This is a genomic window from Georgenia soli, from assembly GCF_002563695.1.
Taxonomy (GTDB): Bacteria; Actinomycetota; Actinomycetes; order Actinomycetales; family Actinomycetaceae; genus Georgenia; species Georgenia soli.
This window is the reverse complement of sequence record NZ_PDJI01000004.1, coordinates 1-56,870: the sequence shown is the minus strand read 5'-3', so window position 1 is coordinate 56,870 and position 56,870 is coordinate 1. Positions and strand designations below refer to the sequence as shown.

The following is a 56,870-nucleotide window of genomic DNA, read 5'->3' as shown; positions in this document are numbered from 1 at the left end:
TCGGCTGTCCCCCGCCCCGGCGAGAACGCCCTCACTGCTCGTTCCGAGCCTGGGACGAGCACTTAGGGCGTTCTCGTGGCCGCCCCGGGGCCGACCGGCCAGCCAACGTGGCCCGCCCGGGGGCCGACCGGCCAGCCAACGTGGCCCGCCCCGGGGCCGACCGGCCAGCCAACGTGGCCGCGCGAGCCCACGGGCCGGCCTCCGCGGCCGTGCTGGGCCGCCCGGCGGGGCGCGACCGTACGCGGTGGGCCGCTCAGATCTCGATCGTGTACATGGCCGAGCCGCGGGTGCGCTCGTACCCGAGGTTCATGAACAGCGCCGTCGCGCCCGTCGGGTTGTCGGCGTCGACGTCCAGGCCGGCGTACTGCATGCCGTCGTCGGCGTACGCCCGCATGGCGCGCGTCAGGAGGGCGGTCGCCACGTGCTTGCCCCGCCAGTCCGGCAGCACGCCCAGGATCTCGGTGTAGCCCTCGCTCCAGCCGAGCGCGGGCCAGTCCTGGTCGTACCGGCTGGACATGAGGTAGCCGGCCACCTGCGCGCGGTCGCTGGACCGGTCCAGGGCGACGAAGCTCCAGCTCGGGGCGTGGTGCGTGCGGCCCTCGGCCCACGTCTCCGGGGTGTGCGGCTGGGAGCCCCACTGGTCCCCGAACGCCTTGTTGTGGGCGCGGCGGACGGCGTCGTCGATCTCGGGGGTCCACGGCTCGACGGACAGGGGGCGGTCCAGCCGGACGTCGGGGATGGGCAGGGAGAGGTCGCGCCGGAGCTGGGAGTACCAGCGGCGTGGCTCGAAGCCACGGCGGCGCAGCTGCCCGGCGAGGACCTCCATGTCGTCGTCCACGTGCACGACGATGCGGGCCGGTGCCTCCCGCTCGGACTCGGCGAGCATCTGGCGCGCCCGGCCGATCTGCCAGTCCAGCAGCGCCCCGCCGAGACCCTGCCCGCGGCGCTCCGGGGTGACCCCGCCGGAGCAGAAGGCCCGGACCTTCACGGTGTCACCGTGACGGACCCGCACGAACCCGAACGCGACGAGCCGGTCGGCCTCCCACGCGCCGAGGGCGCTCCAGCGGTGGCTGTGGTGGAAGTACTCCAGCGTCTCCTCGGCCGAGGTGCGGTAGGGCGGGTTGTCCGCGTCCTCGATGCGGGAGACGAGGGAGACGAGGGCCGCGCCGTCGGCCTGCGTCAGCGGGCGCCACACGAGCCCGCCGCCGTCGGGGGGCGGGACGAGGACTGCCGGTGCCTGGGCGCGCTCGGCCAGCGGCGCCGGCGCGGACGAGCGCGCGACGTCGTCGGGATCGATGACGGGGGTTGGCACGAGCGTGACCCTACGTCGTGGACGGTGAGGGAGTCATTTTCCGGACCCGGCGGGGCTCATATCTCGATCGTGTAGAGGATCTGGGCGCCCTGCCGCCGGTACCCGAGACGCTCGTAGAAACCGTTGGCGCCGCTGGGGTTCACTGTGTCGACGTCGAGACCGGCCGACTCGATGCCGTCCGCGGCGAGGGCCTCGACGACGGCGACCAGGAGGCACCGCGCGACGCCCCGCCCGCGGTAGGTCCGCCTGACGCCGACGAGCTCGGTGTAGCCCTCCGAGAAGCCGAGCTGGGCCCAGGCGTGCTCGTGCCGTGAGGTGAGCGCGTAGCCGGCCACCTCCTCCGAGCCGTCGGAGGTGCGGGCCAGGGCGACCTTCGACCACCGCGGCTCGAGCTCGCGCAGGACGCGGTGCCAGGACTCCGCCGTCAGGGGCTGCGAGCCCCAGTGGTCGGCGAAGGCCTCGTTGTGGGTGCGCCGCACCTCCTCGTCGAGCTCCGGCGAGAAGTCCACCATGCGCATCCCTGCCGGCAGCGGGGCCGGCGGGAGAGGTTCGGACACGGGCCGGCGCATCTCCTGGAAGACGCGCTTGGGGCTGAACCCGGCCGCGACGTACAGGCGCCGGCGGTCGGCGAGGTGCTCGTCGACGTACGCCGCCAGCCGGGCCGGCAGGTCGCGCCCGTCGGCGGCGAGCAGCTGGCGGGCCCGGCCGTCCTGCCAGTCCAGCAGCGCCCGCCCGATGCCCCGCCCGCGCCAGGCGGGGTCGATGGTCGCGGTGAGGAAGGCGCGCAGGATGTCGGTGTCGCCCGGCGGGAGGTAGACGACGGCCATGGCCTGCAGCGTGCCGTCGGCCGAGAAGCCGCCGAGGGAGTCGCGCACCATCGTGTGGGCCGGGTCGAACGCGTCGGCCACCTGGACCGGGCTCGGCGCGGAGACCGGCCTGTCGACGGCAGCGCAGCGGGCGACGAGGTCGAGGACCGCGTCGGCGTCCTCGGCCCCGAGCGTGCGCCACGTCAGCCCGTGGTGCGCGCCCGGCACCTCGGCGACCTCGGGGGCACGCAGTCTCTCGGCCAGCGGGGTCCGGGAGCTCGCCTGGAAGGACATGCCCCGATCCTACCGATCGGGACTTTCGGCACTGGCTGGCCGCCGGTGATCGTTCTCACCGTGGGCGCCCACGCCGTGCCGGGCGTCAGGCGTCGATGCGGTCGGCCGAGATCTGGTGGGCGCCGGCGACGATGAAGTCCTTGCGCGGGGCCACCTCGTTGCCCATGAGCAGCTCGAAGACCCGTTCCGCCTCCAGGAGCGACTCCTCGTCCGCCATCGAGATGCGGCGCAGCGTGCGGCGGGCGGGGTCCATGGTGGTCTCGGCGAGCTGGTGGGCGTCCATCTCCCCCAGGCCCTTGTAGCGCTGGATCGGCTCCTTGTACCGCTTGCCGGACCGCTCGAGCTTGCGGAGCAGGTTCGTCAGCTCCGCCTCGGAGTAGGTGTAGACGACCTCGCCCTTGCGCCCGCCGGAGCCCGCGATCTCGATGCGGTGCAGCGGCGGTACGGCCGCGTAGACGCGCCCGGCCTCGACCAGGGGCCGCATGTAGCGGAAGAACAGGGTGAGCAGCAGGGTGCGGATGTGGGCGCCGTCGACGTCCGCGTCGGTCATCAGCACGATCTTGCCGTAGCGGGCCTGGGAGATGTCGAAGGTGCGCCCGGAGCCGGCGCCGATGACCTGGATGATGGAGGCCACCTCGGCGTTCTTGAGGATGTCGCCCGGCGAGGCCTTCTGGACGTTGAGGATTTTCCCGCGGATGGGCAGGAGGGCCTGGAAGTCGCTGGAGCGGGCGAGCTTGGCCGTGCCGAGCGCGCTGTCGCCCTCGACGATGAACAGCTCGGAGCGTTCGACGTCGTCGCTGCGGCAGTCGGCCAGCTTCGCCGGGAGGGTCGAGGACTCCAGCGCGTTCTTGCGCCGCGAGATCTCCTTCTGCAGGCGGGCCGAGACCCGGGCCCGCATCTCGCCGACGACCTTCTCCAGCAGCGAGGCGGCCTGGACCTTCTCGTGGCGCTTCGCGGACGTCAGCAACGAGGTCAGCTCGGTCTCGACGACCTTGGACACGATGCCGCGGATCGGGGCCGTGCCCAGGACCTCCTTGGTCTGCCCCTCGAACTGCGGCTCGGGGAACCGGACCGTGACGACGGCGGTCAGCCCGGCCAGGACGTCGTCCTTCTCGACCTTGCCGTCCCGGGCGGTGACCTTCAGCCGGCGGGCGTTGGTCTCGATCTGCTTGCGCAGCGTCTTCAGCAGCCCCTGCTCGAACCCGGCGAGGTGGGAGCCGCCCTTGGGCGTGGCGATGATGTTGACGAAGGTCCGCACGGTGGTGTCGTAGCCGATGCCCCACCGCAGCGCGATCTCCACCTCGCAGCGCCGCTCCAGCTCCACGGGGCGCAGGTGCCCCTTGCCGTCGAGCTGCTGGACGACCTCGGTGAACGTGCCCTCGCCCTGGAGCCGCCAGGTGTCGGTCACCGACGCGTCGGTGGCGAGGAACTCCGCGAAGTCGACCACTCCGCCGTCGTGCCGGAAGACCTCCTCGACCGGCCCCGCCTCCCCCGGCGTGCCGGGCAGACCGCGCTCGTCGCGCACCGTCAGGGTCAGCCCGGGGACGAGGAAGGAGGTCTGCCGCGCCCGCTCGACGAGGTCCGCGTAGGAGAACTCCGCGGTCACCGGGAAGATCTGGCGGTCGGCCCAGTAGCGCACCCGGGTGCCCGACACCCCGCGCTTGACCTTGCCGGCCACCGTGAGCTCCGAGGAGGAGGTGAACGGCTCGAACGGGGCGTCCGGTGAGACGCCCTTGCGGTCGTCGAACACGCCCGGCTCGCCGCGGTGGAAGGTCATGCGGTAGGTCTTGCCGCCGCGGTCGACCTCGACGTCGAGCCGCGAGGAGAGCGCGTTGACCACCGAGGCGCCCACACCGTGGAGGCCGCCCGAGGCCGCGTACGAGCCGCCGCCGAACTTCCCGCCGGCGTGCAGCTTCGTGAAGACAACCTCGACGCCGCTGAGACCGACCGACTCGACGGTGTCGACCGGGATCCCGCGGCCGTCGTCGCGCACCTCCACCGAGCTGTCCGGGTGGAGCACGATGTCGATCTTGCTCGCGTGCCCCTCGAGCGCCTCGTCGACCGAGTTGTCGATGATCTCCCACAGGCAGTGCATGAGCCCGCGCGAGTCGGTCGAGCCGATGTACATGCCGGGCCGCTTGCGGACGGCCTCGAGCCCCTCGAGCACGGAGAGGTGGCGCGCGGTGTAGCTGGACCCGGTGGCGATGGCGGTGGACACCCGACGATCCTAGGTTTTCTGCGGCGCCGGTTCCTGCTCCGACCCGCGAGTCGTGCGCCGGATCACCGCGACGGCGCCGGTGTCGGGGGCCACAGCTGCTACGCCGGGAGCGAACCGCCGCGCCCCCGCGGTATGGAAGGCGGGGTCTGATGGTTGTATGTCGGTGTGAGCACTACGACCGATGTCCCCGCCCTGACCGCCCAGGACCGCTGCGACGCCTGCGGTGCGCAGGCGTACGTCCGCGTGCACATGGCGACGGGTGAGCTGCTCTTCTGCGCCCACCACGCCCGCAAGCACCAGGACGCCCTGCGCAAGGTCGCCACGCAGATCCACGACGAGACCGACCGCCTCCACTCCGAGGAGGGCGCCGCGGCCCGCTGACCGCGACCCGAACTGCGACGACGGCCGCCACCCGAACGGGTGGCGGCCGTCGTTGTCGTCGTATCACTTCTTCTCAGAGCTGCGCGCCAGTCAGAGCTGCGCGTCGGGCCGGGGGCGGTCCGTGCTGAGGAACGGGGTGCGCCGACGGGCGCTGCGGCGAGGGCTGAGCCGTGCGGCCCGGCCCCGCAGCATCTCGTCCATCGGCACGCCCAGGCTGCGTGCGGTGAAGGCGTCGATCAGGCTCGGGTCCATCATCTCTCCCTCCCCTCGGCAGGTCGGTCGTCGCTCGTCCCGGCGCCCGGGGGCGCGCCAGGATCGCGCGGAAACGCTCGGAACTGGATCTCGACGGTCCGGGCGCCGGGCGGGCGCTCGTTCTCGCTCCGGGCGCCCAGCCGCTCCCCCCACCGGGTGAGAAGCTCCGTGTACTCCTCGACCATCTCGGAGAGCTCCTCCCGGGTCGCATGCAGGTAGGAGTCCAGGTCGGCAGCGGCCCCGGCCCACTCCTCCTCACGGCCCGAGCGCTTGCGCTCGTGGTAGCGGGCGGCGGAGCGGTAGCGCAGCCGCAACCACTCGTCGCCGAAGATCGCGAGAGCCTCACGACCGGCCGGCGTCCGTGCACGCCCGTGCTCGATACGGGTGTCCGCCTCGACGACGCGCCAGAACTTCTCGCGCCCCGTGCCCCGCCCGGGCGCCTCCTCGATGAAGCCGTGCTTGGCGAGCTGGCGCAGGTGATAGCTGGTCAGGCCCGAGGACTCCCCGAGCCGCTCGGCAAGCTGGCTGGCCGTCGCAGGACCCGCCATCAGCGCGTCCCACAGCTGGGTGCGCAGCGGGTGCGCGAGCGCCTTGAGCGCCACGACGTCGAGGACGCGCTGGGGCCGCTCCTGCGGGGCGGGCTGGCCGGTGGTCATGCGAGAACCGTACCGATACAAAGGAGCCTTTGCAAGCACTCCTTTGCAACTAGATGTTTGGACGCCGACGGCGGTCCACCTGCGGTCACCGACGTATGGCGCATGGCGCGTAGTGGCATCGGCGCGTGGCGCCCACCCGCGCGTGGCGGTCGGTGGCGCCGCGGTTGGTTGGCGGTGGGCGGCGCCGCGGACGGTTCGCGGTGCTACGGCTCGGTCAGAGAGCCTTGGTGTAGGCAATGCCCTTCCGGTCGGCGCGATAGCCGAGGCGCGTGTACAGCGCCAGGGCCCCGGACCCGTTCTCGGTGTCCACGCCCAGATCGGCACGCTCCATGCCGGCGGCGGCGAACGCGCGCATGGAGGCGGCCAGCAGCGCGGGCGCGGCGCCCCGGCGGCGCCAGGCCGGCCGCACGCCTAGGAGGTCCGTCCAGCCGCAGGTGTAGCCCTGGACCTCCCAGTCCTGCTCGTAGGCCGAGGCGACCGTGTACCCTGCGACCTCGTCCCCGTCGAGCACCACGAAGCTCCAGTCCGGCCGGAGGTATCGCGAGCCGACCACCGACCGTTGCCAGTCCTCGGCAGAACGAGGCTCACTGCCCCAGTGCCCGGCGAAGGACTCGTTGTGGGCGAGCCTGACCGCCTCGGCCGGGACGTCGCCGAGGGGCACCAGCCGCAGGGGCGCCTCCAGGATGATCTCCGGGACAGGGTGAGCGGCGTCGAGCGGGCGGGTCATGTCGACGAACCAGCGCTCCGGGCGGAACCCCGCACGCTCGAGCAGGCGGCGCGCGGGCAGCACGTGCTCGTCGGCGTGCACCCGCATCACGGCGGGGAGCTCGCGCGCGGCAACGGCGACCTTCCGCCGGGCGCACTCCTCCTGCCAGCGCAGGACCTCCCGGCCGATGCCGCGGCCCCTCCATCCCGGATGGACGCCGCCCCAGCAGAAGGCGCGCACGGTGCGGGTGTCGCCCGGCCGGACCTCGACGACGCCGAACGCGCGCGGCAGGCCGTCGTTGTCGAGCCCGAGGATCGTGTCGGCGGCAGGGTCCTTCCAGCTGCCGTCCGTCAGCGTGTCGACAAGGTCGTCGGGCGTGTTGCGCTCCGAGGTGTCGTCGTGCGCCTCCACTGCCTGCACGAGCTCGTGCCAGGACGGCACGTCGGCGACGGCGATCGGGCGCCAGGTCAGGGCGGTGGCACGGGGCGGGGCGAGCGGCGGCGTCGTCATGGCCGCGAGCCTACGGGCGCCCCGGTGGCGAGCTCACGCTGATTTCCGGCGACGGGAAGAGCGCGTCGAGCGAGCGCTGCTCCTTCCGGAGCGCCCTGCTCGCGCCCCAGGCGTGCGCGGCGACGCTGACGGCCAGGGCCACGACGATCGGTCTGGAAGGCCATCTCGCACCCTGCGCACGCGGCACGTCGTCGTCGCCCGTCACCGGGATAGCCTGCGCCGCAGCGCCCGAAGAGCACGAGGCCCGCACCGTGACGGTGCGGGCCTCGTGCCGTGCGTGCGGGCAGCTCAGTCCAGGTAGTCGCGCAGGACCTGCGAGCGGCTGGGGTGACGGAGCTTCGACATGGTCTTGCTCTCGATCTGGCGGATCCGCTCGCGCGTCACGCCGTAGACCTTGCCGATCTCGTCGAGGGTCTTCGGCTGTCCGTCGGTCAGCCCGAACCGCATGGAGACGACGCCCGCCTCTCGCTCGGAGAGCGTGTCGAGCACGGCGTGGAGCTGCTCCTGCAGGAGCGTGAAGCTGACCGCGTCGGCCGGGACGACGGCCTCGGAGTCCTCGATGAGGTCACCGAACTCGCTGTCGCCGTCCTCGCCCAGCGGGGTGTGCAGCGAGATCGGCTCGCGGCCGTACTTCTGGACCTCGACGACCTTCTCGGGGGTCATGTCGAGCTCCTTGGCGAGCTCCTCCGGGGTGGGCTCCCGGCCCAGGTCCTGGAGCATCTGCCGCTGCACGCGGGCGAGCTTGTTGATGACCTCGACCATGTGGACCGGGATGCGGATGGTGCGCGCCTGGTCCGCCATCGCACGGGTGATGGCCTGACGGATCCACCACGTGGCGTAGGTGGAGAACTTGTAGCCCTTGGTGTAGTCGAACTTCTCCACCGCGCGGATCAGACCGAGGTTGCCCTCCTGGATCAGGTCCAGGAACAGCATGCCGCGACCGGTGTACCGCTTGGCCAGGGAGACCACGAGACGGAGGTTCGCCTCGAGCAGGTGGTTCTTGGCGAGGTGACCGTCGTTGGCGATCCACTGCAGCTCGCGGCGCAGCTTCGGTGCCAGGTTCTCGCTCTCGGCCGCCAGCTTCTCCTCGGCGAACAGGCCGGCCTCGATGCGCTTGGCGAGCTCGACCTCCTGCTCGGCGTTCAGCAGGGCGACCTTGCCGATCTGCTTGAGGTAGTCCTTCACCGGGTCCGCGGTGGCCCCGGCGGTGACGACCTGCTGGACGGGCGCGTCGTCGTCGTCGGCGTCCGAGACGACGAAGCCGGTCTCGCCGGCGGGCGTCTCGTCGTCCTTGGCCTCGGGCTCCTCGGCGACGTCGGGCACCGCCTTGAGCGAACCCTTCTTGGCGCGCGAGGCGGACTTGGCGGGCTCCGCGGGCTGGGCCTTGGCCGGCGCCTTCTTGGCGGCAGTCTTCGACGTCGCCTTCCGCGCCGCGGCCGTCTCGGCCGGCGCAGCCTGGTCCACCGGGGCCTCAGCGGGCTGGCCCGCCTTGCGGGCGGAGGTGGTCTTGGAGGCAGAGGAGGACGTCACGAATAACCTTTCGGCGGGGTGCGGGGGCCGACGATCGATCCGTTCAGACCGTCGCAACCCTATAATTATAGCCTCGGCGAGCCAGCCCGGCACCCTTGTTCGTGGTCGTGGCGACATCCGAGATCGGCGGGCCCGGCTGCCCGCCGCACCCGTCACAACGTCGCGACCCCCATGGTTATGCCCTCCGTCGGGCCCGTATCCCTGTGCGTGCGCGACGACGGTGCCCGCGCGCACGGCACGACGGCGCCCCGGGCGGTCCGCTCACGGACCGCCCGGGGCGCCGTCGGTAGCTCGTCGGCCGCCGTCCGCCGTCCGCGTCAGGACGTCGTGCCGTACGCCTCGACGGGCTGGCACGCGCAGACGAGGTGCCGGTCGCCGTAGGCGCCGTCCACGCGTCGCACGGGCGGCCAGTACTTGCCCTCGACCAGCGAGGGCACCGGGTAGACGGCCTCGGCCCGCGTGTACGGGTGGTCCCACTCCCCCGTCAGCATCTGCGCCGTGTGCGGGGCGTTGACGAGCGGGTTGTCCTCCTGCGGCCAGGCACCGGCCGCCACCTGCTGCGCCTCGGCGTGGATGGCCGCCATCGCCTCGCAGAACCGGTCGAGCTCGGCCAGGTCCTCGCTCTCGGTCGGCTCGACCATCAGGGTGCCGGCGACCGGGAAGCTCATGGTCGGGGCGTGGAAGCCGTAGTCGATGAGGCGCTTGGCGACGTCGTCCACCGTGACGCCGGTGGCGGCCCGCAGCGGCCGTAGGTCGAGGATGCACTCGTGAGCGACGTGGCCGCTCTCGCCCCGGTAGAGGACCGGGTAGTACTCCTGCAGCCGGGCGGCCACGTAGTTCGCGGCGAGAACCGCCGCTCCGGTGGCGCGCCGCAGCCCCTCCCCGCCCATGAGCGCGATGTACGCCCAGCTGATGGGAAGGATCGACGGCGAGCCGTACGGCGCCGCGGAGACGGCCCCGGAGCGCCGGTCGCCGTCCTGCGCCAGCGGGTGGCCCGGCAGGAAGGGCGCGAGGTGCGCCCGCGCCGCGACCGGCCCGACGCCCGGGCCCCCGCCGCCGTGGGGGATGCAGAAGGTCTTGTGCAGGTTCAGGTGGGAGACGTCCCCGCCGAAGGCGCCGGGACGGGCGTGCCCCACGAGGGCGTTGAGGTTCGCGCCGTCGATGTAGACCTGGCCGCCCGCGGCGTGCACCGCCTCGCAGACCTCGCGGACCTGCTCCTCGTACACCCCGTGGGTGGACGGGTAGGTGATCATGATGCAGGCGAGCCGGGAGGCGTGCTCCTCGATCTTGGCGTGCAGGTCCGCCACGTCGACGTTGCCGCCCTCGTCGGTGGCCACGACGACCACGCGCAGGCCGGCCAGCACCGCGGACGCCGCGTTGGTGCCGTGCGCGGAGGCCGGGATCAGGCACACGTCGCGCTCGGAGTCCCCGCGGGAGCGGTGGTAGCCCCGGATGGCCAGCAGGCCGGCGAGCTCGCCCTGCGAGCCGGCGTTGGGCTGCAGGCTCACGGCGTCGTAGCCGGTGGCGGCGGCCAGCCAGCGCTCGAGGTCGTGGATCAGCTCCAGGTAGCCCTCGACGTCCTCGGCCGGCGCGAAGGGGTGGATGCGGGCGAAGCCCGGCCAGCTGATCGCGGCCATCTCGGCCGCCGCGTTGAGCTTCATCGTGCACGAGCCGAGCGGGATCATGCCTCGGTCGAGCGCGTAGTCCTTGTCCGAGAGCCGGCGCAGGTAGCGCATCATCGCCGTCTCGGTGCGGTAGCTCGAGAAGACGGGGTGCGTGAGGTACTCGCTGGTGCGGCGCATGTCCGCGGGCAGGGCCACCTCGGCGGCCCCCCCGGCCGTCTCCTCGGGCCGCATGTCGTCCGCACCGCCGCCGGGGGCGGCGTCGGCCGCAGCCCCGACCGTCCGGGCGACCGCCGCCGCGAGCGCGGCGACGTCCTCGTCGGTGGTGGCCTCGTCCACGGAGACTCGCACGCGGTCGCCGTCCTCGACCCAGACGGTGATGTTCTCCTCCAGCGCCGCCCGGCGCACGGCCTCGGCCTGCCCCGGCACGTCCAGCTCGAGGGTGTCGAAGTAGTGCTCGTGGGCGAGGCGGACCCCCGCCCGCCGCAGCCCGGCCGCGAGCGCGCGCGTCCGGGTGTGGACGCCCTCGGCGATCTCCCGAAGCCCGTCGGGCCCGTGGTACACGGCGTACATCGAGGCCATGACGGCGAGCAGGACCTGGGCGGTGCAGATGTTCGAGGTGGCCTTCTCCCGGCGGATGTGCTGCTCGCGGGTCTGCAGCGCGAGCCGGAGCGCGGTGTCGCCGTCGGCGTCGCGGGAGACCCCGACCAGCCGGCCGGGAAGCTGACGCTCCAGGCCCTTGCGCACGCTCAGGTAGCCGGCGTGCGGACCGCCGAGACCGAGCGGCACCCCGAAACGCTGGGTGGTGCCGACTGCGATGTCCGCGCCGAGCTCGCCGGCGGGCGTGAGGAGCGTCGCCGCCAGCAGGTCGGCCGCGACGACCACCTGCGCGCCGGCCTCGTGGGCGGCGCCGACGACCCGGTCGAGCACCGAGCGGGGCAGCACCCGCCCCGACGCGCCGGGAAGCTGGACGAGCACGCCGAAGACGCCGTCGAGGTCGACGCCGTCGAGCCCCTCGGCGAGGTCGGCGCGCACGAGCTCGATGCCGAGCGGGGCCGCCCGGGTCTCCAGCACCGCCAGGGTCTGGGCGAGGGTGTCCGCGTCGACGACGAACCGGCCCCCCGCGCCCTTCGTGGCCCGGCGGGCCAGCAGCATCGCCTCGGCGGCCGCGGTCGCCTCGTCGAGCATGGACGCCCCGGCCACCTCCAGGCCGGTGAGGTCGATGACCATCGTCTGGAAGTTCAGCAGCGCCTCGAGGCGGCCCTGGGAGATCTCGGGCTGGTACGGGGTGTAGGCGGTGTACCAGGCGGGGTTCTCCAGCACGTTGCGCTGGATGACCGGCGGGGTGAGCGTGTCGTAGTACCCCTGGCCGATCATCGAGGTCCGCACCGTGTTGCGGGCGGCGAGGCCGCGCAGGCGGGCGAGCACCTCGTGCTCAGACGCGGCCTCGGGCAGGCCGGCGGGTGCGCCCTCGTCCTGGATCGAGTCCGGGACGGCCGCCTCGACCAGCTCCTCGAGGGTGGTGACGCCGACGGCGGCGAGCATCTGCTCCTGCGCGCCGGCGTCGGTCCCGATGTGACGGTCGGAGAACGCCCTCACGCGCCCTGCCCCTCCACCAGCGAGGCGTAGCCGTCGGCGTCGAGGAGGCCCTCGGGCAGGTCGGTCACGCGCAGGGTGTAGAGCCAGCCCTCGTCGTACGGGTCGGAGTTGACGGTCTCGGGCGAGTCGACGGCTGCCTCGTTCACCGAGAGGACCTCGCCCCCGGCGGGGGCCACGAGGTCGGAGACGGACTTGGTGGACTCGATCTCGCCGCAGGACTCGCCGGCCGAGACGGTGGCGCCGACCTCGGGCAGGTCGAGGTACACCACGTCGCCGAGCGCCTCGGTGGCGTAGGAGGTGATGCCCACGCGCGCGGTGTCGCCGTCGACGGCGATCCACTCGTGGTCGGCGGTGTACTGGCGGTCGTCGGGGTAGCTCACGGGTGGCTCCGTTCGGTGCGGGAATGACTGGTCGGGGACGAGGTGCGGGACGGACGCCGTGCGGCGCCGTCAGGTCTGGTGCGCCGGGTCATCGGGGCCGGCGGTAGAAGGGGAGGTCGACGACGGTCATGGGCTGGCGGCGGCCGCGCACGTCGGCCTCCAGGACGGTCCCAACGGCGGCGCGGGCCTCGTCGAGGAGCGCCATGGCGATCGGGCGGCCGAGCGTGGGAGACAGGACGCCGGAGGTCACCGTGCCGATCTCGCCGTCGCCGTCGAGCACCGCGCTGCCCGCGCGGGCGGCGCGCCGGCCCTCCCCGGCGAGACCGACGAGCGTCGTCCCGGTCGGGTTCTCCGCGCGCCGGGCGAGGGCGTCGCGGCCGACGAAGTCATGCTCGAGGTCGACGACGCGGCCCAGCCCGGCCTCGTAGGGCGTGACGTCGCGGGTGAGCTCGTGCCCGTACAGGGGCATGCCGGCCTCGAGCCGGAGCGTGTCGCGGCAGGCGAGCCCGCACGGGACCACCCCGGCGTCCGAGCCGGCCTCCAGCAGCGCGGTCCACAGGTCGACGGCGGAGGAGGCCGGGGCGGACAGCTCGAACCCCACCTCGCCGGTGTAGCCGGTACGGGCGAGGAGTACGGGCACGCCCGCGACCTCGGCGGGGGCCGACGCGTAGTACCGCAGCGCTCCGAGGTCGGCGTCGGTGACGCGCTGGAGCACCTCGGTGGAGACCGGGCCCTGCAGCGCCACGAGCGCACGCGCCTCGGTGCGGTCGGCGATGTGGACGCGCTCGCCGGAACGGACGGTCAGCTCGTCGAGCACGACGGTGCGGTTGGCGGCGTTGGCGACGACGAGGAACTCCGTCTCGGCGAGGCGGTAGACGATGAGGTCGTCCAGCACCCCGCCGTCGGGCGCGACCATCATCGTGTAGCGGGCCCGCCCGACGGCCAGGGTCGAGCTGCGGGAGACGAGGGCGTGGTCCAGCGCGTCCGCCGCCCCCGGGCCGGACACCTCGATCTGGCCCATGTGGGACAGGTCGAACAGGCCGGCGCGCTCGCGCACCGCGGCGTGCTCGGCGAGGTCGGAGGTGTAGCGCAGCGGCATCTCCCAGCCCGCGAACGGTGTGCTGGCCGCGCCGGCGTCGCGGTGCACGGGGTAGAGCGGGGTGCGCAGGAGGTCGGTGGTCATGCGTGGAGCTCCGTCGGTCGTCGGGCCGGTGCGCGGTCGCGCACGTCGAACGGCTCCCCCTCTGTGCTGGTTACCTGAGAGCTTCGGGATCCCCGTGGATCCCTTTCACCGTGGGTGAGCCGTCACGCGCCGCACGAGGCCGCGCGTGGGACTGCTTTCCAGAGTGGCCTGATCGACACGGTGCTGGAACCTGAGAGATTGCCGGGGCGGTTGCTCCTTCGGTGCGTCGCGAGGACGACTCTCCCGTGCCGACTCATGACGGCCCGATATGCAGTTTGTGGCGGCGCCCACTACCGGCTCCCGCGTGGCTGCACGCTACCACCGCCCGCGGGGCGGGCAGCCTCAGGGGGCGCTGACGGGTTTGACGGCGAGGACGGGGCAGGGCGCGTCGAGCAGGATGCGCTGCGCGTTCGAGCCCAGGATGAGCTTGCCCACGGGCGAGCGGCGGCGCAGTCCGATGACGATGAGCTCGGCGCCGACCTCCTCCGCGGTCGCGACGAGCGACTCCGCGACATCCTCGGAGCGGCGCAGCTGCCGGATGTCGTACGCGATGTCGGCGTCGTCGAGGAGGTCGCGCACGGTGTCGGCCTCGGCCTCGAGCGTCGAGCTCTCCTCGCCCTGCGAGCGGCGCGCGAGGACCACGACGAGGCGCGAGTCCCGCCGTCGGGCCTCCGTCACGGCCGCGTCGAGCGCCGCCGAGCCTTCCTTCGTGGTCACGTAACCCACGACGACCGCCATACCTGCTCCGTTCCTGCCGCCGAGAGGGCGGCCCCCGGTGACCGTGGCGGGGACGTTACCCGATCGGCGGCCCGGCCAGGACCCGGAGAGCGCGTGGCGGGCCGGGAGAGCGGCTGCGGGACGGGTCCGTCATCGACGCCCCACCCACGCGGGCGGCACGCCGGCGTCGAGCGCGGCGACCACCAGCTCGGCCAGTCGGTGCCCGGGCTCCTCGGCGAGGGCCTGCCGCGCGACGACGTCGGCCCGCGCCCCCTCGTTCCCCCACCACGCGAGGTAGGCCAGCAGGCCGAGGGCCGGGCCGCCGTCGCCGGGCGGTGCGTGCGCCGCTACCCGGTGGGCGAGCGCGATCGCGGCGCCGACGGCACCGAGGTCCGGCGGCGTCTCGGTCTCGAAGGCGCGCACGACCACGTCGGGGTCCAGGAACTCCGCCGTGCACGCGCCCCCGCCCACCATGGCCGCGGCGACGACGGCGTCTCGGACCACCTTGTCCCCGAGCGCGACGAGGAGCCTGCCGAGCGCCTCGGCGGACGCCCCGCCGGCCGGGCCCGGTCCGGCGCTGGCGACCGCACCGTCCCACAGGCGTGCCGCGTCCTCCCGCCAGCGCTCGAGCGGGAGCTGGTCGCGGGCGGGCCGGGCGCCGGGTACGCCGAACGCCGCCCCGCGCACGAGAGGCGCACCGCCGCAGGAGCGCAGCACCGCCGCCCGGCGTCGCCGCTCCTCCTCCGCCGCGACGTGCGCAGCCCCCAGCGCGTCGGTGTCCGTCACCCGTTCGACCCCCAGGTCGGACCGCCGGCCGGTGGCGCCGTACCCGGCGACGACCATCGCGAGGGCCCCCGCCGACGCCGAGAGCTCGGCGAGGGGGCGACCGGCGGCGGGGCAGCAGTCGCACGCGTCGAGGTGCGCCCAGCCGTCCGGGCCCACGACCCACGTCTCGAGGTCGGGGGCGACCGGCCACAGCTCGGCGTCCAGAGCGTCCGTGAGGTGGGCGACGACGGCCTCCAGCCGGCCGGAGTCGTCCGGGGTGTCGGTGTAGAGCACCAGGAGCCCCTCGTCCGGCTCCGTCGCGGCGACGTGGCCCGCCAGGACCGCCGCGGCCGCGGGACCCCTGCTGGGCTCGTCGAGGTCGCTGAGGTCCATGCGTGCCACGAGCCCGACCCGGCGCGTGCCCTGTGGCGTGCCGGTCAGGGTGACGAGGACGGCGGACTCTGCGGGGTGGAAGCCGAGCCGGTACGGCACGAGGGCGAGGAGGTCGCAGGACTCGCTGAGGCGGATGGTCTGTGCGGTGGTCATGGGGCCATCCAGCCCGAGGCGGGCGCCGGCCCGCCCGCGCCCTGTGCACAGGCAGTGCCGCGGCCCTGCCTGTGCACGGAGCACCGTTCAGGCCACGGCTGTGCACAGCGTCCCGTCGGGCGTGCCGCACGGGCGAACCTCACTCCCGACCGGACGTCCGACCCGGTCCTGTCCGCATAGGGTCGGGGCATGCAGAGCGTTCTGACCGACCTTCGCGACGCCGTCTCGACGCGCGTCCTGGCCGCCCTCGACGAGCGGACCACGCCCTTCGCGGACGTGGGCGCACCGCTGGGCGAGTTCCTCGCCCCGGCCAGGTCCCTGCTGGGCGGCGGCAAGCGGCTGCGGGCGCTGCTGTGCGGCGCGGGGTGGACCTGCGCCTCCTCGGCACCGCTGGAAGGGCCGGTGGTGCTCGCCGGCAGCGCCCTGGAGCTGTTCCAGGGGGCGGCGCTCGTGCACGACGACGTCATGGACGACTCCCTCACCCGCCGCGGCATGCCCGCCGCCCACCGCCGGTTCGCCGGCGAGCACGCGGAGCGCGGGTGGCTGGGCAGCGCCGACGCCTACGGCCAGGCCGGCGCCATCGTCCTCGGCGACCTGCTGCTCTCGCTGTCCTCGATGGAGATGGATGCCGCGCAGGCGGCGGCCGGCCCGGCGGCAGGTCCGCGCGCGCGGCGCATCTACGACGCCATGACGGCCGAGGTGGCGCTGGGGCAGTACCTCGACATCCGCTCCCAGGCCCAGCCCTGGGAGGACGACGGCGAGGCCTCGCTCGCCCGCGCGCTGCAGGTGGTCCGCCACAAGTCGGCGCGGTACTCGGTGGAGCACCCGCTCGTGACGGGTGCCGCGCTCGCGGGCGCCGACGACGACCTCCTCGCCGCCCTCTCCGCCGTCGGGCTGCCGCTCGGCGAGGCGTTCCAGCTGCGCGACGACGAGCTCGGCGTCTTCGGGGACCCTTCCACCACCGGCAAGCCCGCCGGCGACGACCTGCGCGAGGGGAAGCGGACCGTCCTGCTGGCGATGACCCTGCAACGGGCGGACGGGGCCGACCGGGCGTTCGTCCAGGAGCGGGTCGGCGCTCCGGACCTGGGCGACGACGAGGTCGCCCGTCTCCAGGACGTCATGCGGGCGACCGGCGCCGTCGAGGCGCACGAGCGGCTCATCGCGGAGCGTCACGCCGCCGGCCTGGCCGCGCTGGAGGCCGCATCGCTGCCCCCGAGGGCGGACGCTCTCCTGCGCGAGCTGGCGGACGCCCTCACCCGGCGCACCGCCTGAGCGTCGCCCGGCCGCGCCCGCGGTACCGCGGGCGGGGTGCGACGGTCAGTCCGCGATCAGAACGCGATCGTCTGGGCGGCTCGCCGGACCGCGTGCGTGCGGCGCGCGCGCAGGGCGGCGATCGGCGTCTCGTCGAGCTCGTCGTGCCGCGTGTACAGCCAGCGGAACGACTCCTCCGGGTCGTAGCCGGAGTCGGCGAGCACCATCAGTGTGCCGCGCAGCGCGGGCAGCGGGCCGGGGCCGTCCTGCTCGTCCGGGCCGAGCAGGAGCTCGGCCGGCACCGACAGGGCGTCGTTCGGTCCACGGGGCACCGCCAGCAGCTTGTGGTCGCGCAGCATCGCGCGCACGTCCCGCAGCCGGATGCCGATCAGCTCGGCCACCTCGGGCACGGAGTACCAACGGGCAGGCTCCTCAGGCACGACGCTCACGGGAGGAGCCTATTCGGATATTCGGACAAGCGGTTGTCGACACGCCACACTAGTCGCTAGTGTCACACTCGTTTCATCAGTCACATGTGCACCACCGACAACACAGTTCACACGAGAAGCCCCGGACAACGGGACTCGGGCGTCTGCGAGCCGGTGTCCCCCTGTGCACGTTCCTTGGAGGATCGATGTCGAAGGTCGAGAACGCCTCTCGCACCACTGCCCGCACCCACGCGGGACGGGCCGGTATCGGTCTGGCCCTCGCCGCGACGACCGCCGTCGGCGTCGCGGTCCCGGCCGCCACGGCGCAGGCGGCCCCGGTCCCGACCGGCGCCGGCGTGCACGGCGCCACGGTCGGTGCCACCGCGCTCGCCCCGCAGGCCCGCACGTCGACGCCGACGATGACCTACCGGGTGCAGTCGGGCGACACCGTCTCCCACATCGCCGCCCGCACCGGGTCCTCGGTGAGCGCGATCGTCCGCGCGAACAACCTCGACTCCCGCGCGCTCATCCGCGTCGGGCAGATGCTGAAGATCCCCTCCGCGGCGGCCCCCAGCGCGCGCCCCGCGGTCAGCGTGGCGAGCACGGCGGGTGCGACCGTCACCCACACGGTCGCCGCCGGCGAGACCGTCTCCGAGCTGGCGAAGAGGTACGGCACGACCGTGTCCGCCGTCGTCCGGGCGAACGGCCTGTCCTCCCCGGACCGCATCTACGTGGGTCAGCGACTGACGTTCTCGGGCGTGGCCGCGCTGCCCAGCTCCTCCGCCCCGGGTGCCACCGCCGTCCCGACGGCCCCGGCCCCGGCCCCCGTCGCCGTCGCGACGCGCAGCCACACCGTCCGTGCCGGGGAGACCGTCTCGGGCCTGGCGAAGAAGTACGGCACCACTGTCAGCGCGATCATCGGCGCGAACAACCTGCGTGCGTCGGGCCTGATCTACGTCGGGCAGAAGCTCGTGCTCCCCGGCTCCGCCGCCTCCTCCCCCGCCGCGCCGGCTCCCGCGGCGCCGACGAGCCCGGCGCCGGCCGGCGCCTCCTCCGGGACGTACACCGTGCGCTCCGGCGACACGGTCTCGGGCCTGGCCAAGAAGTGGGGCACGACCGTCTCCGCCGTCATCGACGCGAACCGCCTGAGCGCGTCCGGCCTGATCTACGTGGGCCAGAAGCTCCAGGTCCCCTCCACGGCGGCGGCGACGCCGTCCACCACGCCGACCTCCACTCCCCTCGTGCCGAGCACCTTCCTCGGCCGGACCTACCCGGAGGCCACCGTCGCCTCGGCGAACGCCAACAAGGCCACGCTGCTGGCCACCGGCGTGCCGTCGCGGGCGCACATGCAGGCACTGGTGGCCCAGGTCGCCGCCCAGATGGGCGTCGACCCCGCGCTCGCGCAGGCCCACGCGTACCAGGAGTCCGGCTTCAACCACGCCTCCGTCTCCCCCGCCAACGCGATCGGCACGATGCAGGTCATCCCGTCCTCCGGGGAGTGGGCGTCCGACCTGGTCGGCCGCAAGCTCAACCTGCTCGACCCGTACGACAACGTGGTGGCCGGCGTGGCGATCATCCGCCAGCTGCAGCGCACGGCGCCCGACCTGGAGACCGGCATCGCCGGGTACTACCAGGGCGCCGGCTCGGTGAAGCGCAACGGGATGTTCTCCGACACCAAGATGTACGTCGCGAACGTCAAGGCGCACATGAACCGCTTCTGACGTCGTCACAGGCGTCCGGGACGCCGGGACGAGGGCCGGGCCACGGGGCCCGGCCCTCGTCGTCACACCCCGTCCGGCGTGAGATACGGCATGCCGACCGCCCGCGCCGACCCGGGGCGGTTACCCTCACGTCGTGGACGCCGCGACCCTCGACCCGATGATCGGCCACCTGGTCGACGACCGGTACGAGGTGACCTCCCGCATCGCGCGCGGCGGGATGGCGACGGTGTACCGCGCCACCGACCGGCGCCTGGACCGCACCGTCGCGGTGAAGGTGATGCACGCGCACCTGGCCGAGAGCCCCGACTTCGTCGCCCGGTTCCGGCGTGAGGCGCGCGCCGCCGCCCGACTCACGCACCCCGGCGTCGTCGCGGTGCACGACCAGGGCCTCGCGGGCGAGGCCAGCTACCTGACGATGGAGTACGTCGACGGGCCCAACCTGCGCACGCTGCTGCGTCGTGACGGTGCCCTCCCGCTCGGCGAGGCGCTCTCGCTCACCGACCAGGTGCTCGACGCGCTGGCCGCCGCCCACCGGGCGGGACTGGTGCACCGCGACATCAAGCCGGAGAACGTCCTGCTGACGCCGGAGGGCCGCGCCAAGGTCGCCGACTTCGGGCTCGCCCGGGCCGTCACCGAGGCGACGGCCGCGTCGACCGGCACGGTGCTGGGCACCGTCGCCTACCTGGCGCCCGAGATCGTCACCGAGGGCCGCGCCGACCCGAGGGCCGACGTCTACGCGGTGGGTGTGCTGCTGTACGAGCTGGTCACCGGACGCCAGCCCTTCACCGGTGAGGCCCCGATCCGGGTCGCCTTCCAGCACGTCAACGGCCGGGTGCCGGCGCCCTCCGCCGTCGTCCCGTGGCTCCCCAAGGAGGTCGACGAGCTCGTCGCGGCGCTGACCGCACGCGAGCTCGACGAACGCCCCGAGGACGCGGCCGCCGCGCTGACCCTGGTCAGGCGCTGCGCCGCCGCGCTCGATCCCGCCACGCTCTCCCGCCGCGCCGCCGTCGCGCCCTCCCCGGGCGAGACCGTGACCGGAGCGGCGCGTGACGACCGGCACCACGACCACGACGACGCCACCCGGCCCGGCACCGACACGGCCCTGACCACGGTCGCCCCCACGGCCGGCACCATCGCCCTGCCGATCGGCGCCATCACCCGCACCGAGCCCGCGTCGCCGGCACAGCCCCCGCCTCGTCGCCGTGCCTGGCCCCGCGTGCTGGCGGTGCTTCTGGCGCTGGTGCTGGTCACCGGTGCCGGTGCGCTGTGGTGGTTCCAGGTCGGCCCGGGCGCCACGGTCGCCACGCCGGCGGTGGTCGGCCTCGAGGAGGACGCGGCCGTCGCCCAGGTCCGGGAGGCCGGCCTCGAGCCGGTCGTGAGCCGGACGCACCACGACGACGTCGCCGCCGGCCAGGTCATCTCCACCGACCCGGGGCCCGGCGTCGACGTCCACAAGAGCGGGCAGGTCCGCATCTCGGTCTCCCTCGGGGTGCTGATGCTCACCGTGCCCGAGGTCGCGGGCTCCGACGTCGCCGCGGCGACGGAGGCGATCGGGGCCGAGGGGCTCCAGGTCGGCGAGACCGGCGAGGAGTACCACGACACCGTGCCTGCCGGGGCGGTCATCTCCTCGTCGCCCGCCGCCGGCGAGTCGGTGCCGCACGACACCCCGGTCGACCTCGTCGTCTCCGCGGGCCGGGAGCCGGTGGAGCTGCCGGACGTGACCGGCCGCCAGAAGGGGGATGCGGTCGCCGCCCTCGAGTCGGCCGGGCTCACCGTCGGCGAGGTCGCTGAGGCGCACTCCGACACCGTCCCCGAGGGCGCCGTCATCTCCCAGGACCCCGCGGCCGGCGCCGGCCAGCTCTACCGCGGTGACGCGGTCGACCTCACCGTCTCCCTCGGCCCCGAGCTGTTCGAGGTGCCCGACGTCGTCGGCCGTCAGGTCGACGAGGCCACGCAGTCGCTGGAGGGCGCCGGCTTCCGGGTCGACGTCAAGGAGGTGCTCGGCGGCTTCTTCGGCACCGTGCGGGCCCAGGACCCGGAACCGGGCTCCAGGCTCCCCCGCGGCAGCGTCATCACGCTGACCGTCGTCTGACTCACTCCTGGTACGAGTACCGCTCCTCGCGCCAGGCGTCACCGCGCAGGTGGTAGCCGCGTTCCTCCCAGAACCCCCGCTGGACCTCGGTGAGGTAGTTCCAGCCGCGCACCCACTTGGGCCCCTTCCAGGAGTACAGGTGGGGCAGGATCAGCCGCAGCGGTCCGCCGCGCTCGTCGCTGAGCGGCTCGCCGCGGCGGTGGGTCGCGAGCACGGCACGGGGCGAGACGAGGTCCTCCAGCCGCACCGTCGCCGCGTAGCCGTACTCGGCGAAGACCAGGACGTGCTCGACGTCCGTGCGCGGCGGCGCGAGCTCGACGACGTCGCGGGCCGCCACGCCGGACCAGCGCTCGTCCACCGCCGACCAGCCCGTCGCGCAGTGCAGGTCGGCCACGACCTCCAGCGGGGTCAGGCCGAGCACCTGCTCGAAGGTCAGCGCGTGCTCGGCGCCGTCCGCCGTCGCGCCGCCCACCGTGAGGCGCCAGCGCTCAGGACGACGGCGCGGGACCGGCCCGTAGTGCATGACCGGCGCCTCGGCGACCAGGCGCTGGCCGGGCGGCAGGAAGCGGTCGGCGGGCAGGCGCGGGACCGGCGCCATGCCCTCGCCCATGCTGTGCCCGTGGCGCCCGCCGTCGTGATCCACCGTTCCCCCTGCGGCTGCCGTCGTCGTCCCTGGCGAGGCCTCAGTGGCCGCGCAGCATCTCGGCCACGTCGAAGGCCATCTCCAGCGACTGCTGGTGGTTCAGCCGCGGGTCGACGAGCGTCTCGTACCGGCGTGCCAGCGCGGCGTCGTCGACCTCCTCGCTGCCGCCGAGCACCTCGGTGACGTCGTCGCCGGTGAGCTCGACGTGCAGCCCGCCCGGCACGGTGCCGAGCGCCTGGTGCACCTCGAAGAACCCGTGCACCTCGTCCAGGACGGTCGCGAACTCGCGGGTCTTGTACCCGGACGGCGACGTGATGGTGTTGCCGTGCATCGGGTCGCACACCCACGTGACGGGGCGCCCGTCGGAGGTCACCCGCTCCACCAGACCGGGAAGGACGTCCCGGATCTTGCCGGCGCCCATCCGGGTGATGAAGGTGATGCGCCCGGGCTCGCCGTCGGGGTTGAGCCTGTCCATGAGGGTGAGCGCGTCCTCGCCCGTCGTCGTGGGGCCGAGCTTGACGCCGATCGGGTTGCGCACGCGGGAGAGCAGGTCCACGTGGGCGCCGTCGACCTGGCGGGTGCGCTCGCCGATCCAGAGGAAGTGCGCGGAGGTGTTGTACGGGTCGCCCGTGCGGGAGTCGATGCGGGTCATCGCCGCCTCGTACTCGAGCAGCAGCGCCTCGTGCGAGGTGTAGAAGTCGACGGTCCGCAGAGCCTCGAAGTCGACGCCGGCGGCGCGCATGAAGCGCATGGCGCGGTCGATCTCGGCGGCGAGCACCTCGTAGCGGGCGTACGCCGGGTTGGCGGTGAAGCCGCGGTTCCACTGGTGCACCCGGCGCAGGTCGGCGAAGCCGCCGTTGGTGAACGCGCGCACGAGGTTGATCGTGGTCGCCGAGCGCTGGTAGGCCCCGAGGAGGCGCCGCGGGTCGGGGATGCGGTCGGCCTCGGTGAACGGGTGGCCGTTGACCGCGTCGCCCCGGTAGGCCGGCAGCGTGACGCCGTCGCGGGTCTCGTTGTCGGAGCTGCGCGGCTTGGCGTACTGCCCCGCCATCCGGCCCATCTTGATGACCGGCAGGCTGGCGCCGTAGGTGAGCACCGCAGCCATCTGCAGGATCGTCTGGATCTTGTTGCGGATGCGGTCAGCGGTGGACTCCGCGAAGGTCTCGGCGCAGTCGCCGCCCTGCAGCAGGAACGCCTCGCCGCGTGCGGCCATCGCGAGCTTGTCGCGCAGGCTGTCCGCCTCGCCGGCGAAGACCAGGGGCGGGAAGTCGCGCAGCTGCGCGGTCACGTGGCGCAGCTCCTCCGGGTCCGGCCAGTGGGGCTGCTGCGCCGCGGGGAGCTCCCGCCACTGCTGGAGACCGCTGAGGACCTCCGGTGTTGCCTCGATACTCACCCGGACAGGATAGGTGCCGCCGAGAAGTGAGACGGACACCGTCCATCAAACGGCCACCGCGGCTCCCCGAGGCACGGCGGGGCACCGAACCCTCCGGGCCCCACCCCGCGACGGCCGTCCGGTGTCGCGCATCGGTCTCCCCCACGACCGCGTCCCGACCCCCCGGGCGCTGCCGGCCGGCCAGCAGCGCTCGGGGTGTCGGGCCCACGCTCGGTGGCGGGGTCGGTCCTGCGGGCCCTTGCCCCGCAGGACCGTCCGGTGTGGCGGCAGGGCCCGCCGGCTCCGTACCGCCCCGGCGTCAGTGCGCCGCCGGGACCGCCGCCTCGACCGGCTGGCCGATGTCGGCCATGAGCTCGCGGAACCACTCCTGGGAGATGTCGAACGCCTTGCCGCCGGCGATCCGCGGGAACGGGACCGCCTTGAGGCGGTCGCCGTCCTCCTCGTCGTGGCCGATGACGCCCGACTCGCCCCTGAGGGCGCACTCGACGCCGAGGTCGACCATGGACTTGATGAGCCGGAGGTCCTCGACGTTGGCACGGGCGGAGCGGGAGAAGTAGCCGCTCTTCTGCACCATGACCTTCTCGGCGCCGATCTTCTCGGCGAACTGCTTGGCGAACCAGGCGCCGGGGTTGATGGTGTCGAGCTTGACGTGGCCGAAGGGGTCGCGCTCGACCTCCTCGCCGCGGGCCTCGAGCTCGGCGACGATCTCGGGGACGCCGGCACCCTCGGAGAGGAAGATGTTGACGTTGCCGAGCTCGTCCATCACGCCGCGGAGCCGGCGGGCCTCGCCCTCGATGTCGATCTTCGCCTCCGGCAGGAACACGGCGTGGATGTCCCACCGCTCACGGCTGAGGCCGATGCTGGGCACCCACTCCTGGGTGTCGAGCCAGGCGCGGTAGGACCGGGCCGCGGCCGCGGTGAGCCAGCCGCAGTGCCGGCCCATGACCTCGTGGACGATGAGCATCCGGGGGCTGACGCGGTGCTCGCCGATGATGTTCTGCGCGAACTCGCTGGCCTGCTCCGCCGCCGTCCACGCGCCCAGGGACTGGCGGATGGGGACGATGTCGTTGTCGATGGTCTTCGGCAGGCCCACGACCGTCAGGTGGTAGCCGTTCTCCTCCAGGTACTGGGCGAGGTCGGCCGCGGTGGTGTTGGTGTCGTCGCCGCCGATCGTGTGCAGCACGTCCACCCCGTCCGCACGCAGCTGCTCGGCAGCCACGGCGAGCGGGTTCTCACCCTCCTGCACGAGCCCGCGCTCCACCAGGTTCTTGGCGTTGGTGAGCTTGACGCGGGAGTTGCCGATGGGGCTGCCGCCGAAGCGGTGCAGGATGCCGGCGTGCTTGCGGGCCTCGTCGTCGACGACGACCTTCGTGCCGGTCAGCAGCCCGTGGTAGCCGTTCTGGTAGGCGATGATCTCCACCTCGGGCGAGATCTCGTTGTAGCGCTCGATCAGTCCGCCGACAGCGGAGGACAGGCAGGGGGCGAAGCCCCCGGCGGTGAGCAGGGCGACGCGACGGACCGTCATCAAGAACCTTCCGTAGTACTGGTGCTGGGGTGCCGGGGCCGACGGCGCACGGCTGGGGCCAGCGGCGCGCCGCGGGCCCGGGATCATCCTAGGCTGGCGGGCCGGCGCCGCCCCGGGACGCCGGGTCCGGTGCGGTGACCTCCGACGCCGCCGCACGGCGGCCGGACCCGTCCCGTCCGCCGTCGGGACGGGTGTCCTCGTTCGTGGGTGGGCCGCTGTCCGCGGGGGTGGGCGTGGGGACCTGGGTGTCCGGGACGGGCCGGCCGCCCGGTGCGCCGGCGCCCGCCGGCAGCTCGGTGCCCGCGGCGTCCTTCTTCGCGGCGGCGAGCCGGTTCTTCACACTGGCCGCGTAGACGTCGACGTACTCCTGGCCCGACAGCCGCATCAGCTCGTACATGATCTCGTCCGTGATGGCCCGCAGCACGAACCGGTCGTTCTCGAGGCCCCGGTAGCGCGAGAAGTCGAGGGGCCGGCCGACGACGACGCCGATGCGGTGCATCTTGGGGATGCGTGTACCGATGGGCTGGGCGATGTTCGTGCCGATCATGGCGACCGGCACCACGGGCGCCCCGGACTCGAGCGCGAGGCGGGCCACCCCGGTCTTGCCGCGGTACAGGCGCCCGTCCGGGCTGCGGGTACCCTCCGGGTAGATGCCGAAGAGCCCGCCCTCCCGCAGGCGTCGCAGACCGGTCTGCAGGGCGGCCTCGGATGCCTTGCCGCCGGCGCGGTCCACCGGGATGGTGCCGACGCCGCGCATGAAGGCGGCGACGAAGCGCCCCTTGAGGCCCTTGCCGGTGAAGTAGTCCTGCTTGCCGAGGAACACGACCTCCCGGGAGATCATCAGCGGCAGGAAGAAGGAGTCGATCACGGCGAGGTGGTTCGACGCGAGAATGGCGGGACCGGTCGTGGGGATGTTCTCCGCGCCCCGGATCCACGGTTGGTAGAAGACCCGCAGGATCGTCCCGAGGGTGGCCTTCATCAACCGGTAGAACACGGACTCACTCTAGAGTGCATGCCATGGCCGGACCCACTCGTGACGGCGGCACCGACAGCGACGAGCCGCTCGACGACGCGACCGTCGCCGAGCGCTGGGCCGAGCTCACGGCTGATCTGGGCGAGCTGCACGTGCCGACCGACGAGGAGCTGCGGGAGCTCTCGGACGAGGGGGCCGGGCCGCCCGAGCCGCAGACTGCGCACCTCGCGCCCTCGCCCGGCCCGAGGGACTACGAGCCGGCGCCGGAGACCGAGGGGGACGAGGAGGACCCGTCCTCGGGGATCGACGGCTTCGTCCCGCCGGACCCCGACCCCTTCTCCCACGCCGACCCGGCGCTCGCGCTGGGCTGGGTGGCCACCGTCGGCTCGCTCGTGGTCGGCCTGCTGCTGTTCGTGCTGTACCGGCCTCTTCCCGACTGGCTCGTCACCACTCTCGCCGTCACGCTGCTCGGGGGCATCGCGCTGCTCCTGTGGCGCATGCCCGCCGGCCCGGACGACCGCGGCCCCGGGGACGGCGCGGTCGTCTGAGCGCGGTCGTCCGAGGACGCGCCGCCGTCCGGGGCCCTAGTGCCGGGCGAGGTCGGCCGCGCCCACCATGCCCGCCTCGTTGCCCAGCTCTGCAGGCTCGATGCGCAGCTCGCCCCGGAACCCGCGGGCGGTGAGGTTGCGGCGGAAGGACTCCCGCGTCGGCCCCATCAGGAGCTCGCCCGCGCCGACGACGCCGCCGCCCACGACGGCGAGCTCGGGGTCCACGATGGCGGCCAGGTCCGAGATGCCGGCCCCCAGCCACGTGCCGAGGGACGCGAGGAGCTCGACGGCGAGCGGGTCGCCCGCCATGGCGGCCTCGGTGACGTGGGTGCCCTTGATCTTCTGGCCCGGGCCGCCGGCCGCCTCGACCAGGGCGTGCGCCCGGTCGGGGTACGCCACAGCTGCGTTGCGGGCGGCCCGCGCGAGCGCCCGGCCCGACGCGTACATCTCCCAGCAGCCCTCGTGCCCGCACCCGCAGTAGTGCCCGCGGGGCACCATCTCCATGTGGCCGATCTCCCCCGCGGCCCCGAACGCCCCGCGCAGCAGACGGCCGTCGGCGACGATGGCGCCGCCCAGCCCGGTGCCCACCGTGAGCATGACCATGTTCTCGACGTGCCGGCCGCTGCCGAAGCGGAACTCGGCCCAGCCCGCCGCGTTGGCGTCGTTCTCGATGACGATCGGCAGGTCGATCCCGGCCGACAGCCGGTCGCGCAGCGGGTAGTCGCGCCAGGCGATGTTGGGGGCGAACACCACGCCGTCCCGGCGCGGGCTGATGTAGCCCGCGGCCGCGACCCCCACGCCGGCGATCTCTCGACCCTCGCGCAGCTGCGCCACCGCGGTGATCACCGCGAGCTCGATCGCCCGGGGGTCCGTGGGGTCGGTGGGGAACGTGGCCGTGGCCAGCAGCCGCCCGTCCTCGTCCACGACGCCCGCGGCGATCTTCGTCCCGCCGATGTCAACGCCGATTGTCAGCATAAGTTCCACCTCGTTCGTCAAAAGTCCCGGGTGGCATCCTTGCGCCTCCGGCGTGTTCTCCGCGAGAGGCACGCCGCCGACAGGCTCCGGCCGATACTGTGACCCCCACGGACGCCCCCACTGCCGATGGAGACAGCATGGACGAATTCACCACCCCGCGCCGGGTCCAGGTCGACCCGGGCCGGAGCATCACCGACTACCTGGTGGACCACGCCCGCCTCCGGCCGGACCAGGTGCTCTACGAGCAGAAGGTCGGCGACGAGTGGGTGAGGTACGACGCGACGTGGACCCTCGCGCGCGTCGAGGAGATCGCGAAGGGACTCGTCGCCGCGGGGGTCGGCCCCGGCGACCGCGTGGCCATCATGTCCCGCACCCGGCTGGAGTGGACGCTCATGGACCTCGCCGCCTGGCACGCCGGCGCGGTCCCCGTCCCCGTGTACGAGTCCAGCTCCGCCGAGCAGGCGCACTGGATCCTCTCCGACTCCGCCTGCGTGGTCGCCGTCGTCGAGAACGCCGAGAACGCCGCGACGATCGCGGCCGCCCGGGAGCTCGACGGCGGGCTGCCCGTGCTGCGGGACGTCTGGGAGATCGAGGGCGGCGCCCTCGACACCCTCGCCGAGCTGGGCCGCGACGTGCCCGACGACGAGCTCGAGGCCCGCCGCGCAGGCGTCGGGCTCGCCGACCTCGCCACCATCATCTACACCTCAGGCACCACCGGCCGGCCGAAGGGCGCCGAGCTGACCCACGGCAACTTCGTGGAGCTCAGCCTCGAGGCCATCGACGCGCTGGGCGTCGTGCTGCAGCCCGCGAACGCCCGGTCCCTGCTGTTCATCCCGCTGGCGCACGTCTTCGCCCGCTTCGTCGAGGTCCTGGTGCTCCTCGCGGGCAAGCCGCTGGGTCACACGCCCGACACCAAGCAGGCCGTCGCCGACTTCGCCACCTTCCGGCCGACGTTCATCCTCTCCGTGCCGCGGGTGTGGGAGAAGGTCTACAACGGCGTGGAGCAGCGCACGGGCGGCGGGGTGAAGACGAAGATCTTCCGCTGGGCGGCCAAGGTCGCCATCACGTGGTCCCGGGCGCTCGACACGCCGCAGGGCCCCTCCGCGGCGCTGAAGGTCCAGCACCGGGTGGCCGACAAGCTCGTGCTGTCCAAGATCCGCGAGGCGCTGGGCGGCCAGGCGGAGTACGCCGTCTCCGGCGGCGCGCCGCTCGGTGAGCGGCTCGGACACTTCTACCGCGGCGTCGGCCTCGTCGTGCTGGAGGGGTACGGGCTCACCGAGACCACCGCGCCGACCAACGTCAACCGGCCCGAGAAGATCAAGATCGGGACGGTCGGTCCGCCGCTGCCCGGCACCTCGGTCCGCATCTCCGCCGACGGCGAGATCCTCGCCAGGGGCATCCCGGTCTTCCGCGGGTACCACAACAACCCGCAGGCGACGGCCGAGGCCTTCGACGACGGCTGGTTCCGCACGGGCGACCTCGGGTCGATGGACGAGGACGGCTACCTGCGCATCACGGGCAGGAAGAAGGAGATCATCGTCACCGCGGGCGGCAAGAACGTCGCGCCGGCGCCGCTCGAGGACTCCATCCGCGCCCACCCGCTGGTCTCGCAGTGCGTGGTGGTCGGGGACCAGCGGCCGTTCATCGGGGCCCTCGTCACGCTCGACGCGGAGATGCTGCCCGGCTGGCTGAGCAACCACGGCAAGGAGCCCCTCACCGTCGAGCAGGCGGCCCGGGACCCGTTCGTCCGCGAGCACCTCCAGATGGCGGTCGACCGGGCCAACACGAAGGTCTCGCGGGCCGAGCAGATCCGAGCCTTCCACGTGCTCGACATGGACTTCACCGTCGAGAACGGCTACCTGACGCCGTCGTTGAAGGTGAAGCGGAACGTGGTGCTCAAGGACTTCACCGGCACGATCGACGACTTCTACGCCGACGCCGCCGCCACGCGCGCGGCCGGGGCGCCGTCCGCCTGACGACGCCGCACCGGGCGTGCCGCGGGCCCGCCGCCCCTCGTGGGTGGCGGGCCCGCGGCACGCCCGGTGGTGCGAGGGCGCACGTCCGATGGTGTGAGGGCGCACGCCCGGCGGCGCGAGCGCGGGCGCGCGGCGGGTCGCGACGGGCCGTGTCAGTGCCCGGACGTAGCGTGACCGCCATGCCCACCGCCCTTCTCGACGTCGCCCCGGGGCGACGGCTCCAGCTCGACGACGCCACCCGTGCCGCGGACGGGCGCGGCACCCCGGTCCAGCTGGGGCTGGACCAGATCGGCACTCCCCTGCACGAGGTGACGTTCGTCGTCGTCGACCTCGAGACCACGGGCGGCTCGCCGACGAGCGCGGAGATCACCGAGATCGGCGCGGTGAAGGTGCGCGGCGGGGAGGTCCTCGGCGAGTTCCAGACGCTGGTCAACCCCGGGCTGGCGATCCCGCCGATGATCACCGTCCTGACCGGCATCACGAACGCCATGGTGGTCGCGGCCCCGCGCATCGAGGAGGTCCTTCCGTCCTTCCTCGAGTTCGCCGGGTTCGGCACCGGCACGGTGCTGGTGGCCCACAACGCCCGGTTCGACGTCGGGTTCCTCAAGCACGCGGCCGAGCGCATGGACCTGGACTGGCCGCGTCCCCAGGTGGTCGACACCGTGGCGCTCGCCCGTCGCGTGGTCACCCGGGACGAGGCGCCCAACCACAAGCTCGGGACGCTCGCCGCCCTGTTCTCCGCCGAGGTCGCGCCCGACCACCGGGCGCTGCACGACGCCCGCGCGACCGTCGACGTGCTGCACGCCCTGCTCGGGCGCATGGCGCCGCTCGGGGTCACCCACCTCGAGGACCTGCGCACGGCCGCCGACCCCGTGCCGCAGCGCCGGCGCCGCAAGGCGTCGATGGCCGACGGCCTGCCGGAGGGCCCCGGCGTCTACCAGTTCCTCGGACCCGCGAACGAGGTGCTCTACGTCGGGACCGCCGTGAACCTGCGCCGTCGGGTCCGGCAGTACTTCACGGCCGCGGAGAAGCGCGCCCGTATCGGCGAGATGCTGGACATCGCGGTGGCGGTGCGCCCGGTCCCGTGCGCCACCGCCCTCGAGGCGCAGGTGCGCGAGCTCCGCCTGATCGCAGAGATCGACCCTCCCTACAACCGTCGCTCCAGGCGCCCCGACCGGCGCCCGTGGCTGCGGCTGACGGACGAGGCGTTCCCCCGGCTGAGCGTCGTGCGCCGCCTGCCGGCAGCCATGCTGGGCGAGGCCCTGGGCCCGTTCACCTCACGCAGCGCGGCCGAGGCCGCGATGGAGGCCCTGCAGGAGATCTCACCCGTCCGCCGGTGCACGCCGCGACTTCCCGCGACCCCGCGTCCTGACGCCGGCGCCTGCGTCCTCGCCGAGATGGCGCGGTGCGGGGCGCCCTGCGTGGGCGGTCAGGACGGCGCCCGGTACTCCGTCGCCATCGCCACCACGCGGCGGGCGCTACGGGCGGACGTGGACGCCGCCGTCGACGCGCTGCGCGGGAGGATCCGGGCGCTCGCCGAGCAGCAGCGCTACGAGGAGGCGGCCACCCAGCGCGACCGGCTCTCCTCGCTGCTGCAGGGTGCCCGGCGTGCCGAGCGGCTCCGGCCGCTCGTCTCGGCCCCGGAGATCGTGGCCGCCCGGCGCCGGGACGAGGGTGGCTGGGAGATCGTGCTGGTGCGGTACGGACGTCTCGCCGGCACCGCCGTCAGTCCCAGGGGTGCGGACCCCATGGCCGTCGTCGGCTCCCTGCGCGCCGGCGGGGAGACGGTTCCCCCGCCCACCACCGCGTGCGGCGCCGCTCCCGTCGAGGAGACCGAGCTCGTCGCCGGCTGGCTCGAGCGGCCGGGGGTGCGGCTGGTCAGCCTGGAGGAGGGACCGGTGCCTCTGGCTTGCCCGGTGCGCGGCGCTGCACGACACCAGGTGCCGGGCAGAGGATGATGGGGACCGTCCCGGTCCGCCCGCGCGCCGGTGCGCGCGCGGGCGGCGTACACCGCACCCGCTAGGAGACCACCATGCTGACTGCCATCGTGCTCATCGACGCCGACGCGTCCCGGATCCCGGAGGTCGCCCAGGAGGTGGCCGAGCTGGACGGCATCAGCGAGGTCTACTCGGTCACGGGCGACATCGACCTCATCGCCCTGGCCCGCGTCCGCGAGCACGAGGACCTCGCCTCCGTGGTCGCCGACAAGCTGGGCAAGGTCGAGGGCGTGCTGCGCACCCAGACGTACATCGCGTTCCAGGCCTACTCCCGGCACGACCTGGAGCAGGCCTTCCACATCGGGCTCGACTGACACGGCGACGCGCCCGTGCCGGTGTGCGGCACGGGCGCGTGAGCGTAGGGCTGAGGCGCGCGGGCTACCGCGTCAGCTTCACCCAGCGCTCGAGGAGCTCGGTCGCCGCCCCCGTGTCCACGGCGCGCGCGGCGTGCTCGATCCCGGCCCGCAGGCGCTCGACGAGGCTCCCGCTGCCCGGCGTGGTCCCGGGCAGCGACCCGTGGGCGACGAACGCGCCGGCGGCGTTGAGCAGGACGGCCTCGCGCACCGGCCCCGGCTCCCCCGCGAGCACGCGGCGGGCCACCCCGGCGTTGTACTGGGCGTCCTGGCCCCGCAGCTCCGCGACGGTGGCCGGCGCGAGCCCGAGCTCGGCGACGGCGTCGAGGGTGTGCTCCGTGACGGTGCCGTCATGCACCTCCCAGACCTCGTTCAGCGCGGTGGCGCTGAGCTCGTCCAGACCGTTCTGGCCACGGAAGACCAGGGCCTCCGTCCCTCGTCCGGCGAGCACGCCCGCCACCAGCGGGGCCGTGCGGGCGTCCGAGACGCCGATGGCGCCGGCCCGCGGACGTGCCGGGTTGGTCAGCGGCCCCAGGACGTTGAACGCCGTTCCGACACCGAGCTCGCGCCGGGTGGTGGCCGCGTGCCGCATCGAGGGGTGGAAGAGGTTGGCGAAGCAGAACGTGATGCCCAGCTCGCGGTAGACCTGCTCCACCCGCGGGATCGGCAGGTTGAGGTCGACGCCGAGCGCCTCCAGCACGTCGGCCGACCCCGAGGACGAGCTCGACGCGCGGTTGCCGTGCTTGACCACGCCGACGCCGGCGGAGGCGATCACCAGCGAAGCCATGGTGGAGATGTTCACCGTGTGCAGGCGGTCGCCGCCCGTGCCGACGATGTCGACGGCCTCGGCACCCTCGACGTCGATCGGCCGGGCGTGCGCGAGCATCGCGTCCGCGAGGCCGCGGAGCTCGTCGACCGTCTCGCCCTTGGTGGCCAGACCGACGAGGAAGCCGGCGAGGACCGTCGGGCTGGTCTGGTCCGTCATCACCTGGTCCATCGCCCACGCGGTCTCCTCGGCGGTGAGGTCCTGGTGGGCGACGAGCCGGGCGAGGAGGTCCGGCCAGCTGGGAGCGGCGTGGGCGTCCTGGACGGGGGCGGTCACTGCTGCCGTCCGGCACGCAGCAGTCCGGCCACCGCCTCCTGGAGCGCGATCGGGTCGTAGGGGGCCGTGACGACGGCGTCCGCGTCGGCCCAGGTGGCCAGCCACGCGTCCTGCGGGCGGGCGGTGAGGATGAGCACCGGCGGGCACTGGAAGATCTCGTTCTTGAGCTGGCGGGAGATGGCCATCCCGCCGACCTTGGCGGCCTCGCCGTCGAGCACGAGAAGTGCGAAGCTGCCCTCCTCCACCTTCTTGACCACCCCCGCATGGGTGGCCGACTCCGTCCATCGCACCAGGGGCAGACCCTTGCCCGGCCGCCTGCCGACGGCCTCGATCACGGCGCGACGGGTGTCGATGTCGTCGCTGTAGATCAGCAGATCGACCGTCTCCGCCTCGGTCGCCGCGTTCGGGTGGCCGATCTCGGTGCTGGTCATCGGGGTCCTCCAGGCAGGTGCGGAGCAGGCGCAGGGCCTCTCCGGTCGGTTTCGTCGGCAGGGGCCCGGCAGCACGGGCGGCCCCGCCCTCGAGGACATGCTAGTGCCGCGGACGGCCGACGGTGGGAACCGCTCCGGGAGCCGGACGAGGGGGTGTTCCGGCCGGGAACCGTTGGTGACCGACCTCCGTTGTGAGGAGTACGGCAGCACGGCCATGGACGTCGCGGGGCGGCAGGGGCGCCTCGCGACGTCCGCACGCCGGGCGCAAGAGCGCCCGCCCTGGGCCGCGAGAGGTGCCAACCGGACAATCCGGGCGCACCGCTCACGGCCCCCGGGGGGGGACCAAGGTCGGTCGAGCACGACCTTTCCGCGGAACTACGCTGGATGCGGCCCCACGGGTGAGACTCGCGACATCGCGAGTGGCCAGAACGGCCCAGACCTGAGCCATAATGACAACGTGTCGTCAACTACTGCTGCCCCGAGCTCGGCCCCCGTGGCGGTCACCAGACCGAATACGCTCTCCGTCGGCGTCATGGTCTGGCTGTCCAGCGAGCTGATGTTCTTCGCCGGTCTCTTCGCCATGTACTTCACCCACAGGTCTGTCGCCGGGCCCGAGGCGTGGGCCGAGCACTCCAGCGTCCTGAACTTCCCTTTCGCGCTGGGCAACACCACGATCCTGGTGCTGAGCTCGGTGACCTGCCAGATGGGTGTGTTCGCGGCCGAGCGGTTCCAGGCCCGCCGCACGGGCTCGCTCCTCAACGTCGCCCGGTGGGGCATGCAGGAGTGGTACACCCTCACCTTCGTCATGGGTTCCGTCTTCGTCGCCGGTCAGGTGACGGAGTACGCCGAGCTCATCCAGCACGGCCTGACGATCTCCAACAGCACCTACGGCTCGGTCTTCTACATCACGACCGGGTTCCACGCCCTGCACGTGATCGGCGGGCTCATCGCGTTCCTCTACGTCCTGGGCAGCTCGTTCGCCGCGCGCCGGTTCGGCCACCTCGAGGCCGGCCGCGCCGTCGTCACCTCGTACTACTGGCACTTCGTCGACGTCGTGTGGATCGGTCTGTTCTTCGTGATCTACGTGCTCGACTACGCGCTCGTGCAGTAGTCCCCCCATCTCTCCCCGCAAGTTCATTTCCCTCCGACCCGAACGAGGACGTCCCATCGTGAAGGCACTCGCCAACAGCAGGAGGAACCGGTACGCACCGGCCGTCCTCCTGCTGCTAGCCCTGATCCTGACCGGCGCGCTGTACGCCGTGCTGGCCCCCAAGCCTGCGACCGCCACCACCGGCGGCAACGCGCAGGACGTGGAGGCCGGCAAGGCGCTGTTCGAGGCCAACTGCTCCACCTGCCACGGCCTCGACGGTGAAGGCACCGACGTCGCGCCGTCGCTGATCGGGGTCGGTGCGGCCTCCGTGGACTTCCAGATGGCCACCGGCCGCATGCCCATGGCGAACAACTCGCCGCAGGCCGAGGCCAAGCCCGCCCAGTTCGACGCCGAGCAGATCAGCCAGGTCGCGGCGTACGTCGCCTCCCTGGGCCCCGGCCCGGCCATCCCGTCGGCCGAGCAGGTCGACCCCGCCGGCGGCGACCCCGCCAACGGTCTCGCGCTGTTCCGCACGAACTGCGCCATGTGCCACAACGCCGTCGGTGCCGGTGGGGCTCTGTCCGAGGGCAAGTACGCCCCGGCGCTCTACGACTCCACCCCCACCGAGATCTACGAGGCGATGCTCACGGGCCCGCAGTCGATGCCGGTCTTCAACGAGGCCAACATCGACCCGCAGGGCAAGCAGGACATCATCGCCTACCTCATGGAGCAGCGTGAGCCCTCCGTGGGTGGCATCTCCCTCGGCTCGCTCGGCCCGGTGGCCGAGGGCCTGTGGGTGTGGATCATCGGGATCGGCGGGCTCATCGCGGCCGCCGTCTGGGTTGGAGCGAAGTCCTCGTGAGCACTGAACAGCACGTCGCCCCTCCGGCGGCGCAGTACCCGGAGGCGTTCGAGAACCCGGGCCTCGAGGCGCACCGCGGACGGCTCGCGGACACCGACCCGCAGGCCGCCAAGCGCGCGGAGCGTCAGGTCGCGCTGATCTTCACGATCTCCGCGCTCGCCTCGGTCGCCGCGGTGGTCGCGTACTTCGTGATCCCGCTCGACTCCACCCTGGGCAGCGTCCGTCTGAGCACCCTGGTGCTCGGGCTCGGCCTGGGCATCGGCATGCTCGGCATCGGCGTGGGCGCCATCTACTGGGCCAAGACCCTGATGTCGAACGTGGAGTACGTCGAGGAGCGTCACCCGCAGCGCTCCGACGACGAGACCCGCGCCGTCGCCGCCGACATGATGAAGGCCGGCGTCGAGGACGCCGGCATCCCGCGTCGACCGCTCCTCAAGGGTGCCGTCGCCGGCGCGGCGGCGCTCGCACCGCTGCCCTTCCTGGTCCCGCTCGTGGGCAACCTCGGCGGCGACTGGAACGTCAGCAAGTTCCGTCACACCCTCTGGGGCGAGACCCCGGAGGAGTTCTCCGGCCGGCTGCCCGACGGCAGCCTGGGACGTCGCCTCGCGATCGACCCGAGCGACACCCCCATCAAGGCGGCCGACGTCACCAACGGCTCCGTCTTCCACGTCATCCCGCACGGCCTCAACGAGTCCCCGGACTTCTACGAGGAGAAGGCCAAGGCTGTCGTGCTGCTCGTCCGGCTCGACCCGACGCTCCTGAAGGAGCCGGCGGACCGCAAGGACTGGTCGTACGACGGCATCGTCGCCTACTCCAAGATCTGCACCCACGTCGGTTGCCCTGTCGCTCTGTACGAGCAGCAGACGCACCATCTCCTCTGCCCCTGCCACCAGTCGACCTTCGACATCACGGACCAGGCCAAGGTGGTCTTCGGCCCGGCGAAGCGCCCGCTGCCGCAGCTGCCCATCGCAGTGGACGACGAGGGGTACCTCGTCGCCCGGCACGACTTCGACGAGCCGATCGGCCCGAGCTACTGGGAGCGCCTGAAGTGAGCATCTCCGCAAGCACCCCGACGGCACAGCCGACGGGCGAGTACAAGCCCTCCAAGCCGATGCGGGGCACGGCCGACCTCCTCGACTCACGGGTCGGGGTCGCCAAGGCCGTCCGCTTCATCTCCCGCAAGATCTTCCCGGAGCACTGGTCGTTCCTGCTCGGCGAGATCGCGCTGTGGAGTTTCGTCGTCCTGATCCTCACGGGGATCTTCCTGACGATGTTCTTCGAGCCGTCGATGACGCACACCACCTACCCCACGGACGCCCTGCCGGTGTCCCACCAGGGCATGGAGATGTCGGCGGCGTACGCCTCGACCGTGTACATGTCCTTCGAGGTCAAGGGTGGTCTGCTCATGCGGCAGATGCACCACTGGGCGGCGTTGCTGTTCATGGCCGCGATCGTCACCCACATGATGCGCGTCTTCTTCACCGGTGCGTTCCGCAAGCCCCGTGAGATCAACTGGCTCGTCGGCTTCACGCTCCTGATCATGGGGCTGGCCGCCGGCTTCTCGGGCTACTCGCTCCCGGACGACGTCCTCTCGGGCAACGGCCTGCGGATCGCCGACGGCGTGGCCAAGGCGATCCCGATCATCGGCTCCTACGTGAGCTACGGGCTCTTCGGCGGCGAGTTCCCGGGCACGGACATCATCCCGCGCCTGTTCACGGTGCACATCCTCCTCGTCCCGGGCCTGATCATCGCGCTCGTCACCGTCCACCTGATCCTGATGGTCGTGCACAAGCACACCCAGTACCCGGGCGTCGGCCGCACGGACAACAACGTCGTCGGCTACCCGGCGTTCCCGGTGTACGTGGCGAAGATGGCTGGCTACTTCTTCATCGTGTTCGGCTTCATCGCGCTCATGGCCGCGCTGATCTCGATCAACAACGTGTGGAACTACGGCCCGTACGACCCCTCCCCCGTCTCGGCCGGCGCCCAGCCGGACTGGTACATGCTCTTCCTCGAGGGCGGGCTCCGTCTCATGCCCGGCTGGGAGGTCGTCATCGGCGGCTACACGCTGTCGCTGAACATCCTCATCCCGGGCGTCATCGTCCCGGGCCTGCTGTTCACCTTCATCGCCGTGTACCCGTTCATCGAGCGGGCCGCCACGAACGACCTGCGTGAGCACCACGTGCTCGACCGTCCCCGCAACGTGCCCGTGCGCACCGCTCTCGGTGTCGCATGGCTCGGGGCCTTCCTGATCCTGGTGCTCGCGGGCGCCAACGACATCATGGCCACCCACTTCGACCTGTCGATCAACGACATCACCTGGGCGTTCCGGATTCTCATCTTCGTCCTGCCCGTGGTGCTGTTCGTCGTCACGAAGCGGATCTGCCTGGGCCTGCAGCGGCGTGACCGCGAGCTCGCCCTGCACGGCCACGAGACCGGCCGCGTCGTCCAGATGCCCAACGGGGCCTTCATGGAGGTCCACAAGCCGCTCACCGACCACGAGCGGTGGATCCTGGTCGCCCACGAGGCCCAGCGGCCGCTGGAGATCGAGCCGGCCACGGACCGTAACGGCGTGGACCGGCCGGGCTACCGCATGGACTCCTTCCGGCAGAAGCTCTCCCGGTTCTTCTACGAGGACCGCATCGAGCCGGTCACGCCGGCCGAGCTCGCGGCTGCCGGGCACCACGGCGAGCTGGAGGAGACGGGCCATCACGCGGAGGGCCTCCGCGGCGGCTCCGTGGCCCTCGACCACTTCCCCTCCACCACCCACGGCAGCGGTGACAAGGAGAGCGCAGCCGGCGGCTCGGTCGCCACGCTGGCCCGCTCCGACAGGCGCTGACGAGCTTCACCCCGACGGCGGTCGGTCCCCTCACGGGACCGGCCGCCGTCGTCGTGCGTACGCCGAGGCGCTCACACCGGACGGGTGTCGTCCAGCAGACGGACGCGCGGGAACAAGTACCGACCGAATAGGTTGGACCTTGTGACCGGGGCGACCCGGAACGAATCACCAGCGCGGTGCCGCAATGGGTGCCGCCCGAGCACAGGAGGACCTTCATGGCCGTCTATACGCTGCCCGACCTTCCGTACGACTACAGCGCCCTCGAGCCGCACATCAGCGGCAAGATCATGGAGCTGCACCACGACAAGCACCACGCGACGTACGTGGCCGGAGCCAACACCGCGCTGGAGAAGCTCGCCGAGGCCCGCGAGAAGGGCGACCTCGCGGCGGTGAACCTGCACGAGAAGAACCTCTCGTTCAACCTCGGCGGGCACATCAACCACACCATCTTCTGGAACAACCTCTCCCCCGAGGGCGGCGGGGAGCCCGAGGGTGAGGTCGCCGAGGCCATCAAGGACTCCTTCGGCACCTTCGACGCGTTCAAGAACCAGTTCGCCGCCGTGGCCACCGGCATCCAGGGCTCCGGCTGGTCCGTGCTCGCCTACGACTCCGTCTCCGGCGGCCTCGTGATCTTCCAGATGTACGACCAGCAGAACAACGTGCCGGTCGGCACCATCCCGCTGCTGCAGCTGGACATGTGGGAGCACGCGTTCTACCTCGACTACCTCAACGTCAAGGCCGACTACGTCAAGGCGTTCTGGAACATCGTCAACTGGCAGGACGTCGCCGCCCGGCTGGGCCGGGCCACGACCCAGGCCAGCGGACTGATCGTCCCCGCCTGACCCAGGTCCGACGACGGCCCCCTGTCCCCCGTAGCGCCGCTTGCGCCGTAGGACGGGGGCCGACGGGCCACCATCGGCTCAGAGAGGCCCCCAGGAGCGCTCCTGGGGGCCTTTCTGTGCCCGTCCAGGCCCGCGTCGGCGACCGGACCCGTGCGACGGCGCAGCTCCGGGCCATCGGTGCGCCGGCAGGCAGGTAGGGCGTCGCTGCGCCGGCAGGCAGGTAGGGCGTCGCTGCGCCGGCAGGCAGGTAGGGCGTCGCTGCGCCGGCAGGCAGGTAGGGCGTCGAGACCAGGAGCGATGGAGCCCATGCTTCGTCAGCCTCTGTCCCCGCGCCGGCACGCCCCGTAGCACGGTCCGGTCGGTCACCGAGGCTCTGGGCACGATCTCGCACGTCACCAACGCTCCAGGCCCCGCGGCTCACCGAAGACGGCCCGGCGCCTCGCACGCCGCGTCGTCACGGCCACTGGGCACGGGCACGGCCGGGCACGTCACAAAGGGGTGAAGGTGCACGCCTCACCCCGGAGACAAGAGCGCCCCGGACCGTTGCCGGTCCGGGGCGCTCTGGGCGCGTGAGCGTCAGTGGGCGTGCTGTCCGCGGGAGAACTCGAAGAGCTGCCCGACGAGGCCGACAAGACCCAGTGCGATGCCGAGACCCGTCATCCACCAGCCGACGGCGACCCCCGTGAAGGCCAGGGTTGCCGCGATGCCCAGGACCAGCGGCCACCAGCTGTGCGGAGAGAACACCCCGACCTCGCCTGCCCGGTCCTCGATGTCCGCGGTCGGGTTGTCCTCCGGCCTCGGGTCGATGCGGCGGGCCGTCAGCCACATGTAACCGCCGGCGAGGGCGAACATGCCGCCGAGGAGGAAGAAGCCGACCACACCGACCGGCTCCCACTTCGAGGCGAAGCCGTAGATGATGCCGACCGGGACGAAGAAGGCCACGCCGGCGCTGAAGAGCCAGGCCTCCACACGCATGGGCTTCGTCTGCTCGGGCACGCCGTGGTCGTCGTGGTGGCTCATCGCTGCGTCCCTTCCTCGTCGTTGCGCGCGGCGCGCTCGGTCACCACACGCTGGCGGTCGGCCGCCTCGGGGCTCGCGTACAGCGAGTCGAGGAGGTCACGGTTGGGCTCCGGGTGGTCCATCGCGGCGACCTCGGGGTGGTGCAGGTCGAACGCGGGGCGCTCGGAGCGGATCCGCGGCAGCGACGTGAAGTTGTGCCGCGGGAACGGGGAGGCCGTGGCCCACTCGAGAGAGTTGCCGAAGCCCCACGGGTCGTCCACGAACACCGTGCGCGGGCCGCGCATCGTCCTGTAGACGTTCCACAGGAACGGCAGGGTCGACACGGCGATGAGCACCGCGCCGACGGTCGAGATCTGGTTGTAGAGCGTGAACCCGTCCTCGGGCATGTAGTCGGCGTACCGGCGGGGCATGCCCTGCACGCCCAGCCAGTGCTGGACGAGGAACGTGGTGTGGAAGCCGATGAAGAGGATCCAGAACTGGATCTTGCCGAGCCGCTCGTCGAGCATCCGGCCGGTCCACTTCGGCCACCAGAAGAAGAAGCCGGCGTACATGGCGAAGACCACGGTGCCGAAGACGACGTAGTGGAAGTGGGCCACCACGAAGTAGGTGTCGTGCACCTGGAAGTCCATCGCCGGGCTGGACAGGATGATGCCCGTCAGGCCGCCGAAGAGGAACGTGACGAGGAAGCCCAGCGAGTACAGCATCGGCGTCTCGAAGGTGAGCTTGCCGCGCCACATGGTGCCGACCCAGTTGAAGAACTTCACGCCGGTGGGGATGGCGATGAGCATCGTCATCAGCGAGAAGAACTCCAGCATCACGCCGCCGGTGGTGAACATGTGGTGCGCCCACACGGTCACCGACAGCGCCGCGATGGCGACGGTGGCGAAGACCAGGCCCTTGTAGCCGAAGATCGGCTTGCGGGAGAAGACCGGGATGATCTCGGAGACGATGCCGAAGAACGGCAGCGCGATGATGTAGACCTCGGGGTGGCCGAAGAACCAGAACAGGTGCTGCCACAGCAGCGCCCCGCCCGCCTCCGGGTTGTAGATCTGCCCGCCGAGCACGCGGTCCACCGCCAGGCCGAAGAGGGCCGCCGCGAGGACCGGGAAGGCCATCAGCGCCAGGATCGAGGTGATGAGGATGTTCCAGGTGAAGATCGGCATCCGGAACATCGTCATGCCGGGCGCGCGCATCGTGATGATCGTGGCGATGAAGTTGACCGAGCCGAAGATCGTGCCGAAACCGGTCATCGCCAGGCCGAGGACCCACAGGTCCCCGCCCAGGCCCGGGGAGAAGGTGGCGTTCGACAGCGGCGTGTACGCCGTCCAGCCGAAGCTCGCCGCCCCCTTGGGCGTGAGGAAGCCGGCGATCGTGACCAGGCCGCCCAGGCTGAACAGCCAGTAGGAGAACATGTTCAGCCGCGGGTACGCGACGTCGGGCGCCCCGATCTGGATCGGCACCAGGATGTTGCCGAACGCGACGAACAGCGGTGTCGCGAACAGCAGCATCATGATCGTGCCGTGCATCGTGAAGAGCTGGTTGTACTGCTCCTTGGACTGCAGCAGCATGCCGGGCTCGAAGAGCTCCGCACGGATCAGCAGCGCGAGCACGCCCCCGATGAGGAAGAACGCGAACGCCGTGACGACGTACATGTAGCCGATCGTCTTGTGATCGGTCGAGGTGATCCAGCTGACGACCGTCTTGCCGAGACTCTGCCGCTCGGGGCGCAGGCCGGGGACGACGTCGGGCCGGGTGGTGGTGATGGTCGCCATCAGTGCTGGTCCTCCTGCGTGACGAGGTACTTACGGTTCAGCTCGTCGCCGAGCCGTCCCGTCTGGCCGGCGTCACGCAGCTCGGCCATCTTTGCGTCGTAGGTCGCGCGGTCGACCACCTCGACGTTGAAGAGCATCTCGGCGTGGAACTCGCCGCACAGCTCCGCGCACTTGCCGGAGTAGACACCCTCCTTCTGCGGGGTGACCTGGAAGGTGTTCGTCCGCCCCGGGAGGATGTCGACCTTGTACAGGAAGGCCGGGATCCAGAAGGCGTGCGCGACGTCGCGGGACTTCAGGGTGAACGTGACGGTCTCGTCGACCGGCAGGTACAGGGTCGGCAGCGTCTCCTCGACGCCCTCCTTGCCCGTCAGGGAGATGCGGTCGCCCGAGTAGTAGACGTCGTCGGTGAGGTAGTTGAAGTCCCAGCTCCACTGCTTGCCGTAGATCTCGATCTCGAGGTCGGAGGCCTTGGCCTCGTCGTTGATCTCCCCCGTGGCGGAGGTGGTGCCGGCGGCCTGCGTCGACGGGGTCACGTCCTGGAAGTCGGCGGTGACCTTGCTCGAGAAGAAGAAGAGCACGCCGATCATGAGGACCGGCACGACGGTGTACATGAGCTCGAGCGGCACGTGGTAGCGCAGCTGCACCGGCAGCTGGTCGTCGTTCTTGCGCTTCCGGTAGGCGACGATGCACCAGATCGTGAGGCCCCAGACGAGGACGCCGACGGCGAGGGCGGCGACCCAGGAACCGTTCCAGAGGTCGATCAGACCTGTGGTCTTGTCGGTGAGGCCACGCTCGCTCGGCAGGAAGCCGACGTCGACGCCCTTGCCCGGCTCACTGGGGAACTGATCGGCCGGCGCGCAGGCGGCGGCCGTGATGGCCACCAGGCCCGCGAGGGCGAGGCTGCGCACGACAGGGCTCCTGCCCTGGTGCCTGGACGTGGTACGCACGGGATCTGACCTTCCGACGCGGTGCTGAGTGGAGCGGGAGGGGTTCTGCGCCCCTGCGCGGCCCTGGGGCGAGCGCGGGCACAGGACCTTCGTCCTCCCGCCCTACCTTATCCATGAAACCGGCCGGGGAACGCCCATGGACCGGGGCGTGGCCCGGTGATTCTGTCGTGGCGTCAGCATCCTGCGGCCCCTTCTGTCCGGTTCGTCCGCTTCCTCGGCGGGCCGCCGACGGCGCACGTCCGGGGTCGTGAGACGGTGCGCCGTCGTCGCTCTCGGGGCAGGGCCCGATGTCGGTACCGGACGGTCTGTGACCGCGGGTGCGGCGAAGACCGCCTGGAGCGGCGAGCGCGCACAGCCACGGCCCCGCCCCCTGCGGGGGACGGGGCCGGGCCGGGTCCCGGTGCGCCTCAGGCCGTTCGTGCGCGGCCGCGCACGGCCGACGTCAGCCGTCCGACGGGGCAGGCAGGACGGCGATGATGTCCACCACACCCGCGAACGCCGGCGTGGCGTCCTCCCCCTCGCCGCCCTCGGTCCCCGGGGCCTGCAGCACCGCGCGAGACCCCACCGGCACGCCGATGAGCTGGTCGAACAGGCCACCTCCACCCACCTGCAGCGAGGTGACGCCCGAGGACTCCCACGTGGAGTTCGGCTGGCTGTTGTCCCACGCGTTCTCGGCGAGCTGGATCAGGATCGACGTCCCCGGCGTCTCCGGGACCTTCTCGCCGCTGCCCGTGGCGATCACTGTGACGCTCGCCTCGGTCGGCTCGGGCGCGCCCTCCTCCACCGTGACGCTGGCCGGCTCGCCGAGCCCGCCCTTGACGACGACGGGCAGGTCAGGCGCCGGCTCGACCGGCGTCGCGTCAGCCTGGCCGGCCACGTCGGGGGCGTAGGCGTCGACGACGTCGACGACGAACACGAGGGTGTCCCCCGGCGCCACGGACCCGTCCGGGGTGCCCTGGGGGTAGCCGAGCTCGGACGGGATCGACAGGAGGACGCGGTCGCCGACGTGCGTGCCCGTCAGCCCCTGCTTCCACCCCTGGATGACCCCGTTGAGGCTGAAGCCCGTCGGCGCGCCGCGCTCGAAGGAGCTGTCGAACACCTCTCCGTCCCAGACCTGACCCACGTAGTCGGCCACGACGAAGTCGTCGGCGCCGACCTCCGCGCCGTCTCCCTTCTGCAGGACCTCGACCTTGAGGTCGGCGGGGGCGCCGGAGCCGGGGAACTCGATCGTGGGGTCCTCGCCGAAGGCGCCCTTGACCGTCGGGAGCTCGGTGCCGGGCGGCGTGGCCTCGGCGGAGGCGCTGGCGGAGGCGCCGTCCGTCGGGCTCTCCTCCCCCTCGCCGCCCGAGCAGGACGCGAGGGTCAGGGCCGCGGCGAGCGCGAGGGAGGTCAGGACGGCGGGACGACGACGCAAGGGGTCTCCATGGTTCGGTACGTGAGGTTCAGGGTCCACCGGGCCACGCGGCCTCCGGGCGGCCCTGGGCAAGGCTGCGGCCCCGGCCGGTGACGATCCGGCTCGGGGCCGCACGGTGCGAGCCGAGGCCCGCGGGTCGGTCAGTGGAACGAGTCGCCGCAGGCGCAGGAGCCGCCGGCGTTCGGGTTGTCGATCGTGAAGCCCTGCTTCTCGATGGTGTCCGCGAAGTCGATCGTCGCGCCCTCGAGGTAGGGCACGCTCATCCGGTCGACGACGACCTCGACGCCGCCGAACTCACGGACGGCGTCCCCGTCGAGCATGCGCTCGTCGAAGTAGAGCTGGTAGATCAGCCCGGAGCAGCCGCCCGGCTGCACCGCCACGCGGAGGCGGAGGTCGTCGCGCCCCTCCTGCTCCAGCAGCGTGCGAACCTTGTTCGCCGCGACGTCGGTCAGCTCCACGCCGTGGGTGGCGACCTTCTCGGTGGTCTCGCTCATGGGTCTCTCCGCTTCTCAGGACGTTCTTCGTCAACGCCAACGGCGTCGTCCGCCGGGTTGTTCCCCCAGCAGCGTACGTCGTCCGGGCCCCGGACCGCACGGAGCTACGTCGACCAGGTCCGCGCGAGCCGTGCCGTGCGCGCGACGAGCGCCGCCGGCAGGTCCGTCGCCGCGGCGTCGTCGTCGGCATGGGCCCGCCCGGGCCGTGCCGGCCCGGGAGCGGCAGGACGGCGGCGCCCCGCGTCGCGCACCTCGTACGCGCCGCTGATGCCGAGGGGTGCGACCTCGCGCCGGCTCGTGCGGACCTCCTCGGCGACGGCGACCACCGGCAGCGCGTACCGCAGGCACGCACGGGCGACGGTGGCGACGACGGACTCGGACAGGCTCCGCACGTCGAGCACCCGGCAGCCGGTGACCACGAGGTCCGCGTCCGCGACGGCGCCGCGCAGCCCCACCGCGTCGGCCACGACCTCCGCGCCGGGCAGCGTCCGGGCGCCGAGCAGACGGAGGAGGAAGGCGGTGCCGCCCGCGGCGCCACTGCCCTCCTGGCGGGCGGACCTGCCCGCGGGCTGCCCGAGAGGACCTGGTCCGGTCCCGGACGACGGCGTGCCGCCGGCCAGCGCGAGCACGGTACGGCCGGGAAGGGTCGCGGCGCGCCGCTCCAGCACGTCGGTGGCGTGCCCCAGCGCCCGTTCCAGCTCCTGCGCCAGCGCGGGCCCCACCGCCGGGTCCTGACCGAGCAGCGCGCCGGCGCCGTGCAGGCCGAGCAGCGGCAGGTCGTCCGCCACCGCCAGGACCACGTCGTGGCCCGCGAGAGCCTCTCGCGCCGGCGCGAGCAGGTCGGCGGCCTCGGGCGGGAGCTCGGCGAGACCCTGCGCGCCGGTCAGCAGCGGCCCGCTCGCGGGGTGCGGCGCGTCGGGCCGCGCCGTCGTCGTGTGCGTGGCGGCCAGGGCGTGGAGGAGCCCCGCACCGGCGTCGTGGACGGCGGCGGTGGCGGGCAGACCGATGACGATGCGCCGGGCCCCCGTGGCCAGCGCGGCGCCGACGAGGGCCCCGAGGCCGGCGCTCGTCCCGCTCCGCGCGGCCTCGGCCCGCTCGTGGGCGCGCACGAGGTGGGTGCCCACGACCTGGTCGGCCTCCACGTAGGCGGTCCCGCCCGCGTCGCCGTCGACGTGCAGCACCGCGGCGGCGACCGGCGCACCGAGGGGCCCGGTGGCGGGCACGGGGACGAGCCGCCCGCCCCGCGCGGCGGCGACGACGTCGAGCAGGCCCGCCGACCCGTCGGACAGCGGCAGCTGGTTCACCGAGTCCCCCGGGGCGCCCTGCCCCCAGCCGGCGGCGAGGGCGCGGGCGGCCTGGACGGCCGTCAGTGTCCCGGAGAAGCGGTCGGGGGCGAGCAGGATGCGCACGGCGCCATCATCCCAGCCGCCCGGACGGGCCGGTGACCGGCCGATGTGACAGCATCTGCGCAGCAACCAGGGAGGAGCGGAGCATGCGGCGGACGGGACGAGCAGCACGACGGGTCTCCGTCGTGCTGGCCACCCTGGCGCTCGTGGCGTGCTCCGGCGGCCGCAGCGTCGAGCCGCTCGCGCCGGACGTGGTCGCCGAGAAGATCGCCGACGCGCTCGAGGAGGAGGTCGGGGTCCGGCCGGTCGTCGCGTGCTCGGAGGAGCTGCCCGCGGAGGTCGGCGCAGAGCTGGTCTGCGACCTGACGACCGCGGGCGCGCCAGAGACGATCTACCCCGTCACCGCGACCGTGACGTCCGTGGACCCCGACACCGGCGAGGTGAAGTTCGACGTCTCGGTCGCCGACGCGCCCGAGGGCAGCGAGGGGCCGACGACGTCGACCGAGCCCTCGGCCACGGGTGAGGCGACCGGCTGAGCCGGTCCCGGCCGCCGGGCGACGCTCAGACGGCGCCGCCGAGGCGGGCGAGGAGGAGCGCCTCCGCCAGCACCACCTTCTCGAGCTCGCCCAGGTGCACGGACTCGTCCTCGCTGTGCGCGCGGGAGTCCGGGTCCTCCACCCCGGTCACGAGGATCTTGGCGCCGGGGAAGACCTCCTGGAGCTCGGCGATGAACGGGATCGACCCGCCCACGCCGATGTCGACCGGCTCCGTCCCCCACGCCTGGGCGAACGCCCACCGGGCGGCCCGCATCTCCTCGGTGTCCTCGGTGGCGTCGAAGGCCTGCCCGCGCTCGCCGGGGGTCACGCTCACCTGCGCGCCGGACGGCGCGTGCGCGAGCAGGTGGTCGTGCAGGAGCCGCTCCGCCTCGACGGGGTCCTGACCCGGGGCGATGCGCATCGACAGCTTCGCCCGGCACACCGGGGCGATCGTGTTGGAGGCGTGCGCCACGGACGTGGCGTCGAGGCCGATGACCGAGATGGCCGGCTTCGTCCACATGCGGGCGGCGAGCGGGCCGGTGCCGGCGAGGCGGTAGCCGTCCACCACCGCCGCGTCGGAGCGGAACTGGTCCTCGGGGTAGTCGACGTCGGCCTCGTCGCGGGAGGCGAGCCCGGCCACGGCCACGTCGCCGTTGTCGTCGTGCAGCGTCGCGACCAGGCGGGACATCAGCGTGACGGCGTCGAGCACAGGGCCGCCGAACATCCCGGAGTGGACGGCGTGCCCGAGCACCCGCACCTCGACCTCACAGTCGACGAGGCCCCGCAGCGACGTGGTCAGGGCGGGCACGCCCACCTTCCAGTTGCTGGAGTCCGCGACGACGATGACGTCCGCCTCCAGGCGGTCGCGGTAGGCCTGCAGGAACGGGGTGAAGGTCGGGGAGCCGATCTCCTCCTCACCCTCGACGAAGACGGTCACGCCCACGGCGAGCTCGTCGCCGAGGACCCGCAGGGCCCCGACGTGCGCCATGATCCCGGCCTTGTCGTCCGCCGCGCCGCGGCCGTAGAGCCGCTCGCCCCGCTGCGTCGGCTCGAACGGGTCCGAGGTCCAGCCGGCGGGGTCGCCCGGGGGCTGGACGTCGTGGTGCGCGTAGAGGAGGACGGTGGGTGCGCCGTCGGGACCCGGCCGGTGGGCGACGACGGCGGGACGTCCCTTCCCGCCGTCGGGCAGCTCCACCTCCAGGACGTCGACCTGCGGCATGCCGGCGTCGCGCAGCAGGGCGGCGACCGCCTCCGCGCTGGCACGCACGTGCGCCTGGTCGAAGGCCGGCGAGGAGACGCTGGGGATGCGCACGAGGTCCTCGAGGTCGGAACGGACGCGGCCGAAGGCCTCGTGGGTGCGGCGGGCGAGTTCGTCGACGGTGGTCACCCGAGCGAGGGTAGTCGCCCGTCCGGTTCCACGGCTCGACTACCCTGCTGGGGTGATCGGACGCAAGAAGACCCCCGTCGAGCCTGAGCCGCAGCCCGTCGAGACCGCCGGCGGGAAGGGCCGCCCCACGCCCACGCGCAGGGAGGCCGAGGCCCGCAACCGGCGCCCGCTCGTGCCGGACGACCGCAAGGAGGCCCGTCGGATCGCGCGCGAGCAGCGCAACGAGGCCTACATGAAGCAGCGCCAGGCGATGGTCACCGGCGACGAGCGCTACCTCCCGCTGCGCGACAAGGGACCGGTGCGCCGGTACGCCCGCGACTACGTCGACGCACGCTGGTCGATCGCCGAGTTCTTCATGCCGCTCGCGCTGGTGATGATCGTGGCGATGATGTTCGCCGGGCAGTTCCCGCAGCTCGCCAACGCCCTGGTGCTGGGCATGTACGGGGTCCTGCTCGTCGCGATCGTCGACTCCCTGATCATGGTCCAGCTGCTCAAGCGCCGGCTGCGCAAGAAGTTCGGCGCCGACCAGATCCAGCCGTGGACCGGGTTCTACGCGTTCGGGCGCAGCTTCTACTTCCGCCGCATGCGTCAGCCCAAGCCCCAGGTGGGGCGGGGCGAGTACCCCGCCTGACGAAGCCCCAGGTGGGCGCGGGGCGAGCACCCCGCCTGAGCCGCGCGGCTCAGCGTCGCCCGAGGGCCCGGTTGATCCGGCCCGGCCACGCCGGGCCCTCGTAGACGAACGCGGAGTAGGCCTGCAGCAGGTCGGCGCCGGCGGCGATCATCGCGCGGGCGTCGGCCTCGGTCGAGATGCCCCCGACGCCGATGATGGTGCCCCGCTCCCCCAGCCGCCCGCGCAGCCGCGAGACGACGGCGAGCGAGCGCTCCCGCAGCGGCGAGCCGGACAGCCCGCCGGGCCCGAGGTCGTGGTTCACGGTGGTGTTGGTCGCCACCACGCCGGCGAGCCCGAGCTCCAGCGCCAGGTCCGCGACCGCGTCGACGTCGTCGTCGGAGAGGTCCGGCGCGATCTTGACGAACAGCGGGACCGCGCGCCCGGCGGACTCGTCGGCGGCCCGGCGCACGGCGGCGAGGATCGGGCGCAGCGAGTCCACGGCCTGCAGGTCGCGCAGGCCGGGCGTGTTCGGTGAGGAGACGTTGACGACGAGGTAGTCGGCCCACCGGGCGACCTCCCGGGCGCTCGTCTCGTAGTCGGCGACGGCGCCGTCGAGCGGGGTGACCTTGCTCTTGCCGATGTTCGCCCCGACGACGACGGAACGGCCCCGCCGGGAGCGGCGCAGGCGCCGCAGCTGCTCGCCGGCGGCGGTGGCCCCGCGGTTGTTGAACCCCATGCGGTTGCGCAGGGCGCCGAGCTCGACGTGACGCCACAGGCGCGGCCGCTCGTTGCCCGGCTGGGGCCGGGCGGTGACCGTGCCGACCTCGACGAAGCCGAACCCGATCATGTCCATGCCCAGCACCGTGTCCGCGTCCTTGTCCATCCCGGCCGCCAGGCCGAGGACCCCGGGGACGGGGCGTGCGAGGGGACCGCCGTCGGCGGCCGCGGGCACCGGGACGTCGGGGCGACGGCCGAGGGTCGCACGGACGGCGTCGGAGAGCACCGGGACACGGGAGACGGTGCGAATCAGCCCGAGCGCGAGCAGGTGCGCACGCTCAGGGTCGACACGGACGGCCAGGGTGCGGAAGAGGAGCCGGTACACGTCGCGCGAGCCTACCCGCGACCCCGGCGGGTCCTGCGGCACCGCCCGGCGCCGCGGACCAGGGCTGGTCAGCCGCGGTCGGCGCGTGCGGCGATCCGGGCCGGGCTGGAGTGCCACAACCAGGCGATGCCGAGCAGCGGCAGGACCGCCGGCACGTACCCGTAGCCGCTGCCGAAGCCGGACCAGACCGTGTCGTCGGGGAACAGCTCGGGGCTGACCACGCTCAGCGTGCCCACCGTCAGCACCCCGACCAGCTCGAAGACCACGGCGGTCCAGCCGACGCGCCGCATGCGGCGGCCGTTGTGGGCGAGCGCGACGGTGGCGACCACGTACACGACGCCGGCGAGGGCGGACAGCCCGTAGGCGAGCGGCGCCTCGTCCGCCTTGGTGATCAGCTGCACGCCCGCCCGGGCCGTGGCCGCGACGGCGAAGATGCCGTACACCAGGATCAGGACGCGCCCCAGGCCGAAGGCCGGGCGCCGGGTGTCCACGGCGGAGGTCGTGACGACCTCCTCGCGTTCGGGCCGCGACCGCACGGCGGCCTCGTCGTTGGTGCTCATCTCGTCTCCGCTCACGCCGTCCACACCTGCCACACCCGCGCCTGCATCGCCAGGATGGCGACGCAGACGACCAGCAGCGCCACCGAGCTCGTACGGGTACGGTCCGCCATCGCCCACACCGCCGCCACCGGCAGCAGGAACAGCGCGGTGACGAGGTAGCCCCAGAACGTCCACGGCTCGCTGGGGACGTGCCCGCCGGCCCCGGCCACGAGGGCGACGACGACCTGGGCGAGCAGGGCGGCCTCGACGGCCCCCGCGCCGACCAGCTGCTTGAAGAGCACGGGGCGGTCCCGCACCGCGTACCACGCCGCCCACAGGCCGAGCGCGGCGGCGAGGACCGAGGTGATCAGGACGGTGGGGAGCACCCCGGGAGATTACCGCCCGGCGGCGGCCGGGCTAGCATTCGGGATCGTGACCGACCTCAAGCTCAGCACCAAGGACCCCGCCCGCACGAGCGCCGACGCGATCGTCCTCGCCGTCGCCCAGGACGACGACGGCCCCCGCCTCCTGGCGGCCGGCCTGCCGCCGAAGGTCCTTGCGCCCCTTGGCGCTCTGCTGCCTGCGCTCGGCGTGACGGGCAAGGGCGACGAGGTCGTCCGGCTCCCCGCCGGCGAGGAGCTGGCCGCTACCGTCGTGGTCCTCACCGGCGTGGGCAAGGTCACCGACGGTCAGGTGGGTCCGGAGGCGCTGCGCCGCGCGGCCGGCGCCGCCGTGCGCTCGCTCGCCGGCTCCGCCGACGTCGTCCTCGCCCTGCCCGCCGACGACGCCGCACAGGTGGGTGCCGTCGCCGAGGGTGCGCTGCTGGGTGCCTACCGCTTCGACCACTACCGCACGAGCGACCCCGCGCCCGTGGCCCGCATCGAGCTCGCGACCCCGGCGGCCCGGCAGAAGGAGACCCGTGCCGCCCTGGCCCGCGCGCAGGCCGTGGCCGACGGCGTGCGCGGCGTCCGGGACCTGGTCAACGCCTCCCCGAAGCACCTGTACCCGCAGTCCTTCGCCGAGGAGGCGCTCGCCGCGGCCAAGGGTTCGCGCGTGAAGGTCACGGTGCTCGACGAGAAGCAGCTCGCCGCGGGCGGCTACGGCGGCATCCTCGGTGTCGGCCAGGGCTCCGCCCGCCCGCCGCGCCTGGTCAAGGTCGTCCACTCCCCCGCCCGTGCCCGTGCGCACTACTCCCTCGTCGGCAAGGGCATCACCTTCGACTCCGGCGGCCTGTCCCTCAAGCCCGCCAAGGGCATGGAGAACATGAAGGACGACATGGCGGGCGCCGCCACCGTCCTGCACACCGTGCTCGCGGCCGCGGCGCTGGACCTGCCGGTCAAAGTGACCGGCTGGCTCGCCCTCGCGGAGAACATGCCCGGCGGCGGCGCGCAGCGGCCCTCCGACGTCGTCACCATGCGTGACGGCACCACCGTCGAGGTGCTCAACACCGACGCCGAGGGTCGTCTCGTCATGGCCGACGCACTCGCCGCGGCCCGCGAGGAGAACCCCGACGCGATCATCGACATCGCGACCCTCACCGGCGCGCAGATGGTGGCGCTCGGCGCCCGCGTGGGGGCCGTCATGGGCACCGACGCCACCCGTGAGGAGGTCGTGGCGGCCGCGCAGGGGGTCGGCGAGCAGTTCTGGCCGATGCCGCTGCCCGAGGAGCTGCGCGAGTCGCTGAAGTCGCCGGTCGCCGACATCGCCAACATGGGCGACCGGTACGGCGGCATGCTCGTGGCCGGGCTGTTCCTGAAGGAGTTCGTCGGCGACCTCCCCTGGGCCCACCTCGACGTGGCCGGTCCCGCCTACAACGAGGGCGGCCCCTACGGCTACACCCCCAAGGGCGGCACCGGCATGGGCCTGCGCACCCTGCTCGGCGTGCTCGAGGCCGCCGCCCGGGCCTGACGGTGCCCCGAGGGCGAAGGCGGGCGCTCGACGTCGTGCGCCCGCCCGCTCGCTCCTGTCCTCGCGGCCCGCATGTGACGCACCGCACCCCTGCGGTGTGACGCTCGCGGCATGGGACGAATGGGCCTGGACGAGGTTTGGGTGGAAGAATGGCCGCGAACCGGACCCAGTCAGGGTCATTTGTGCGCTCAAGGAGAGGTACGTGGCTGATACGCAGGAGTACGACATCGTCATCCTGGGGGCGGGTAGCGGCGGCTACGCGGCGGCGCTCCGGGCGGCCGAGCTCGACCTGACGGTCGCCCTGATCGAGGCCGACAAGCTCGGCGGCACCTGCCTGCACCGCGGCTGCATCCCGACCAAGGCGCTGCTCCACTCCGCCGAGGTGGCCGACACCATCCGCGAGAGCGCGGGCGTGGGCGTCAAGAGCTCCCTCGAGGGCATCGACGTCAGCGCGGTGAACTCCTTCAAGGAGGGCATCGTCAACCGCCTCTACAAGGGCCTGCAGGGGCTCGTCTCCTCCCGCAAGGTCAACCTCGTCAACGGGTGGGGCAAGCTCGTCTCGCAGGACACGGTCGAGGTCGACGGCACCCGGTACAAGGGCAAGCACGTCATCCTGGCCTCCGGCTCCTACTCCAAGTCGCTGCCCGGCCTCGAGATCGGCGGCCGCGTGCTGACCTCCGAGCAGGCCCTGGAGCTGGACTTCGTCCCGAAGAGCGCGATCGTCCTCGGCGGCGGCGTCATCGGCGTCGAGTTCGCCTCCGTCTGGAACTCCTTCGGCACCGACGTCACCATCATCGAGGGCCTGCCGAACCTGGTCCCGAACGAGGACGTGGCCCTGTCCAAGGGGCTGGAGCGCGCGTTCCGCAAGCGCAAGATCGCCTTCCACACCAAGACCATGTTCTCCGGCGTCGAGCAGACCGACGACGGCGTGAAGGTCACCACCCAGGACGGGAAGACCTTCGAGGCCGAGATCCTCCTCGTCGCCGTCGGCCGCGGCCCCGCCACCGCCAACCTCGGGTACGAGGAGAACGGCATCCCCATGGAGCGCGGCTTCGTGCTCACGAACGAGCGCCTGCACACGGGCGTGGGCAACGTCTACGCAGTCGGCGACATCGTCCCCGGTCTCCAGCTCGCCCACCGTGGCTTCCAGCAGGGCATCTTCGTCGCCGAGGAGATCGCGGGCCTCAACCCCGCGCCCATCGTCGAGTCCGGCATCCCCCGGGTCACGTACTGCGAGCCGAACGTCGCCTCCGTCGGCCTCACCGAGGCCGAGGCCAAGGAGGCCTACGGCGCGGACAACGTCCTCGCCCTCGAGTACAACCTCGGCGGCAACGGCAAGTCCCAGATCCTCCAGACGCAGGGCTTCGTCAAGCTCGTGCGCGAGAAGGACGGCCCGATCGTCGGGGTGCACATGCTCGGCGCCCGTGTCGGCGAGCTCATCGGCGAGGGCCAGCTGATCGTGAACTGGGAGGCCTACCCGGAGGACGTCGCCGCCCTCGTCCACGCCCACCCGACGCAGGACGAGGCGCTGGGCGAGGCCGCCCTGGCCCTCGCCGGCAAGCCGCTGCACGCGCACAACTGACCCGATCGAAGGAGATTCCAGGACATGTCTGAGTCCGTGAAGATGCCCGCGCTGGGCGAGTCCGTCACCGAGGGCACCGTCACGCGGTGGCTCAAGGCGGTCGGGGAGACGGTCGAGGTCGACGAGCCGCTGCTCGAGGTCTCCACCGACAAGGTCGACACCGAGGTGCCCTCCCCCGTCGCCGGCGTGGTCGAGAAGATCCTCGTGGAGGAGGACGAGACGGTCGAGGTCGGCACGGACCTCGCCGTGATCGGTGACGGGTCCGGCTCCTCCGACGGCGAGCAGGCTCCCGCGGAGCAGGGCACGAGCGGCGAGCCGGACACGGCGCCGGCGGCCGGCGGCCAGCCCGCCGCCGAGGCCGTCGAGGCCGCGCAGCCGGCCGCCGAGGAGGCCAGGCCGGCCGAGCAGGCGAAGGAGGAGGCGACCGCCTCCGCCCCCGCCGCCGGCGGCGAGGCCTCGGGCGAGGCCGTGAAGATGCCGGCGCTCGGCGAGTCCGTCACCGAGGGCACCGTCACCCGCTGGCTCAAGGCCGAGGGCGACACGGTCGAGGTCGACGAGCCGCTTCTGGAGGTCTCCACCGACAAGGTCGACACCGAGGTGCCCTCCCCCGTGGCCGGCACCGTGGTGAAGATCCTCGTCCAGGAGGACGAGACCGTCGAGGTCGGCACCGACCTCGCGATCGTGGGCGCGGCCGGATCCGCCGCCCCGCAGGCCGAGGCTCCGAAGGCGGAGGCCCCCAAGGCTGAGGCGGCACCCGCCGCTGAGGCCCCCAAGGAGGAGCCGGCCCCCGCGGCCGAGGCGCCCAAGGAGGAGCCGGCCCCCGCCGCCGAGGCACCCAAGCAGCAGCCGCGGAGCGGCGCCGCGCAGCCGGCCGAGCCGCAGGCGCCGAAGGCCGAGACGCGTCGTGAGGCGCCGAGGGCCGCGGCCGCCGCCGGCACCGCCTACATCACCCCGCTCGTGCGCAAGCTCGCCGCGGACCTCGACGTGGACCTGTCCACGGTGGAGGGCACCGGCGTGGGGGCCGTATCCGCAAGCAGGACGTCGAGGCAGCGGCCGAGCAGGCCGCCGCCGAGAAGGCCGCCGCAGCGGCACCGGCCCAGGCGCCCGCGGCGTCTGCCCCTGCCAGGACGCCGGCTCCCGTCGAGGTCTCCCCGCTGCGCGGCACGACCGAGAAGATGTCGCGCCTGCGCAAGGTCATCTCCAAGCGCATGCGCGAGTCGCTGGACACCTCCGCCCAGCTGACCTCCGTGGTGGAGGTGGACGTCACCCGCATCGCGACCCTGAGGGCCCGGGCGAAGTCCGCGTTCCAGGCCGCAGAGGGCACGAAGCTGACCTTCCTGCCGTTCTTCGTCAAGGCGGCGACGGAGGCCCTCAAGGCGCACCCGAAGCTCAACGCGACGATCGACGACGAGCAGGTGATCTACCACGGCGCCGAGCACATCGGCATCGCGGTCGACACCCCGCGCGGCCTGCTGGTCCCGGTCATCAAGGACGCCGGTGACCTGACGATCGGCGGCATCGCCAAGAAGATCAACGACCTCGCCGCCCGCACCCGGGACAGCAAGGTCACCCCGGACGAGCTGTCCGGCTCGACCTTCACGATCACCAACACCGGGTCGGCCGGGCTCCTGCTGGACACGCCGATCATCAACCAGCCCGAGGTCGCCATCCTCGGTGTGGGGACGATCGTCAAGCGTCCGATGGTCGTCACGGACGCCGACGGCAACGACACCATCGGCATCCGCTCGATGATCTACCTGTCGCTGACGTACGACCACCGCCTGGTCGACGGCGCCGACGCCGGCCGCTTCCTCTCGACCGTCAAGGCCCGCCTGGAGGAGGGCGCCTTCGACGCCGAGGTCGGTCTGTGACGCGCTGACGCGTGCCCGGCACGGGGCCCCGCACCATCACGGTGCGGGGCCCCGTGGCATCTGCCCGGGGGCGCCGTTAGCGTGAGGCCATGGCCACCACCGCGGTGAACGCCGCCGGAACCGCACCGGCCGTCGCCGGCACCCGCACCGTGCTCGTCGCGGGGGCCTCCGGCTTCCTGGGCCACCACCTGGTCCGCCACCTCCGGCACCGCGGCGACGTCGTCCGGCGTCTGGTGCGCCGCGGCCCCAGGGCACCCGACGAGGTCGGCTGGGACCCGGCCTCCGGAGCGCTCGACCGCGCCGCGCTCGACGGCGTGGACGTCGTCGTGAACCTGGGCGGCGCCTCCCTGGGCCGGCTGCCGTGGACGGCCGCCTACAAGGAGGAGATCCTCCGGTCCCGGGTCGACGGCACACGGATCCTCGCCGAGGCCGTCGCCCGGGCGATCGACCACGACGGCCGGCGGGTGCGTCTCCTGCAGGCGAGCGGCACCGACGTCTACGGCGACCGCGGCGACGAGGTGCTCACGAGACGTCCGACCCCGGCGACGGCTTCCTGGCCGACGTCTGCCGGCAGTGGGAGGCCGCCACCGCCCCGGCCGCCGACGCCGGCGCGCAGGTGGTCCTCCTGCGCACCGCCCCCGCCCTGGCGCCGTCCGGCGGGGCCATCGCCCCGCTCACCACGCTCATCCGGCTGGGGCTCGGCGGGCCGATCGCCGGCGGACGGCAGTGGTTCCCGTGGATCACGCTGGCCGACCACGTGCGTGCCCAGCTGCACCTCATCGACTCGTCGGTGACCGGACCGGTCAACCTCGCCGCCCCCGGTGCCGCCAGGCAGGGCGAGGTCGTGGCCGCCCTGGCCGCGGCCATGCACCGGCCCCGCAGTCGTGCGGGCCCCCCGGGCGGCGCTGGCCCTCGCCGGGCGCGATTTCGCCGACTTCCTCGCCGCCTCCCGCCGGGTGGCGCCCCGGGTGCTCCTCGACGACGGCCTGGTCTACCTGCACCCGGACCTCGCGGCCGCCGCACCGTGGGTGGCCGACCGCGGTTCGGCGCGCTCGGAGTGAGGTGGTCGAGGGTCCGGGTGGCCCCTTTCCCGGAGCCGTTCATCCTGCCGCCGCCGCAGGTCGACGCCTCGCTGAGCCGCCACGGCGCGGGGCCGCTGAGCGCCATGCGCAGGCAGCGCGGCGCCCGCGCCTCCACGGGCTGCCCGCCCTCCTCGCCGGACCCGTCGGCCGGCACCAGTCGGTACCCCTCCTGACGCAGCACCGCCTCCACGACGGCGCTCGGCGAGGGGCCGCCGTCGGCCGAGACGAGCCGGACCTCGTCGACGGTGGTGCTCAGCCCCTCCGCCCGCACGCCCGCGGTGCGCAGCCGCTCCACCAGGAGCTCGTCCTCCGCCGCGGCGGGAGACCCCGGGACCGTCAGCTCCGCCAGGACCTCCGTGCGGCCGTCGCGCAGCGCCTCGTCCCGCGCTGCCACGAGGTTCGCGCACCAGCGCGGACGCCTCCGCGGGCGTGACCGGCGCCGGTGGCGCGGGAGGTCGCGCCGAGGACAGGAAGTACGGCGCCCGCCACCAGTGCGAGGGCCGTCACGGCGAGGGCGGCACGACGTCGACCCAGCCGGCGCGGCCGTCGGTGCCTGCCGCGCGGCCGACGGGACGGGGCGACCTCGGTGGCCGCCTGGCCGGACCGGAGCCGTGCCTGCGCGAGGTCGGCGCCGGACGGCAGCTCGATCGCCGCCGCGGCCGGCATGGTGGCCGCGAACCGGGCGAGCTCCTGCGCGGACGGCCGGAGCGCCGGGTCCGGTGAGAGCGCGGCGGTGAGCGGG

50 protein-coding genes, 2 pseudogenes and 2 riboswitches are annotated in these 56,870 nt (G+C 73.1%); of the genes and pseudogenes, 21 read left to right on the top strand and 31 right to left on the bottom strand.

The window, feature by feature from the left end:
* Positions 1 to 253: 253 nt before the first annotated feature.
* From ATJ97_RS01725 to ATJ97_RS01715, 3 genes are all read right to left on the bottom strand, one after another.
* Positions 254 to 1,312: a GNAT family N-acetyltransferase gene (locus ATJ97_RS01725; RefSeq protein WP_245861987.1), complete on the bottom strand. Its 1,059-nt coding sequence runs from the start codon at positions 1,310 to 1,312 to the stop codon at positions 254 to 256.
* Positions 1,313 to 1,368: 56 nt separating this feature from the next.
* Complete coding sequence (locus ATJ97_RS01720) at positions 1,369 to 2,412, bottom strand: GNAT family N-acetyltransferase (RefSeq protein WP_098482269.1); 1,044 nt, start codon at positions 2,410 to 2,412, stop codon at positions 1,369 to 1,371.
* Between the two features lie 85 nt (positions 2,413 to 2,497).
* Complete coding sequence (locus ATJ97_RS01715; protein WP_245861986.1) at positions 2,498 to 4,630, bottom strand: DNA gyrase/topoisomerase IV subunit B; 2,133 nt, start codon at positions 4,628 to 4,630, stop codon at positions 2,498 to 2,500.
* 165 nt (positions 4,631 to 4,795) lie between these two features.
* On the opposite strand from ATJ97_RS01715, the gene ATJ97_RS01710 reads away from it, so the two are divergent.
* Positions 4,796 to 5,011 carry a DUF7455 domain-containing protein gene (locus tag ATJ97_RS01710; RefSeq protein ID WP_098482268.1) on the top strand — a complete coding sequence of 72 codons (216 nt, stop codon included), beginning with the start codon at positions 4,796 to 4,798 and terminating at the stop codon, positions 5,009 to 5,011.
* A gap of 90 nt (positions 5,012 to 5,101) precedes the next feature.
* On the opposite strand, the gene ATJ97_RS19645 is transcribed toward ATJ97_RS01710, so the two are convergent.
* The 9 genes from ATJ97_RS19645 to ATJ97_RS01670 all read right to left on the bottom strand — a co-directional run bounded on the left by ATJ97_RS19645 (position 5,102) and on the right by ATJ97_RS01670 (position 15,477).
* Entirely contained in the window at positions 5,102 to 5,266 is a 165-nt protein-coding gene (locus ATJ97_RS19645; protein WP_170037047.1) for a hypothetical protein, read from the bottom strand.
* Positions 5,263 to 5,919, bottom strand: a complete 657-nt coding sequence (locus ATJ97_RS01705) for a helix-turn-helix domain-containing protein (RefSeq protein WP_098482267.1) — start codon at positions 5,917 to 5,919, stop codon at positions 5,263 to 5,265. The genes ATJ97_RS19645 and ATJ97_RS01705 overlap by 4 nt, the downstream gene beginning before the upstream one ends.
* Positions 5,920 to 6,133: 214 nt before the next feature.
* Positions 6,134 to 7,135 (bottom strand): GNAT family N-acetyltransferase, encoded by a 1,002-nt coding sequence (locus ATJ97_RS01700; protein WP_098482266.1) that lies wholly within the window; start codon positions 7,133 to 7,135, stop codon positions 6,134 to 6,136.
* A gap of 288 nt (positions 7,136 to 7,423) precedes the next feature.
* Positions 7,424 to 8,665, bottom strand: a complete 1,242-nt coding sequence (locus ATJ97_RS01695; RefSeq protein WP_245861983.1) for an RNA polymerase sigma factor — start codon at positions 8,663 to 8,665, stop codon at positions 7,424 to 7,426.
* Positions 8,666 to 8,982: 317 nt separating this feature from the next.
* Positions 8,983 to 11,832: an aminomethyl-transferring glycine dehydrogenase gene (gene gcvP, locus ATJ97_RS01690; protein WP_245862764.1), complete on the bottom strand. Its 2,850-nt coding sequence runs from the start codon at positions 11,830 to 11,832 to the stop codon at positions 8,983 to 8,985.
* 50 nt (positions 11,833 to 11,882) lie between these two features.
* On the bottom strand, positions 11,883 to 12,266 hold the full coding sequence (gene gcvH, locus ATJ97_RS01685; RefSeq protein ID WP_098482263.1) for a glycine cleavage system protein GcvH: 384 nt from the start codon (positions 12,264 to 12,266) through the stop codon (positions 11,883 to 11,885).
* A gap of 88 nt (positions 12,267 to 12,354) precedes the next feature.
* The gene (gene gcvT / locus ATJ97_RS01680; protein ID WP_098482262.1) at positions 12,355 to 13,449 is read right to left on the bottom strand and encodes a glycine cleavage system aminomethyltransferase GcvT; all 1,095 of its coding nucleotides are present in this window, start codon (positions 13,447 to 13,449) and stop codon (positions 12,355 to 12,357) included.
* Between the two features lie 51 nt (positions 13,450 to 13,500).
* A riboswitch (glycine riboswitch) is annotated at positions 13,501 to 13,617 on the bottom strand.
* Positions 13,618 to 13,705, bottom strand: a riboswitch (glycine riboswitch). It abuts the riboswitch before it with no gap.
* 86 nt (positions 13,706 to 13,791) lie between these two features.
* Positions 13,792 to 14,187, bottom strand: a complete 396-nt coding sequence (locus ATJ97_RS01675; RefSeq protein WP_098482261.1) for a universal stress protein — start codon at positions 14,185 to 14,187, stop codon at positions 13,792 to 13,794.
* A 129-nt stretch (positions 14,188 to 14,316) separates the two neighbouring features.
* Positions 14,317 to 15,477, bottom strand: a complete 1,161-nt coding sequence (locus ATJ97_RS01670; protein ID WP_098482260.1) for a DUF4192 domain-containing protein — start codon at positions 15,475 to 15,477, stop codon at positions 14,317 to 14,319.
* A 189-nt stretch (positions 15,478 to 15,666) separates the two neighbouring features.
* On the opposite strand from ATJ97_RS01670, the gene ATJ97_RS01665 reads away from it, so the two are divergent.
* The gene (locus ATJ97_RS01665) at positions 15,667 to 16,749 is read left to right on the top strand and encodes a polyprenyl synthetase family protein (protein ID WP_098482259.1); all 1,083 of its coding nucleotides are present in this window, start codon (positions 15,667 to 15,669) and stop codon (positions 16,747 to 16,749) included.
* Positions 16,750 to 16,805: 56 nt separating this feature from the next.
* On the opposite strand, the gene ATJ97_RS01660 is transcribed toward ATJ97_RS01665, so the two are convergent.
* Entirely contained in the window at positions 16,806 to 17,177 is a 372-nt protein-coding gene (locus tag ATJ97_RS01660) for an Rv2175c family DNA-binding protein (protein ID WP_245861980.1), read from the bottom strand.
* A 185-nt stretch (positions 17,178 to 17,362) separates the two neighbouring features.
* On the opposite strand from ATJ97_RS01660, the gene ATJ97_RS01655 reads away from it, so the two are divergent.
* Complete coding sequence (locus ATJ97_RS01655) at positions 17,363 to 18,877, top strand: lytic transglycosylase domain-containing protein (RefSeq protein WP_098482257.1); 1,515 nt, start codon at positions 17,363 to 17,365, stop codon at positions 18,875 to 18,877.
* 133 nt (positions 18,878 to 19,010) lie between these two features.
* On the top strand, positions 19,011 to 20,969 hold the full coding sequence (gene pknB / locus ATJ97_RS01650) for a Stk1 family PASTA domain-containing Ser/Thr kinase (protein ID WP_342746847.1): 1,959 nt from the start codon (positions 19,011 to 19,013) through the stop codon (positions 20,967 to 20,969).
* A gap of 1 nt (position 20,970) precedes the next feature.
* On the opposite strand, the gene ATJ97_RS01645 is transcribed toward pknB, so the two are convergent.
* The 4 genes from ATJ97_RS01645 to ATJ97_RS01630 all read right to left on the bottom strand — a co-directional run bounded on the left by ATJ97_RS01645 (position 20,971) and on the right by ATJ97_RS01630 (position 25,524).
* The gene (locus ATJ97_RS01645) at positions 20,971 to 21,567 is read right to left on the bottom strand and encodes a molybdopterin-dependent oxidoreductase (RefSeq protein ID WP_098485134.1); all 597 of its coding nucleotides are present in this window, start codon (positions 21,565 to 21,567) and stop codon (positions 20,971 to 20,973) included.
* An 85-nt stretch (positions 21,568 to 21,652) separates the two neighbouring features.
* Positions 21,653 to 23,005 carry a class II 3-deoxy-7-phosphoheptulonate synthase gene (locus ATJ97_RS01640; protein WP_098482256.1) on the bottom strand — a complete coding sequence of 451 codons (1,353 nt, stop codon included), beginning with the start codon at positions 23,003 to 23,005 and terminating at the stop codon, positions 21,653 to 21,655.
* 298 nt (positions 23,006 to 23,303) lie between these two features.
* On the bottom strand, positions 23,304 to 24,530 hold the full coding sequence (locus ATJ97_RS01635; RefSeq protein ID WP_098482255.1) for a pyrophosphate--fructose-6-phosphate 1-phosphotransferase: 1,227 nt from the start codon (positions 24,528 to 24,530) through the stop codon (positions 23,304 to 23,306).
* Between the two features lie 88 nt (positions 24,531 to 24,618).
* A complete protein-coding gene (locus ATJ97_RS01630; RefSeq protein WP_098482254.1) occupies positions 24,619 to 25,524 on the bottom strand; it encodes a lysophospholipid acyltransferase family protein in 906 nt (301 codons plus the stop codon).
* Between the two features lie 23 nt (positions 25,525 to 25,547).
* Here ATJ97_RS01630 and ATJ97_RS01625 point away from each other — a divergent pair, with 23 nt between their 5' ends.
* Positions 25,548 to 26,051 (top strand): hypothetical protein, encoded by a 504-nt coding sequence (locus ATJ97_RS01625; protein ID WP_098482253.1) that lies wholly within the window; start codon positions 25,548 to 25,550, stop codon positions 26,049 to 26,051.
* A 36-nt stretch (positions 26,052 to 26,087) separates the two neighbouring features.
* On the opposite strand, the gene ATJ97_RS01620 is transcribed toward ATJ97_RS01625, so the two are convergent.
* Entirely contained in the window at positions 26,088 to 27,026 is a 939-nt protein-coding gene (locus ATJ97_RS01620; protein WP_098482252.1) for an ROK family glucokinase, read from the bottom strand.
* Between the two features lie 137 nt (positions 27,027 to 27,163).
* On the opposite strand from ATJ97_RS01620, the gene ATJ97_RS01615 reads away from it, so the two are divergent.
* From ATJ97_RS01615 to ATJ97_RS01605, 3 genes are all read left to right on the top strand, one after another.
* Positions 27,164 to 29,002, top strand: coding sequence for an AMP-dependent synthetase/ligase (locus ATJ97_RS01615; RefSeq protein WP_098482251.1), 1,839 nt, complete (start codon positions 27,164 to 27,166; stop codon positions 29,000 to 29,002).
* Between the two features lie 179 nt (positions 29,003 to 29,181).
* On the top strand, positions 29,182 to 30,960 hold the full coding sequence (locus ATJ97_RS01610; protein ID WP_098485133.1) for a DEDD exonuclease domain-containing protein: 1,779 nt from the start codon (positions 29,182 to 29,184) through the stop codon (positions 30,958 to 30,960).
* Between the two features lie 74 nt (positions 30,961 to 31,034).
* The gene (locus tag ATJ97_RS01605) at positions 31,035 to 31,313 is read left to right on the top strand and encodes an Lrp/AsnC family transcriptional regulator (protein ID WP_098482250.1); all 279 of its coding nucleotides are present in this window, start codon (positions 31,035 to 31,037) and stop codon (positions 31,311 to 31,313) included.
* Between the two features lie 64 nt (positions 31,314 to 31,377).
* Here ATJ97_RS01605 and trpD read toward each other — a convergent pair whose 3' ends face one another.
* Together trpD and ATJ97_RS01595 are read right to left on the bottom strand one after the other, a co-directional pair.
* Positions 31,378 to 32,454 (bottom strand): anthranilate phosphoribosyltransferase, encoded by a 1,077-nt coding sequence (trpD, locus tag ATJ97_RS01600; RefSeq protein WP_098482249.1) that lies wholly within the window; start codon positions 32,452 to 32,454, stop codon positions 31,378 to 31,380.
* Positions 32,451 to 32,885, bottom strand: a complete 435-nt coding sequence (locus ATJ97_RS01595) for a response regulator transcription factor (RefSeq protein ID WP_098482248.1) — start codon at positions 32,883 to 32,885, stop codon at positions 32,451 to 32,453. Before ATJ97_RS01595 ends, trpD begins: the two co-directional genes overlap by 4 nt.
* Positions 32,886 to 33,342: 457 nt before the next feature.
* On the opposite strand from ATJ97_RS01595, the gene ctaE reads away from it, so the two are divergent.
* The 5 genes from ctaE to ATJ97_RS01570 all read left to right on the top strand — a co-directional run bounded on the left by ctaE (position 33,343) and on the right by ATJ97_RS01570 (position 38,518).
* Positions 33,343 to 33,996: an aa3-type cytochrome oxidase subunit III gene (gene ctaE / locus ATJ97_RS01590; RefSeq protein ID WP_245861975.1), complete on the top strand. Its 654-nt coding sequence runs from the start codon at positions 33,343 to 33,345 to the stop codon at positions 33,994 to 33,996.
* A gap of 58 nt (positions 33,997 to 34,054) precedes the next feature.
* Positions 34,055 to 34,837, top strand: a complete 783-nt coding sequence (gene qcrC, locus ATJ97_RS01585) for a cytochrome bc1 complex diheme cytochrome c subunit (protein WP_098482247.1) — start codon at positions 34,055 to 34,057, stop codon at positions 34,835 to 34,837.
* Positions 34,834 to 35,889, top strand: a complete 1,056-nt coding sequence (gene qcrA, locus ATJ97_RS01580) for a cytochrome bc1 complex Rieske iron-sulfur subunit (protein ID WP_098482246.1) — start codon at positions 34,834 to 34,836, stop codon at positions 35,887 to 35,889. The genes qcrC and qcrA overlap by 4 nt, the downstream gene beginning before the upstream one ends.
* Before the next feature lie 59 nt (positions 35,890 to 35,948).
* A complete protein-coding gene (gene qcrB / locus ATJ97_RS01575; RefSeq protein ID WP_098485131.1) occupies positions 35,949 to 37,676 on the top strand; it encodes a cytochrome bc1 complex cytochrome b subunit in 1,728 nt (575 codons plus the stop codon).
* 215 nt (positions 37,677 to 37,891) lie between these two features.
* On the top strand, positions 37,892 to 38,518 hold the full coding sequence (locus ATJ97_RS01570) for a superoxide dismutase (protein ID WP_098482245.1): 627 nt from the start codon (positions 37,892 to 37,894) through the stop codon (positions 38,516 to 38,518).
* Positions 38,519 to 39,094: 576 nt separating this feature from the next.
* Here the strand turns inward: ATJ97_RS01570 and ATJ97_RS01565 are convergent.
* From ATJ97_RS01565 to ATJ97_RS01540, 6 genes are all read right to left on the bottom strand, one after another.
* A complete protein-coding gene (locus ATJ97_RS01565) occupies positions 39,095 to 39,493 on the bottom strand; it encodes a cytochrome c oxidase subunit 4 (protein ID WP_098485130.1) in 399 nt (132 codons plus the stop codon).
* A 41-nt stretch (positions 39,494 to 39,534) separates the two neighbouring features.
* On the bottom strand, positions 39,535 to 41,310 hold the full coding sequence (ctaD, locus tag ATJ97_RS01560; protein ID WP_098482244.1) for an aa3-type cytochrome oxidase subunit I: 1,776 nt from the start codon (positions 41,308 to 41,310) through the stop codon (positions 39,535 to 39,537).
* Positions 41,310 to 42,218, bottom strand: coding sequence for an aa3-type cytochrome oxidase subunit II (gene ctaC / locus ATJ97_RS01555; protein WP_098482243.1), 909 nt, complete (start codon positions 42,216 to 42,218; stop codon positions 41,310 to 41,312). The genes ctaD and ctaC overlap by 1 nt, the downstream gene beginning before the upstream one ends.
* A 481-nt stretch (positions 42,219 to 42,699) precedes the next feature.
* Complete coding sequence (locus ATJ97_RS20665) at positions 42,700 to 43,671, bottom strand: FKBP-type peptidyl-prolyl cis-trans isomerase (RefSeq protein ID WP_143426844.1); 972 nt, start codon at positions 43,669 to 43,671, stop codon at positions 42,700 to 42,702.
* Between the two features lie 140 nt (positions 43,672 to 43,811).
* Entirely contained in the window at positions 43,812 to 44,165 is a 354-nt protein-coding gene (gene erpA / locus ATJ97_RS01545) for an iron-sulfur cluster insertion protein ErpA (RefSeq protein WP_098482241.1), read from the bottom strand.
* 104 nt (positions 44,166 to 44,269) lie between these two features.
* Positions 44,270 to 45,574: a glycerate kinase gene (locus tag ATJ97_RS01540; protein ID WP_170037046.1), complete on the bottom strand. Its 1,305-nt coding sequence runs from the start codon at positions 45,572 to 45,574 to the stop codon at positions 44,270 to 44,272.
* 83 nt (positions 45,575 to 45,657) lie between these two features.
* Here ATJ97_RS01540 and ATJ97_RS01535 point away from each other — a divergent pair, with 83 nt between their 5' ends.
* Positions 45,658 to 46,047, top strand: a complete 390-nt coding sequence (locus ATJ97_RS01535; protein ID WP_098482239.1) for a DUF4333 domain-containing protein — start codon at positions 45,658 to 45,660, stop codon at positions 46,045 to 46,047.
* Between the two features lie 25 nt (positions 46,048 to 46,072).
* Here ATJ97_RS01535 and ATJ97_RS01530 read toward each other — a convergent pair whose 3' ends face one another.
* The gene (locus ATJ97_RS01530) at positions 46,073 to 47,434 is read right to left on the bottom strand and encodes a dipeptidase (protein WP_098482238.1); all 1,362 of its coding nucleotides are present in this window, start codon (positions 47,432 to 47,434) and stop codon (positions 46,073 to 46,075) included.
* Between the two features lie 52 nt (positions 47,435 to 47,486).
* Here ATJ97_RS01530 and ATJ97_RS01525 point away from each other — a divergent pair, with 52 nt between their 5' ends.
* A complete protein-coding gene (locus ATJ97_RS01525; protein WP_170037045.1) occupies positions 47,487 to 48,065 on the top strand; it encodes a DUF3043 domain-containing protein in 579 nt (192 codons plus the stop codon).
* A gap of 49 nt (positions 48,066 to 48,114) precedes the next feature.
* Here ATJ97_RS01525 and ATJ97_RS01520 read toward each other — a convergent pair whose 3' ends face one another.
* The 3 genes from ATJ97_RS01520 to ATJ97_RS01510 form a co-directional block, all read right to left on the bottom strand.
* Complete coding sequence (locus tag ATJ97_RS01520) at positions 48,115 to 49,146, bottom strand: quinone-dependent dihydroorotate dehydrogenase (RefSeq protein WP_098482237.1); 1,032 nt, start codon at positions 49,144 to 49,146, stop codon at positions 48,115 to 48,117.
* Positions 49,147 to 49,214: 68 nt separating this feature from the next.
* Entirely contained in the window at positions 49,215 to 49,706 is a 492-nt protein-coding gene (locus ATJ97_RS01515) for a hypothetical protein (RefSeq protein ID WP_245861972.1), read from the bottom strand.
* Between the two features lie 11 nt (positions 49,707 to 49,717).
* Positions 49,718 to 50,071, bottom strand: a complete 354-nt coding sequence (locus ATJ97_RS01510; protein ID WP_098482236.1) for a hypothetical protein — start codon at positions 50,069 to 50,071, stop codon at positions 49,718 to 49,720.
* 46 nt (positions 50,072 to 50,117) lie between these two features.
* Here ATJ97_RS01510 and ATJ97_RS01505 point away from each other — a divergent pair, with 46 nt between their 5' ends.
* The 6 genes and pseudogenes from ATJ97_RS01505 (at position 50,118) to ATJ97_RS19635 (ending at position 56,301) form a co-directional block, all read left to right on the top strand.
* Positions 50,118 to 51,593: a leucyl aminopeptidase gene (locus tag ATJ97_RS01505; RefSeq protein ID WP_098482235.1), complete on the top strand. Its 1,476-nt coding sequence runs from the start codon at positions 50,118 to 50,120 to the stop codon at positions 51,591 to 51,593.
* Positions 51,594 to 51,795: 202 nt separating this feature from the next.
* Positions 51,796 to 53,175, top strand: coding sequence for a dihydrolipoyl dehydrogenase (lpdA, locus tag ATJ97_RS01500; RefSeq protein WP_098482234.1), 1,380 nt, complete (start codon positions 51,796 to 51,798; stop codon positions 53,173 to 53,175).
* 24 nt (positions 53,176 to 53,199) lie between these two features.
* Positions 53,200 to 55,046: pseudogene (gene sucB / locus ATJ97_RS01495) on the top strand (2-oxoglutarate dehydrogenase, E2 component, dihydrolipoamide succinyltransferase).
* Positions 55,047 to 55,135: 89 nt separating this feature from the next.
* A complete protein-coding gene (locus ATJ97_RS01490) occupies positions 55,136 to 55,840 on the top strand; it encodes an NAD-dependent epimerase/dehydratase family protein (RefSeq protein ID WP_170037044.1) in 705 nt (234 codons plus the stop codon).
* A 90-nt stretch (positions 55,841 to 55,930) separates the two neighbouring features.
* Positions 55,931 to 56,107 (top strand): DUF1731 domain-containing protein, encoded by a 177-nt coding sequence (locus ATJ97_RS20660; protein ID WP_170037043.1) that lies wholly within the window; start codon positions 55,931 to 55,933, stop codon positions 56,105 to 56,107.
* Between the two features lie 17 nt (positions 56,108 to 56,124).
* A complete protein-coding gene (locus ATJ97_RS19635) occupies positions 56,125 to 56,301 on the top strand; it encodes a hypothetical protein (protein ID WP_170037041.1) in 177 nt (58 codons plus the stop codon).
* Between the two features lie 163 nt (positions 56,302 to 56,464).
* Here ATJ97_RS19635 and ATJ97_RS19630 read toward each other — a convergent pair.
* Positions 56,465 to 56,870 (bottom strand): annotated as a pseudogene (locus ATJ97_RS19630) (hypothetical protein); the annotation flags it as partial.

Coding starts and splice junctions, on each gene's coding strand:
- ATJ97_RS01720 (WP_098482269.1), bottom strand. CDS start 2,412: ATGTCCTTCCAGGCGAGCTCCCGGACCCCGCTGGCCGAGAGACTGCGT.
- ATJ97_RS19645 (WP_170037047.1), bottom strand. CDS start 5,266: ATGATGGACCCGAGCCTGATCGACGCCTTCACCGCACGCAGCCTGGGC.
- ATJ97_RS01705 (WP_098482267.1), bottom strand. CDS start 5,919: ATGACCACCGGCCAGCCCGCCCCGCAGGAGCGGCCCCAGCGCGTCCTC.
- ATJ97_RS01700 (WP_098482266.1), bottom strand. CDS start 7,135: ATGACGACGCCGCCGCTCGCCCCGCCCCGTGCCACCGCCCTGACCTGG.
- gcvP (WP_245862764.1), bottom strand. CDS start 11,832: ATGCTCGCCGCCGTCGGCGTCACCACCCTCGAGGAGCTGGTCGAGGCG.
- gcvT (WP_098482262.1), bottom strand. CDS start 13,449: ATGACCACCGACCTCCTGCGCACCCCGCTCTACCCCGTGCACCGCGAC.
- ATJ97_RS01675 (WP_098482261.1), bottom strand. CDS start 14,187: ATGGCGGTCGTCGTGGGTTACGTGACCACGAAGGAAGGCTCGGCGGCG.
- ATJ97_RS01670 (WP_098482260.1), bottom strand. CDS start 15,477: ATGACCACCGCACAGACCATCCGCCTCAGCGAGTCCTGCGACCTCCTC.
- ATJ97_RS01665 (WP_098482259.1), top strand. CDS start 15,667: ATGCAGAGCGTTCTGACCGACCTTCGCGACGCCGTCTCGACGCGCGTC.
- ATJ97_RS01655 (WP_098482257.1), top strand. CDS start 17,363: ATGTCGAAGGTCGAGAACGCCTCTCGCACCACTGCCCGCACCCACGCG.
- ATJ97_RS01645 (WP_098485134.1), bottom strand. CDS start 21,567: ATGGCGCCGGTCCCGCGCCTGCCCGCCGACCGCTTCCTGCCGCCCGGC.
- ATJ97_RS01635 (WP_098482255.1), bottom strand. CDS start 24,530: ATGACGGTCCGTCGCGTCGCCCTGCTCACCGCCGGGGGCTTCGCCCCC.
- ATJ97_RS01625 (WP_098482253.1), top strand. CDS start 25,548: ATGGCCGGACCCACTCGTGACGGCGGCACCGACAGCGACGAGCCGCTC.
- ATJ97_RS01620 (WP_098482252.1), bottom strand. CDS start 27,026: ATGCTGACAATCGGCGTTGACATCGGCGGGACGAAGATCGCCGCGGGC.
- ATJ97_RS01615 (WP_098482251.1), top strand. CDS start 27,164: ATGGACGAATTCACCACCCCGCGCCGGGTCCAGGTCGACCCGGGCCGG.
- ATJ97_RS01610 (WP_098485133.1), top strand. CDS start 29,182: ATGCCCACCGCCCTTCTCGACGTCGCCCCGGGGCGACGGCTCCAGCTC.
- ATJ97_RS01605 (WP_098482250.1), top strand. CDS start 31,035: ATGCTGACTGCCATCGTGCTCATCGACGCCGACGCGTCCCGGATCCCG.
- ATJ97_RS01595 (WP_098482248.1), bottom strand. CDS start 32,885: ATGACCAGCACCGAGATCGGCCACCCGAACGCGGCGACCGAGGCGGAG.
- qcrB (WP_098485131.1), top strand. CDS start 35,949: ATGCGGGGCACGGCCGACCTCCTCGACTCACGGGTCGGGGTCGCCAAG.
- ATJ97_RS01570 (WP_098482245.1), top strand. CDS start 37,892: ATGGCCGTCTATACGCTGCCCGACCTTCCGTACGACTACAGCGCCCTC.
- ATJ97_RS01565 (WP_098485130.1), bottom strand. CDS start 39,493: ATGCGTGTGGAGGCCTGGCTCTTCAGCGCCGGCGTGGCCTTCTTCGTC.
- ctaD (WP_098482244.1), bottom strand. CDS start 41,310: ATGGCGACCATCACCACCACCCGGCCCGACGTCGTCCCCGGCCTGCGC.
- erpA (WP_098482241.1), bottom strand. CDS start 44,165: ATGAGCGAGACCACCGAGAAGGTCGCCACCCACGGCGTGGAGCTGACC.
- ATJ97_RS01535 (WP_098482239.1), top strand. CDS start 45,658: ATGCGGCGGACGGGACGAGCAGCACGACGGGTCTCCGTCGTGCTGGCC.
- ATJ97_RS01515 (WP_245861972.1), bottom strand. CDS start 49,706: ATGAGCACCAACGACGAGGCCGCCGTGCGGTCGCGGCCCGAACGCGAG.
- ATJ97_RS01490 (WP_170037044.1), top strand. CDS start 55,136: ATGGCCACCACCGCGGTGAACGCCGCCGGAACCGCACCGGCCGTCGCC.